The organism is Micromonospora trifolii (assembly GCF_022229005.1).
Classification (GTDB): Bacteria; Actinomycetota; Actinomycetes; order Mycobacteriales; family Micromonosporaceae; genus Micromonospora; species Micromonospora trifolii.
This window is the reverse complement of sequence record NZ_JAKKFD010000010.1, coordinates 1-56,968: the sequence shown is the minus strand read 5'-3', so window position 1 is coordinate 56,968 and position 56,968 is coordinate 1. Positions and strand designations below refer to the sequence as shown.

Genomic DNA, 56,968 nt, shown 5'->3' with positions numbered 1-56,968 from the left:
TCGCCCGCGTCGCGCACTGTGAACAACGGGGCGAGCAGGGCTGCGGTCAGCACGTTCGCGGCCACGAAGAACGGCCTGCGCGGGTAGCGGTCGACGACCCAGCCGACCAGGGGCGCCAGCGTCATCGGCGCGATGACCGCGAAGATCGTGGCGCCGGCCAACCCGTTCGAGCCAGTCAGATCCTTGACCCAGATGGCGAGTGCGAGCAGCAGGATCGACTCGGCGGTCATGCTGGCCAGCAGGCCGCCGAAGAGCAGGCGGAAGTCGGGTCGGCGCAGGATCGTGCGCATGGGGTCCCTCCGGCGGGATGGCGTGCCCAGATGGGCGAGGTCGACGGGCCGCGACCGCGGGTCCGTCGTCATCCGGCATTCCCGTGGTGCGATTTTCGCAAGACACGCCCTCGCCGGAACCTCCGACACCGGTCGCGCCGTCCATACTGACCGTGGGGGGCGAATTTCATACAGTTACCGTCGCGTCTGCGGCGGTCGACGGGAAAGAGGACACTGTGCCTCCTGCCGCACCCAGCCCGATCCTGCGTCGTCGCCGGTTGGGCATCGAGCTGCGCCGCCTACGTGAGGCCGCTGGCCTCACCGGCGATCAGGTCATCGAGCGTATCGGTTGGGCCTCCGCGTCCAAACTGTCCCGCTTGGAGAACGGCCGCAGCCGACCGGACCCGCAGGACGTCGGCGACCTGCTCGACCTCTACGGCGCCGACCAGGCGCTGCACGACGAGCTGCTGGGCATCACCAACGAGGCCGGCGACATGCGCGGCTGGTTGAAGAACTTCCCGGTGATGACGCAGCAACAGCGCAGTTGGGCCGAGTTGGAGGCGGGCTGCGCGGAGATCTCCGAGTACAACCCGGTGCTGGTGCCGGGCCTGCTGCAAACCCCGGGGTACGCCCAGCTGCGAATCGTGTCGGCCCGGCAGGTGAACGCGGGCGCGGGCGAGCCGGAGCCCGGCGACGAGCCGGAGACCGAGGTGCAGGCCCGGCTGGCCCGCCAGTCGCTGCTGACCCGCGAACCGCACGCTCCCCGCTACACAGCCGTGTTGGAGGAGGCGGCTCTCGGCCGTCGCGCCGGGCCGCCGGAGGTGCTGCACGAGCAACTGCTCCAACTCTGCGAGTTGGCGTTGCTGCCCAACGTGGCCCTGCACGTGCTGCCGCGGGATACCCAGATCGGAAATTGGTACCTTCCGCCGACCGCCTTCTCGGTCTATCGGTTCGCCGATCCCCTCGATCCGGAGACATTGGCCATCGAAGGTGGCTTCACCGACGTCATGTCGACCGAGTCAATCACGCTAAATCGCTATAAAGTGGTGTTCGAGTGGCTATGCACGGCGGCACTTAACGCTTCGGACACCCTCTCCTGGCTGATCGAGGCGACGGGACGGCTGACCGAGGCAACGCCCCCATCCACAGTGGCGTTCGGGCCGGCAACGGCGCCGACCCAACGCCGCCGGGAATCAGGGCGACTGACGGACCGGTGATCCACGGGGGACCCTCCGTCGGGACGTGCGGCACCACTCGTCCCATCGGATCGCTGCACATCAGGAGCAGAACCATGAACGACATCCGCAACACGCCGTCCGTCTCCGCCCACTCGTTGGCGGACGCCCCGTGGCGTACCAGCACACGTAGCCAGACCTCCAACTGCGTGGAGGTCGCCCCACTCGCCACCGGCCCGTCGGCGGTCGCCCTGCGCGACAGCAAGGACCGGGGCGGCCCGGTGCTGCTGTTCAACCGCACGGGATGGCTCGGTTTCATCACCGGGGCGAAGAAGGGCCAGTTCGATCTGAACTGATTTCAGTGACTGGTACGGGGCCGTCGGCGCACTGCCGGCGGCCCCGTCGCTTTGCGACCCGGCGACCCTGCTGAGCAGCCATCGGCTAATCGGACGAGGCTCGAAACCGATAGGCGCGTTTCAGTTGCTGGGACGAACACGGGGCGTAACATGGCCCTCGAGTACGTGGAACTTCCACACTGGCTCATCCGTCGCGGTTCATCCGGAGACCCTCATGCGGTTCCTGATCGTTCGCACCGACATCCGCGCCGTCGCTGACGGGGACATCGCCGCCGCCTGGGCGGACGGCCACCGACTTCGCGACGAGACGACCACGCCCGAGCCACGCCGGCAGATCGTGCACGCCGAGGACCGGGACGCCGCGCTGCTGCTGGCCCGGGCCCTGGCCACCGTCGGTGCGGTCCGCGCCGGCAAGCAACGGGTCAAGGTCCTCCCGCTCGTCGAGTCGCGGCCCGCCTTCCGACACAGACCGGGCCGCACCGGCACCTGATTTTCACAGGTCGTCCGTCGTGGTCGGACCGGCTCCCCCGCCGCGTTACTCGCACCCGCCGACCACGACGGCCCGTGTTCCCGGCCCGTGACCGCCGCGGCAACGGCGGCCACGGGCCGGGACCGTGCTCAGCGGTCGGCGTCCACCCAGCCGTCGAGCCAGCGGTGAATGAGGAACAGCGCGATCGACGACGGAGGCGGCAGGATCAGCCTGGCCCCGTCGCCCACGTCCACCGTCTGCCCGGCCAGCGCCGCCCCGATCTCCCGCCGGGAGAACCACCGGGCGTACGCGATCTCGGACGGGTCGACCCGCACCGGCTCGGTCGGGTTCGCGGTGGCCAGGAAACCCAGCATCAGCGAGCCCGGGAACGGCCAGGCCTGGCTGCCCACGTACCCGATGCGTTCGACCCCGATGCCCACCTCCTCGCGGACCTCGCGCAGCACGGCCGCCTCCGCCGACTCGCCCGGCTCCACGTAGCCGGCCAGGCAGGAGTAACGGCGACCACCCGGGGTGCCCTGCCAGCCGGCGTTGTTGCCGAGCAGGCAGCGACCGTCGGGGCCGTCCACGCCGTCGTGGACGAGCACGATCATCGCCGGGTCGGTACGCGGCCAGATCCGCCCACCATTACGGTCCACCCGCGACCAACCGGCCTCGTCCATAGCGGTCGGCGCGCCGGTGCTCGTCGAGTAACCGTGTCGGGTGTGCCAGTTGACCAGCGCCAACGCGGTGGTGAAGATGCCGGCCTCCCGGTCGGCGAGCAGGTGACCCACCTCCCGGAGGTGGACCGCCCGGGTCCCCGGGATCGTCGGAAGAGGCGTGTCGACAGCGAATACCGGCACCCCGTCCGGCTCGACACCCAGGAACATCGCCATCGACTCGGACCCGGCGGGCACGTCACCCGCCCCGAACAGCACCAACGTCGGCGGCGACGTCTCGGTGCGAGCCAGCGTCCGACCCTCGTCGGTCGAATCGAGCAGCAGCACCCGGGCGCGCAACCACGCCTCGGTCAACCACTGCGAGTCACCCCGCCGGTGCGCTGCCCGATCCAGCGTGGACCGCGCCAACGGCGGCGCCGCCTCCCCGCTCACGCCAGCGCTCCCCTGCTGAGCCCCATGGTTCGCTCGCTCACGCCTTCTGCTCGGTGTGAACCGTGGTCAGCGCGGCCAGCCCCGGGGTGATCCGCTCCGCATCGCCGAGCACCACGATCGCCGCTCGGGCCGGGGCCAGGTAGCGGGCCGCCGCCTGCGCGACGTCGTCGATGCTCGCCTTCGCCAATCTCGCCGCGTACTCGGCGAGGAAGTCCAGGCGCAGACCGTTCCCGGCGTACGCGCTGGTCAACGCCGCCAATCCGGCCTGGGTGGACATGCCGAGCTGGAGGGTGCCCAGGGCGTACTGCCGGGCCTGCTCCAACTCCTCGGGCTTCGGCGGCAGCGACGCCAACCGACCCAGCTCGTACGTCGTCTCCAGCAGAGCCGGGCCGGTGACCTCGGTGGCCACGTCGGCGGCGGCGACCAGCACCGACCCGGCGACGGAATGCTCGATCACCGAGTGCGGGCCGTAGGTGTAGCCCTTGTCCTCGCGGATGTTCTCCACCCACCGGGAGGAGAAGTAGCCGCCGAAGATCAGGTTGGCCAGTTGCAGCGGGGCGTGGTCATTGTCGGTGCGCGACACCGCCGGCAGCGCGATCCGCAGCGAGGACTGCACCGACCCCGGCCGGTCGACCAGCAGCAGCGGCCCCGGCTCCAGCGGCGGGGTCGCCGGCAGCTCGGCCACCCGCCCGGCACCCGACCAGCCGCCGAGCGCCCGCTCGGCCGCGTCCAGCGCCTTCTCCGGCTGTACGTCACCGACCAGCACCAACTGCGCTCCGGTCGGGTGGACCCGCTCCGAGTGCAGGGTGCGCAGCGCCGCCGGTCGGACGGCCCGGATCTGGCCGGGCTCCGGCGTCTGCGTCGCGTACGGGTGCCGGCCGTAGATCCGCTTGAGCAGCGCCTCCCGGGCCAGGTGCGCCGGTTGGCTCTGCGCCACCTGGATCCGGTCCACCAGCCGGTCCCGTTCGGTGGCCACCTCGTCGCTGGGGTAGCTGGCACCGGTCAGCACCTCGGCCAGCAGCTCCAGCATCCGGTCCAGACCGGTGACCAGGCCGGCGCCGGAGAGCATCAGCCGGTCCGGGTCGACGCCCGCGGAGAGCCCGCCGCCCACCTTCTGCAACTCGGCGGCGATCTGCACGCTGGTCATCGACTCGGTGCCGGAGAGCATCGTCTGCGAGAGCATCGCGCCGCGGGCCAGGTGGACCCGGCCGAACGGCACCCAGAGTCGCAGTTCGACAAGGGGTACGGCGGGCCGGCGTACGGCGATCACGGTGAGACCGTTGCTCAGCGTGCGCTCGGCCTGCTTGGGCACCGTGAGCTTGCGGGTCGGCCCGAGCGGCGGCAGCGTACGCGGCCCGACCGGAGCAGTGGTGGTCGTCGTGACACTCATCGGGCGCCTCCGGCGATGACCTCGATGGCGGCCCGGCGCTCCGGGCGCACTGTGGCCGCGGCGGCCCGGACCTGCTCCTCGGTGACCTCGCCGACCAGCCGGGGCAGTTCGTTGAGCAGGCCCGGTTCGCCCCGTTGCTGCTCCAGCACGGCCATCCGCAGCGCCCGACCGAGCACCGCGTCGGTGTCCCGCAGCAGGTGGGTCGCCATCCGGGCCTGGGTGCGGGCCAGCTCACCGTCGGTCAGCCCGTCGGTGGCCAGTCGGTCCAGCTCCTCGTCGATGGTGCGCAGCACCTTGTCCACATCCCCACCGGGCGGCAGGTGCGCCTGCAACAGCAGCGCGGTGGGGTCGCGGACGTCGAACGGGTCACCCATGAAACCGAGGTACCCGCCGAGGCTGGTCACCGTGCGGTCGCGCTGCACCAGTCGCTCGACCAGCCGCGACGCGTCGCCGTCGGTGAGCACCTCGGCCAGCACCACGTACGGCAGGTAGCCGGCGAAGTCGGTGACCGGGTCGGGCACGCGCCAGGCGCCGGCCACCGCCGGCAGCGGCGCCAGGGCATCGGTGTACGAGGTGCGCCGCTCGGCGCTCAGGTCGGGCTCGGTGAAGTCGGGCCGTTGCGGTGCCGGTCGGGCCGGCACGTCGCCGAAGTGCCGGGTGACCAGCTCGGTCGCCTCGGCCACGTCGATGTCGCCGCTCACGGCCAGCACGGCGTTGCCGCTGGCGTAGTAGCGGCGGAAGAAGTCCGCGGCGTCGGCGACGGTCGCCGACTCCAGGTCGTCGAAGGAGCCGTAGCCGTCGTGGGCGTTCGGGAACGTGTCGAACATGACCGGAGGCAGAGCGAGCCAGGGGAAGCCGCCGTACGGCCGGTTGAGGACGTTGACCCGGATCTCCTCCTTGACCACGTCGACCTGGTTACGCAGGTTCTCCTCGGTCAGCCGGGGGCCCCGCATCCGGTCCGCCTCCAGGAACAGCGCGCGTTCCAGCGCGTTGCTCGGCAGCGTCTCGAAATAGTCGGTGTAGTCCAGGTGGGTGGAGCCGTTGAAGGTGCCACCCGCGCCCTGCACGTGCCGGAAGTGGGCCAACTTCTCCAGGTTCTCCGAGCCTTGGAACATCAGGTGCTCGAAGAGGTGGGCGAAGCCGGTACGCCCCTCCGGTTCCGAGCGGATGCCGACGTCGTAGACCACCGCCACCCCGATCACCGGGGCACTGCGATCGGGGGTGAGCACCACCCGCAGGCCGTTGTCGAGGGTGAACCGCTCGACCGGATACTTCGTCGCTGGAATTCTGGATCTCCGCGCCGCCACGGAGTCGACCCTAGCGCGTCGACACCTCCGCCACCCGCGACCTTCCCGGAGCCGCCGCGACCGGGGCCGTCACCAGGGGCAGCACCTCGGCGCCGACCCGCTCCGCCTCCTCGCGGTGCGGCCAGCCGGAGAGGATGAACTCGTCGACGCCGAGCGCGGCGTACTCGTCGATTCGGGCCGCGACCTCGGCGTAGCTGCCGACCAGCGCGGTGCCGGCACCCTCGCGGACCAGGCCGACGCCGGCCCAGAGGTTCGGTGCGACGGTGAGCCCGTCGGCGCGGCCGGCGTTCAGCGCGGCCATCCGGGCCTGGCCCACCGAGTCCATCCGGCGGAACCGCGCCTGGGCGGCGGCGATCCGCTCCGGGCTCATCCCGGCCAGCAACCGGTCCGCCTCGGCCCACGCCTCGGCGCTGGTCGCCCGGGCGATGACGTGCAGACGGAGGCCCGTGCGCAGGGTGCGGCAGTGCTCGGCGGCGAGTGCCCGGACCCGGGTGACCCGGGCCGCGATCGACGTCGGTGGTTCGCCCCACATCAGGTACACGTCGGCCTGTCGGGCGGCCACCGTCTCGGCGGCCGGTGACGCACCGCCGAAGTAGACCGGCGGAGGCGCGGCAAGTGGGGTGGCGAGGCCGCCGCCGTCGACCCGGTAGTGCTTTCCGGCGTAGTCGAACGGCCCGCCGGCCCAGGCGCGGCGAAGCACCTCGACGAACTCACCGGTACGCGCGTAGCGGTCGTCGTGCCCGAGGAAGTCGCCGTACGCCCGCTGCTCGGCCGGGTCGCCACCGGTCACGATGTTGAGCGACAGCCGGCCACCCGAGACGGCCTGGAACGCCTCGGCCTGCTGGGCGATCAGGGTGGGCAGCGCGAAACCGGCCCGGACCGCGACCAACATGCCGAGCCGATCGGTGTGCTGGGCGACCGCGGCGCAGACGATCCACGGGTCGGGGCAGCCGGCGCCCACCGGGGTGAGAACGCCGCTGAACCCGTTCGTCTCGGCCGCCCGGCCAACCTCGGCCAGGTAGGCCACCGTCGCGGCCCGGTCGTGCCTCGCGGCGCCGGCGGTGACGGTGGCGGCACCGACCTGGTCGCCGTCGCCGGAGGTGGGCAGGAACCAGTGGAAGGTCATCGCGAAGTCGCCTCTCTGCCGGTGACCGAATGCCGATTACCCTAGCAAGCTGGTAGGAAATACCGACATAACTGAGACGCGCCATCCCGCCATATGGATGGGCCTTGACGCTGACCGCAGCCTGGCCCACTCTTCCTACCAACTAAGTAGGAATACTGCGGATTGGATGGACGATGAGACGGCTCCCCCTGCGCCGGTTGGTCACCCTGGCCACCCTCGCCGTGGTCGGCGCGGCGACCCTGGGCAGCACCGCCGCGTGCGGCGACGACAGCGAGGGCGCGGGCGGCAGCTCCGGCCCGGTGACGCTGCGCCTCGGCTACTTCCCCAACATCACCCACGCGTCGGCGGTCGTCGGCGTGGAGAAGGGCATCTTCGCGGAGAAGCTCGGCACCAACGTCAAGCTGGACCCGAAAACCTTCAACGCCGGCCCGGCCGCCATCGAGGCGGTCTTCTCCGGCGCGCTGGACGCCACCTACATCGGTCCGAACCCGACCGTCAACGCCTTCTCCAAGTCCAAGGGTGAGGCCGTCCGGGTCGTCTCCGGCGCGGCCTCCGGTGGCGTGGCGCTGGTGGTCAAGCCCGGCATCACCGGCGCGCAGGACCTGAAGGGCAAGAAGATCGCCACCCCGCAGTTGGGCAACACCCAGGACGTGGCGATCAGGTACTGGCTCAAGCAGCAGGGCCTCACCACCACCAAGGAGGGTGGTGGTGACGTCAAGATCGTGCCGCAGGAGAACGCCCAGACCATCGAGACGTTCAACAGCGGCGGGATCGACGGCGCCTGGGTGCCCGAGCCGTTCGTCTCCCGCCTGGTCAACGCCGGCGGCAAGGTGCTGGTCGACGAGCGCGACCTGTGGCCGGACAAGAAGTTCGTCATCACCAACCTGCTGGTGAGCACGAAGTTCCTCAAGGCGCACCCGGACGTGGTGCAGAAGCTGGTCGACGGCCAGGTGGCCGCCAACGAGTTCGTCAACACCAAGCCGGAGGAGGCGCAGCAGGCCATCTCCGACGCGATCGGCAAGATCACCGGCAAGCCGTTGGACCTGAAGCTCATCAAGCAGGCGTGGCCGACGTTGGAGTTCACCAACGACCCGATCTCATCCTCGCTGAAGGCCGGGCTCGACCACGCCGTCGACGTGGACCTGACCGAGCCGGTGGACCTCAAGGGCCTGTACGACCTGAAGTACCTCAACAACGCGCTCAAGGCGCAGGGGAAGCCCGAGGTCGTCCAGCCATGACGTCGACCACGACGACGCCGGGGAGCGCGACCACAGCGGTCGCGCTCTCGGGCGTGACCAAGGTGTACGGGCGCGGGACGAACGCCGTCCTGGCCCTGGACGGTGTGTCGCTCGACGTCGCGCCCGGCGAGTTCGTCTGCCTGGTCGGCGCGTCCGGCTGCGGCAAGAGCACCCTGCTCAACCTGGTGGCCGGGCTGGACCAGGTCAGCGGTGGGCAGATCACCCTGGCCGGCGACGCCAACCCGGGCCTGATGTTCCAGGAGCCGGCGCTCTTCCCGTGGCTGACCGTCGACGCCAATGTGGAGGTGCCCCTCAAGCTGCGCCGCCTGCCCCGCGCCCAGCGTCGCGAGCGGGTGGCCGAGCTGCTGCGCACCGTGCACCTGGCCGACTTCGGCCGTAAGCGCCCGCACGAGCTCTCCGGCGGAATGCGGCAGCGGGTCGCGCTGGCCCGCACCCTTGCCCTGGACACCCCGGTGCTGCTGATGGACGAGCCGTTCGGCGCGCTGGACGCGATGACCCGCGACATCCTGCACGACGAGCTGGAACGGATCTGGTCCGAGCGCAAACTCTCGGTGCTCTTCGTGACGCACAACGTCCGCGAGGCGGCCCGGCTGGCCGACCGGATCCTCCTGCTCTCCAGCCGACCCGGCCGGATCATCTACTCCACCGAGGTGAACATCCCGCGCCCCCGCCGGATCGACTCCCCCGAGGTCGCCGCCATCGCCGCCGAGGTCACCGAGCGGCTCCGTACGGAGGTGGGCCGCCATGGCCAGTGACACCCTCACCAGTTCGGCGCGTACCGACGCGGAGATCACCGGCCTCGACGCGCTGGAGATCGCCGGTCGGGACAAGGAGGTCTCCCGGGGCGCGCGTATCTGGGCGGCCACCTGGCCCAAGCTGGCAGCGCTGGCCATCGCCATCGCCGCCTGGCAGATCGTGGTCTGGACGGGCTGGAAGCCGCCGTACTCACTGCCGCCGCCGTTGGAGGTCGGCCGCGAGCTGGTGGCCCAGGCCCAGGGCCCGCAGCTCTGGGACGGCCTGGTCACCACGCTGCAAAGGGCCGCCCTCGGGTACGTCTTCTCCGTCGCCGTCGGCCTGCTGCTGGGCCTCGCGGTGGCCCGGTCCACTGTGCTGCGCGCCGCGATCGGCTCGATGATCACCGCGTTGCAGACCATGCCGTCGATCGCCTGGTTCCCGCTGGCCATCCTGCTCTTCGAGCTGAGCGAGAAGGCGATCTTCTTCGTGGTGGTGCTCGGCGCGGCACCGTCCATCGCCAACGGGGTGATCTCCGGCGTGGACTACGTGCCGCCGCTGCTGAAGCGCGCCGGCCGCAACCTGGGTGCGCGCGGGCTCAACCTCTACCGGTACGTCATCGCGCCGGCCGCGCTGCCGGCGATCGTCGCCGGCCTCAAGCAGGGTTGGGCCTTCTCCTGGCGCAGCCTGATGGCCGGTGAGCTGCTCGTGAGCGGCATCTCGCAGACCTCGCTCGGCGCACAGCTCACCTACTCCCGTGAGTTGTCCGACGCACCCTGGCTGCTCTCCACGATGATCGTCATCCTGGTCGTCGGCCTGGTCGTCGACGCCGCGTTCGGTGCGGCGGACAAGGCGATCCGGCGCCGCTGGGGCGTGCTGGACCAGGCCGGTCAGTGACGTGTTCGTCTCCGCGCGCAGCGACTACGCGCTCCGGGCGATGCTCGCCGTCGCCGCCGCCAGTGGTGGCGGCGACGGCGACAGGGTAGGCGAGTTGGTGAAGGCGGCCAGCCTGGCCGAGGTGCAGGACATCCCGCTCAGCTTCCTCCAGGGCATCCTGCTCGACCTGCGCCGGGCCGGTCTGCTGCACAGCCATCGCGGCGCCGACGGCGGGTACGCGCTGACCCGCCCAGCCGACGAGATCACCGTCGGAGACGTGCTGCGTGCGGTCGGCGGCTCGCTCACCACGGTGCGCGGTCTGCCGGCCGAGCGGGCCGGCTATCACGGGGTGGCCGCCGGGCTCACCGACGTCTGGCTGGCGGTGCACGGTGCGATCGCCACTGTGGTCGACAGCACCACACTGGCCGACCTGCTCACCCACGCCCCCAGTGCGGTCAGCACCGACGCACCGCTCGCATGATCGCGCTCGATCATTGATGTAGTGGCCTCGCCCGCCTGGCGAGGGGCCTACTTCCTGGATCGAGCGCGATCTTGGGCCGGCGTCGTGCCCGGGCGCACCGAGGAGGGTGTAAAGGCGATGTGGTCGGGTCGGTGCCCCGCCGACCCGACCACACCTCGTACCGATCCTGACCGGGCCTGCCCCTCCGCCGGCACCGGTAGGCCGGTCGCTGCTCAGCCCACGTGTGCGGTCGCCGGGCCGAGGCCCGGGTCGCCAGGACTGTGCAGCTCCACCAGACCGGCGGGAGCGTTACCCGCCGGGGTGGCATGCCAGGGCGCGAAGGCCGCAACCATGGCGAGCAACAACCCGGCGAGCGCGACCGCAACGACCAGGATCAGTTCGCGCAGTGCGCCCGAGCCGGCTTCGCCCGCCATGGTCACCCCTCCCGAGCCGGGCCCCCCGCCCGACTTTCCCCGTCGGTCAGCCTCGACCACGACCGGCCGGGGCGCAGTCGGCCAGCCGACCCAGCGGAGGCTGATTACCGACTCAGCACAGGGGCCACCCGGCGCCGCCGGCTGACCGGTCGGGTCGCACTGACAGCCGACCGGCCCGGAACACCGTGCAGACAAAACCGACCCGCCCCACCGAAGCGGGACGGGTCGGTCGACGCGCAGAGGATCAGACGGTACGGGGCCGACGCGGGCGACGGGACCGGCCCGACGCGCGGTGCGCCGGCCGGGCGCCACCGTCGGCGGCTGAGCCGCCGGAGGTACGGACCCGAGAGGCGGGCGCCGGCGGAGCGACGATGGTCACCGGTACACCGGACGGCTCGCGGGCACCTGTCACCCGGGCCAGCGCCCCGTCACCCGGGCGCACCTGGACCGACTCGGGCCGGATGCCGGCGGTGGCCATCAGCCGGGACACGTCCCGGCGCTGCTCCGGCAGGACCAGGGTGACAACGGAACCGGACTCGCCGGCCCGGGCGGTACGGCCGCCCCGGTGCAGGTAGTCCTTCGCCTCGGTCGGCGGGTCCACGTTGACCACCATGTCCAGGCCGTCCACGTGGATGCCGCGGGCCGCCACGTCGGTGGCGACCAGGGCTGTCACCTGACCGTTGCGGAACTGCTCCAGGATCCGGGTGCGCTGCGGCTGGGACTTGCCACCGTGCAGCGCGGCCGCGCGTACGCCCTTGGAGAGCAGCTGGCGGGCCAGCCGGTCGGCGCGGTGCTTGGTGCCCATGAACAGGATGGTGCGGCCCTCACGGGCGGCGATCCGGGTCAACGCGTCGGGCTTGTCCGCAGCGTCGACGTGCAGCACGTGGTGGGTCATCGCGGTGACCGTCGCGGTGCCCGGGTCCACCGAGTGGGTGACCGGGTTGCTCAGGAAGCGGCGGACCAGCCGGTCCACGCCCCCGTCCAGGGTCGCCGAGAAGAGCATCCGCTGCCCCTGCGGCGCGACCTGCTCCAGCAGCTTGGTGACCTGCGGCAGGAAGCCCATGTCGGCCATCTGGTCGGCCTCGTCGAGCACAGTGATCTCGACCTGGTCGAGCCGGGCGTCGCCGCGGTTGATCAGGTCGTGCAGCCGACCGGGGGTGGCGACGACAACTTCGGTGCCGGCGCGCAGGGCGTCCGCCTGACGCTGCAACGACAGGCCGCCAACCACCGTGGCGCAGCGCAGCCCAACGGCGCGGGCGTACGGGGCCAGGGCGGTGGTGACCTGCTGGGCCAGTTCGCGGGTCGGCACCAGCACCAGGGCCAGCGGACGGCCCGGCCGCGCCTTACGGCCGGCGGTGCGGGACAGCAGCGGAAGCCCGAAGGCGAGGGTCTTGCCGGAGCCGGTACGACCCCGGCCCAGCACGTCCCGGCCGGCGAGCGAGTCGGGCAGCGTCGCCGACTGGATCGGGAACGGCTCGGTGATGCCCTGCGCGGTCAGCGCGGTGAGCAGCGCCGGCGCCAGACCGGTATGAGCGAACGAGGGAATAACTGTGGTCATGCGGAAGCCTTCCTCGACGCGGCACGTGTCGAGGGAGGGCGCCGAAGTCGGCGCTGTCACCAGCGGAAAAAGGCCGCCAGGACTCACAAGCACGAACCGAAAGGGAGTACAGGCCGGCCCGCCGCCGGGCCGCCGCCTGCGCGTACGCAGGCGGCGGCGGGGCGGGCCGGTCCCGTCACCGTCACACCCGGAGGGCGCGACAGGTAATGCTGACCGATCCGAAGATCAGAGCGGGCGGATGTTCTCCGCCTGCGGGCCCTTCTGGCCCTGGGTCACCTCGAACTCGACCCGCTGGTTCTCGTCCAGGCTCCGGTAGCCGGAGGACTGGATCGCCGAGAAGTGGGCGAAGACGTCAGCGCCGCCGCCGTCCGGGGTGATGAAGCCGAAGCCCTTGTCAGCGTTGAACCACTTCACGGTGCCAATAGCCATGTGTTTCGTCTCCTTGACGGAACGTCGGACACGCACTTGTTGCCTGCCCGAAGAGGAGCGCTCCGCGCGGGGATGCGCGAATCGCCTGTCGCTTCTGGTCGCCCCGCCCGGAGAACTCCGGACACAACAAAGAGCGCCTGGGGCCACAATCCCGCCAGGCGCACACAGAGTCTCTGGTAACCAAAACTGCAACCCGGTCAACCTACCACGGTTTTCCCCGCGATGGTCAACGTTGGGCAGAATCCTCGGGCAACTGGGCGATCATGGCCGTGAGGCCCGTCACATCCAACAGGTCGGCGGGCCGGACGGTCACCCCGTGCCGGACGTAATGGAACGCCGCGCCCACCCGGTCGACCGGCACGCCGGCCAACTCCGCCCAGGCCAGCCGGTAGACCGCCAGCTGCACGGCCGCCACGTCGGCCGCCGGCCCGGTGGGCTGCGCGCCGGTCTTCCAGTCGACCACGTCGAACCGACCACCCGGCCGGGCGAAGACCGCGTCCATCCGGCCCCGCACCACCACTCCGGCGATCACAGTGGCGAACGGCACCTCCACCTCCACAGGTGACCTGTCGGCCCACTCGCTGGCCAGGAACCGCTCCTGAAGCTCGACCAGAGCCTCGTCGGGTGCGGCATCGGCGTCGGCCGCGCCGGGCAGCTCGTCCAGGTCCAACAGGCGGTCGGCGCCGAAGCGCTGCTCCAACCAGGCGTGGAAGGCGGTGCCTCGGCGGGCGTACGGGTTGGGCTCGGCCGGCACCGGGCGACGCAGCGTACGGGCCAGCGCCGCCGGATCACGCCGCAGCGCGACCAGCTGGGTGACGCTCAGCGCCCCGGGCAGTGCCACCTCGACCGCACCGGAGAGCCGGGTCAGCTCGGCGCGCTCCGCCAACAGCAGGTCCGCCTCACTCTGCCAGCGCGCCACCTCCGGATCCACCTCCGGCTCGACCGGCTCGACCGGCTCGGCCGGCTCGGCCGTAGACCCGGTCGGCAGCACCGGCCCGTTGAGCACCGGCCCGACCGGCCCGGGAAGCGCCGCCGGACCCTCGGCCATCAGGCGACGCACCAGCCCGGCCGCCTCGGCCAACGCCGGCCGGCGACCGCCCAGCGGATCGGCCGGCCACTCGGCGCGGAGCACCACCTCGGCCGTGGGGTTCGTCGCATCGGGGGTCGGCTCCGGCGCCCACGCGTCGATCAGGTGCCCCGGCCCACCGTCGAGGCAGGCGTCGTACACCTCACGCAGGAAGACCGACGGACCTCGCGGTCGCTTCGTGCCCTCGCCCCACCAGTAACCGGAGCAGAGCAGCAGCCGGCGCGGCCGGGTGACCGCCACGTACGTCAGCCGGCGTTCCTCCCGCTCGTCGTGGGCCCGCCACGCGTCGGTGAAGTCGGTCACCGCCCGTGCCACGGCCCGCTGGTCCCCCGCCTCGTCGAGCGCCAACTCGGGCAACCCGTCGGCGTCACCGCGCAGCGGAAACGGCAGCACGCCCAGCCCACCCAGCCAGTGGTCGGAGTTGCGGACCGGCCCCGGCCACAGCCCGCGACTGAGCCCGGCCACCGCCACCACGTCCCACTCCAGGCCCTTGGCGGCGTGCGCGGTGACCACCTGCACCGCGCCCTCCACCACCTCGACCTCGCCCGGCGCCAGACCGCGCTCCTCGTCCTCGGCGGCGGCCAGATAGGACAGGAACCCGGACAGGGTCGCGCCCGGCGTCTCCCCGCTGAACCGGGCCGCCACGTCGCCGAGCGCGTCCAGATGCCCCCGGGCCAGGCCCGCGTCGCCGGCGCCGTCCCGGCCGGCCCGCACCGCGACCTCCACGTCCAGGCCGATGGTCCGCTCGATGTCCGCGATCAGGTCCGGCAGCGCCTGGTCCAGTCGGTAGCGCAGCAACGCCAACTCCCGGCCGTACGCGCGCAGCCGCGCGAACCCCTCCGCCGAGTACGCCTGCGCCGGCCCGAGATCGGCCAACGACTCCACCAGAGTCGCCTCGTCCAACAGGTCGGGGCTGATCTCCGAGGCCTCGTCGGCGGCCACCTGTCGCCGGGCGTTCGCGATGGCCCGGGCCCGCCGGTGCAACGCCACCAGGTCACGCGGCCCGATCCGCCAACGGGCGCCGGTGAGCAACCGCAGCAGCGCGGCGCCATCGGTCGGGTCGGCCAGCACCCGCAGCGTGCAGACCACGTCGCGGACCTCAGGAGTGTCCAGCAGACCGCCCAGCCCGACCACCTCGACCGGTAGGCCCCGCTCCCGCAGCGCCGACTCGATCGCCGGGATCTGGCTGCGCACCCGGACCAGCACGGCGGTCGTCGGACGGCGGGCCACCGGGATGTGTTCCGGGGCGGCACCCGGCATCCCGGCCGCCCCGCGCCAGGCGGCGAGCACGCTGTCGGCGATCCAGTCGGCCTCGTCGGCATACGTGGGCAGCATCGCGCAGTGCACAGTGCCGCCGGCCGTACCGCCCGGGCTGCGGTGCGGGATCGGGTCCCGGACGGTCAGCGCGGAGCGCAGCTCCGGCACCCGGGCACCCGCCGCCCGCAGCGGGGTGGAGAGCGTGTTCGCCACCCGGAGGATCTCCGGGCGGTTGCGCCAACTCGTGGTGAGACCCAGCGCCGGGGCCGGCTCGCCGTTGGCGCGGGCGAACTCGGTGGGAAACCGGTCCAGGGTGCCCGCGCTGGCCCCCCGCCAGCCGTAGATGGACTGGCACGGGTCGCCCACAGCGGTCACCGGGTGCCCGCCACCGAACAGCGCGTTGAGCAACACCACCTGGGCGTGGCTGGTGTCCTGGTACTCGTCGAGCAGCACCACCCGGAAGCGGTCCCGCTCGATCACGCCGACGCCCGGGTGGTCCCGCGCCACACGGGCCGCCCGGGCGAGCTGGTCGGCGAAGTCCATCGCCTCGAAGTCCTCCTTGCGCCGGGCGTACGCCCGGACCAGCGGCAACAGGCGCAACCGGGTCTGCTGGAGGGTGAGCGCCTTGCGCACGTCGGCGTACACCCGACCCGGCCGGGACTGCACCTCGGCGAAGAACCGACCGGTCCAGGCCGCCAGGTCGTCCGGCGCGACCAGGTGCTCGTCCAACTCCCCGGCGAGCGCCAGCACCGCGTCGGTGATGGTGCTGGGCATCCGGTCCACCTCGGACATGTCGCCGTCGTAGTTGCGCACCAGCAGGTCGACCAACTGCCAGCGGGACGCCTCGGTGAGCAGCCGGGTGGACGGCTCGTAGCCGGCCCGCAGCCCGTGCTCGGTGACGATCCGCCCGGCGTACGAGTGGTAGGTGGAGACGGTGGGCTCGCCGGCGAGCGGATCGTCCAGCGGGTTCCGTTCCTGCCGGCCGAGGCGGCGGATCAACTGGTCGAGCCGGGTCCGTACCCGATGGGCCAGCTCGCCGGCCGCCTTGCGGGTGAAGGTCAGCCCGAGGATCTGCTCCGGCCGCACGTACGAGTTGGCCACCAGCCAGACCACCCGCGCGGCCATCGTCTCGGTCTTGCCCGACCCGGCGCCCGCGACCACCAGCAGCGGCTCCACCGGGGCGGCGATGATCGCGGCCTGCTCCCGGGTGGGCGCCGGCAACCGCAGCAGTTTGGCCAGCTCCACCGGCGTGTACCGGGGGCCGGAGTCCGCGAGTCGGGGCGTCGGAGCCGGACCCGCGCCGAACAGGGTGGGCTGACTCACGGTGCCGTCTCAGTTCCCAACACCGGCGCACTCCTCGCCCTCACACGCGACTGGGCTCGCACGCTCACTCCTCGCCCTCACCTGCACGTCGGACGGTGGGCGGCTCGACGACCTGGCGACCCTGCCCGGAGACCGGGCAGCTGGTGCGCACCGGGCAGACCCGGCACTTCGAGTTGGCCACCGCGGCGAACGTGGCGGCTGCCATCGTATCGGCGGTCCGCCGGACCAGCGCGGTCGCCCAACCGGCCGCCGGCCCCTCGCTGGCGGCCGGCTGATTCTGCTCCCTGGCGTCCTTGGCGGAGGTGCCGAGCTGCACCAGCGCGGCACCACCGGACTCGTCACCGAACTCGGCGAACGCACCCGCCTCCACCGCCGCCTGGTAGGCACCGAGCTGTGGGTGCTCCGCCAGGTCGGTGCCGGTGACAGCTGTGGACTTGCCGGTCTTCAGGTCGATCACCACGAGCCGCCCGGCCTCGTCGACCTCGAGCCGGTCGACCCGACCGGTCAGGTCGATGGGCCGACTCGGGTCGTCCAGGCGGACGGCGAACTCGTGCTCGATGGCGAGCAACCGGCGCGGATTGGTGGCCAGCCAGCGCAGCAGCTTGTCGACCATCGCCTCGGCGCGTTCCCGCTCCGGCCCGGCCATCCACCGGGCCGCCAGCTCGATCGCGTCGAACCGGGCGGCCACGTAGTCGAGCAGCGCGCCCCGGTCGGCGCTGGCGTCCTCGGCGAGCATCGCGGCGGCGTGCACCAGGTTGCCCACCCCCTGCGCGGTGCTGGTCGGGCCGCTGCCGCCGTGCCGTTCCAGCAGCCAGCGCAGGCTGCACCGCAGCGCGCTCTCCATTGCCGACGGGGTGACCCGCACCGGGTCGCCGTCATCGACGAGCGGGCGGTCGTCGGAGAGCACCCGCAACCCCCACCAGTCGTCGGGGTGCGCGCCGGGCACGCCGGCGGCGGCGAGCCGGGCCAGTTCGGCCGCCGCGGCGCGCCGCCGGGCCCCCGGGGCGGCCGGGTCGGTGATGGCGGTACGCAGTTCGGCGACCAGCGCCGGCAGTGTCAGCGCCCGGGGTGGACGGGTCACCGGAAGTGCCCCGGGGCGGTCCGGCTCCTCGTCGCCGCTCTCGCCCTCCGCAGCGCCCCCGACGCCGCCGGAGGCCGGCCCGGTGCGGGGACCGGGCGGCGGACCGGACGCTGTCGGCGGGGTGGGCGGCGTCGGCGGCGTGCCTGGCGGCCGGGTGCTCGGGCCCAGCTCGTGCAGGAACCGGCTGGGCTGTTCCTCGTGGTCGTCCCCGCCCACGGCGGCCGACGCCACGGCGCTGACCAGCAGCCGGTGCCGGGCCCGGCTGATGGCGACGTGGAAGAGCCGGCGCTCCTCATCCAGCAACGCCGAGGTCTGACCCACCACGTTCGCCACTGTCGCGCCGTCGACCGACCGGCCGGCCAGCACGTCGACCAGGCGCTCGGAGCCGAGCAGGCTGCCGCGCAGGCGCAGGTCCGGCCAGATGCCCTCCTGCACGCCGGCCACCGCGACCAGATCCCATTCCAGGCCCTTCGCGGCGTGCGCGGTGAGCAGGCGGACCGCCGCACCCCGGTCGGCGGTCGGGGCGATGGTGTCGGCCGGCAGGTCCTGGGCGAGCACGTGGTCGAGGAAGACCTCGGCGCGGGCGCCGGGCAGCCGATCGGTGAACCGGGCCGCCGCGTCGAACAGGACCAGCACGGCGTCCAGATCGCGGTCGGCCGCCTCGGCCCGCCGCCGCCGGGCCAGGTCGCCCTCGCCGGCCTCCGGACGCCCCTGGTTGATCGCGCCGGCCCACCGCTCGGCGAGACCACTGGCGTGCCAGACGGCCCAGAGCACGTCCTCGGCTGTCGCACCCGGCCGGGCGGCGGCTTCGCGGGCGATGGCCAGCAGACCGGCCACCGCCTGCGCCGGCTCCGCCCAGCGCCGCTCGATGCCGGCCAACTCCTCCGGGTCCTGCAAGGCCTCGACGATCAGCTCCCCGGAGGGGCGTCGGTCACCGCTGGCCAGCGCGAGCGCCCGCAGGCCCTGCCGCAGCCGCCGCTCGGCCAGCGGGTCGGCCCCGCCCAGCGGCGAGTGCAGCAGCGCGACGGCGGCCTCCTCGTCGAGTCGTTCCGGCTCCAGCGCGCAGCGCAGCAGGAGCAGCAGCGGCGCGACCGCCGGTTGCAGGTGCAGTGGCAGATCCTCACCGTGCACCACTGTGGGCACGCCGGCAGCGTGCAGCGCCCGTCGCAGGGTGGGCAGCTGCAACGCGGTCGACCGCACCAGCACCGCCATCCGGGACCAGGGCACGCCGTCGAGCAGGTGGGCCGAGCGCAGCGCGTGGGCCAACCAGGCGGCCTCGCTGGTCGCCGAGCGGAAGGTGTGCACCTCGACCACACCGGGCGGCGCGTCCGGCAGGGGGTGCAGCCGACGGTGTGCGGCCGGACCCCGCAGCCGGCGACCCAGCCGGGCGATCGCCGCGAGCAGACCCGGCCCGGCCCGGTACGAAGTGGTCAGCAGCACCTGCGCGGCCGGCGCACCGGAAGCCGTCCGGAACCGGTGCGGGAACGTCGCCACCCCGGCCGGGTCGGCGCCCCGGAAGGCGTACGTGGAGGAATCCGGGTCGGCGAACGCGACGAGCGATTTGCCACCGCCGGCGATCACCGAGAGCAGCTCCAGTTGGGCGGGGTCGGTGTCGGCCAGCTCGTCGAGGTAGACGTACGCGAGCCGACGGCGCTCGGCGGCCAGCAACTCCTCGTCGTCGCGCAGCAGACCGGTGGCTGCCCGGACCAGCTCCGCCGGGTCGTACGCGATGGAGCCCCGGTTGCTGACGTCGCGCAGCGCGAGCACGGCGACGTACTCCCGCAGGAAGCGGGCTGCGGCCGGCCAGTCGGCACGGCCGAGTTTGTCACCCAGCCGGGCCAGGTCGACCGGGCCCACGCCACGCTCGGCGGCGCGCATGAGCAGGTCGCGCAGTTGCCCGGCGAACGCCCGGGTTCGCAGGGCGGGACGCAGGTCGGTCGGCCAGCCGACCGGGTCGTCCTCGGGCTCCTCCCCCACCACGTCCAGCAGCTCACGGATGATCAGATCCTGCTCGGGGCCGGTGAGCAGCCGGGGCGACGGTTCGCCCCGCTCGGCGGCGGCGCGGCGGAGCAACCCGAAGGCGTACGCCGGGAAGGTGCGCACCAGCGGCTCGCGCAGCACCCGGTGGCCGTCCTGCGCGATCCGGGCCTCGATGCGCTGCCGCAGCGCTGTGGCGCCTCGGCGGCCGAAGGTCAGCACCAGGATCCGTTCGGGGTCGACCCCCTCGGTCACCCGGGCGGCGACCGCCTCGACCAGCGTGCTGGTCTTGCCGGTGCCCGGGCCGCCGAGCACGAGCATCGGCCCGTCGGTGTGCCCGACCACCTCGGCCTGCATCGGGTCGGCCCGCCAGCCGCCGCCGAAGGCCAGCTCGGGCCCGGCCACACCATCGGGCCCACCCGACGCGCCGACAACGCCCACTGACGTGCCGCCGCCGGCGGGCACGGGAGCGTTGTCAGGCGTCGTCCCGTCCCCCCGCGCCGGCCCTCCGGGCCGCCGCACCAACCGGTACGCCTGCATCAGCTCATCCCATCAGACCCATACGACACCCACCCGCCCAAACCCCACCCGCACACCGCACCCCATCCACCCCCGTCGATCATGAACTTAGCGGCGCGACACGCCGACAGCGACGTCGCCAACTCCATGATCACCGCGGACGGGCGGGGCCGGGCCCGGGGTGGGGTGGGGTGGGGTGGGGTGGGGTGGGGCGGTCAGGTTAGGTGGGATTCCAGGACGTCCAGGGCCTCGGTGACGGTGGTGGTGACCGTCAGGAGGTCGCGGCCTGCCGGTTTGAGGAAGGTCTGGTCGGCCAGCGCGTCCAGCCAGTCCAACAGGGGACGGTAGAACCCGTCGGTGTCGATCAGCACCATCGGCTTGGTGTGCAGGGCCAGGGTGGCGGTGGTCCAGACCTCGAACAACTCGTCCAGGGTGCCCAGCCCGCCGGGCAGGGTGAGGAAGGCGTCCGACTTGTCGATCATCAGGGTCTTGCGGCTGGCCATCGAGTCGGTCACCAGCAGCTCGTCCGAGGCCAGGTCGGCGACCTCCAGGTCGACCAGCGACTGCGGGATCACGCCGACGGTGCGCCCACCGGCGGAGCGGGCGCCGTCCGCCAGCGCGCCCATCATGCCGACGCAGCCACCACCGCTGACCAGCGTGTGGCCGCGCCGGGCCAGCTCCGCGCCGGTCTCGGCGGCCAGGTCCAACCAGCGCTGATCGAGAGTACGAGAGGAGGCGCAGAAGACGCAGATCGCCGCCATCAGTCGTGGTCCCGGGGCTGCTCGGCGGCCTGCTCGGCGGCGGTCTGCTGGTCCGCGCCGGTGCGGGCGACAGCCTCCTCGCGGACCGCCTCCTGCTCGGCGGAGAGCGCGGCCTCCGAGGCGACGATGTAGCGGACCGCCTCGTTGACGTCGTCGGTGAGGCAGATCAGGTCCAGGTCGACCGGCCCGATCTTGCCGGTGGCGGCCATCGTGTCACGCAGCCAGTCGAGTAGGCCCTGCCAGTAGGCGACACCCATGAGCACCACCGGGAACCGGGTGACCTTGCCGGTCTGCACCAGGGTGAGCGCCTCGAACAACTCGTCCATGGTGCCGAACCCGCCGGGCAGCACGACGAACGCCTGGGCGTACTTGACGAACATCGTCTTGCGGGCGAAGAAGTAGCGGAAGTCGATGGCCAGGTCGACCCAGTCGTTGATGCCCTGCTCGAACGGAAGCTCGATGCCGAGCCCCACGGAGAGCCCACCGGCCTCGCTGGCGCCCCGGTTGGCGGCCTCCATCACGCCGGGTCCGCCTCCGGTGATCACCGCGTAGCCGGCGCGGGCCAGCGCGCCGCCCACCTGCTCGGCCAACTGGCACTCGGCGCTGTCCGGCGCGCTGCGCGCGGAGCCGAAGACGCTGACCGCGGACGGCACGTCGGCGAGGGTGTCGAAACCCTCGACGAACTCGGCCAGGATGCGCAGCGCACGCCAGGCGTCCTTGGTCTTCCAGTCGCCCCGGCCCCGTGAATCCAGCAGTCGCTGATCGGCGGTGCTGCTCGGGATCGCCCCCCTGCGCAGGGTGACCGCTCCGCGATGCCGCTCCTGTCCCGGACCGCGACCGGCCTCCCGCCCGTTGCTCTGGCTCATGGGGCAACCGTAGTGGAGCAGCACCGGCCGGGTGCGCGGGGCGGGGACGCCGAGAAATTGTTCGGGATCATGGGCAACTATTCGGCGCTCCCGTACGTCTTACTATTCACATACCGGGTATGCCCCGGCGCGCGCCTTCGGGGGAGGAGACAGCGTGATCAGCAACAACGAGATGATCCGGATCCGTCGCCAGATGCAGCGACGGATCCGAGACGTGGTGGCCGAACGCCGCCGCACCCGCCAGCAGAACCCGACCCCAACCTCCCCCATCCCCTCCGGGACCGATCAAGAGGTTTGCGTCGCCGACAACGGGCCAGGCTGACGCAAACCTCTTGATCACCGGGGCGACGGGACGCGAACCGGGGCAGGCAGGCCGGGGTCAGGCCGGGGCCAGCCAACGGTGCAGGGTTGCCGCGCCGTCGCGGATCTTGCTGATCTCGACGTGCTCGTCCGGGTGGTGGGCGAGGTTCGGGTCCCCCGGGCCGAAGTTCAGCGCGGGGATGCCCATCGCCGCGAACCGGGCCACGTCCGTCCAACCCAGCTTGCCGATCGGCGCGGCGCCGACCGCCGCCAGGAACTCCTTCGCGGGGGCCGCGTCGAGCCCGGGCGCGGCACCGGCAGCAGTGTCGGTGACTGTCACCTCGAAGCCGGCGAACACCTCGCGCAGGTGCGCCTCCGCCTCGGCCGGGGTGCGGTCCGGAGCGAACCGGTAGTTGACCTCGACCTCACAGAGGTCGGGGACCACGTTGCCGGCCACCCCACCGTTGATCCGCACCGCGTTCATGCCCTCGCGGTAGTCGCAGCCGTCGATGGTGACCCGACGCGCCTCGTACGTCTGGAGGCGTCGCAGCACCTCGCCGGCGGCGTGGATGGCGTTCACCCCGTGCCAGGAGCGCGCCGAGTGGGCGCGTACGCCGGTCGTGGTGACCACCGAGCGCATGGTGCCCTGGCAGCCCGCCTCGACGATGCCGTACGTCGGCTCCAGCAGCACCGCGAAGTCCGCCTGCAACCACTCCGGGAACGCCTGGGCGACGAGGTTGAGCCCGTTGTACCGGGACTCGATCTCCTCGGCCTCGTAGAAGAAGTACGTCACGTCGTAGCGCGGCTCGGGCAGCGTCACCGCCAGGTGCAGCGCGTACGCGGTGCCGGACTTCATGTCGGAGGTGCCGCAGCCGTACATCAGGTCGCCGCGCATTGTCGAGGGGAAGTTGTTGTTCAACGGCACCGTGTCGAGGTGCCCGGCCAGCACGACACGCTGCGACCGACCGAGGTCGGTGCGCGCCATCACCGTGTTGCCGTGCCGGTGGGTGGTCAGGTGCGGTACGCCCCGCAGCACCTCTTCGACACAGTCGGCGATCGCCTTCTCGTTGAGGGACACGGACTCTATGTCGACCAGAGCGCGGGTCAGCTGCACCGGATCGGCGAGGACCTCGGGGGTCAGCGGGTTCTCCATGGTTCGCACGGTACCTTCAGGTCTGTCAGCGCGAGGAGCGAGCCGAGGTCAGCCCGGCCGTGACCGAGAGGTGTAACAGTGACGTCCGCAGATTCTGCCTGGGGCATCGGCCTGGCCACGGTCACCGCCGACGAGCAGGTGCTCGATACCTGGTACCCGACCGGCAAGCTGGGCCTGGGCGAGCTGCCGCTGGTCGCCGGCGAGGACAAGGCGGACGTGCTCGACCTGCCGCCGGCCGCGCTCGGTGACCGGCCCCTGCCCGGTCTGCGTACCGTGCAGGTGGTCACCGTGATCGGCTCGCTGGACGACCCGATCAAGGACGCGTCCGACGCGTACCTCCGGTTGCACCTGCTCTCGCACCGCCTGGTGCGACCCAACCAGCTCAACCTGGACGGCATCTTCGGCAAGCTGGCCAACGTGGCGTGGACGTCCGCCGGGCCGTGCCCCCCGGAGCGGGTGGACGAGCTGCGGGTGATCGAGCGGGCCGCCGGTCGGCACCTGGCGGTGTACGGGGTCGACAAGTTCCCCCGGATGACCGACTACGTGGTGCCCTCCGGTGTGCGGATCGCCGACGCCGACCGGGTCCGCCTCGGCGCGCACCTGGCCGCCGGCACCACTGTGATGCATGAGGGCTTCGTGAACTTCAACGCCGGCACCGTCGGCACCTCGATGGTCGAGGGGCGGATCGTGCAGGGCGTGCTGGTCGGCGACGGCTCCGACATCGGCGGCGGAGCCTCCATCATGGGCACCCTCTCCGGCGGCGGCACCGACAAGATCAGCATCGGCGAGCGGAGCCTGGTCGGCGCGAACGCCGGTGTCGGAATCTCACTCGGCGACGACTGCGTGGTCGAGGCCGGCTGCTACATCACCGCCGCGTCGAAGATCACGCTCCCCGACGGCCGGGTGGTCAAGGCCCGGGAGCTGTCCGGCGTCGACGGCCTGCTGTTCTGGCGCAACTCGGTCACCGGTGGGCTGGAGGCCCGGCCGCGCACCGGCCGGGGCATCGAGCTGAACGCCGCCCTGCACGCCAACGACTGACGGACCCGTCCGGGTCCGCGGCGCTCGGCCGCGGACCCGGACGGGGTACGCCTCAGCGCAACCGGTACGCCTGGATGATCCGTTGGGTCACCGTGTTGCCGGCAGTGTCCCGGGCGGTGGCCCGCAGCGACACGTGGCCGGCACCGGCCGGATGCCGCAACACTGCCGACCAACCGTCGGCCGAGGTGCGGACCAGCTTCGCCTTGCCCCAGGTCTTCCCGCCGTCGTACGAGACGTCGACGGTGAGCTTCTCCACCCGGGTGGCCGGAGAGCCGGGCTGCCGCTGCACCTGCACCGGTACGACGAAGCCCTGACCGGCCGGAGCGCTGTTGTCGACCCGTAGCGGCGGCGCGAAGCGCACCGCCGAGAGCGGCAGTCGGGCCGGCGTCTCACCGGCGACGTGCCTCGATCGGAAGGTCCAGCTGGACTCCACCTCGGTGCTCAGGTCGGTGAAGCTGCGCTTCGAAGACGCGACGAGCCGGTAGTCCGCCGCACCCGGTGGCACTGCGAACTCCCCGTAGCCGGCGTACTCGCTCTCGCCGACCAGCTTGCCGTTGCGCCAGAGCTTGGTGTGCTCACTGTCGCTCAGCGAGGCTCCCGGGTGCCCGGCCGCGTCGCTGAACATCGGCACGTCGACCAGGATGGTGTCGCCGACCCGGGAGACGCTCTGCTGCGGCCAGCGCGGGTTCGGGAAGGACGGTGCGTACGGAGCCTGGTTCCAGATCTCCTGGACCGTCCGCCCGGCCCGGTACGCGGTGGGGACGGAGAAGAGCGCCGCGTGCGGGATCAACCACCCTTCCTCGTCCACAGTTCCGAAGAGGACCTCGGATTCCCACTTCACGCCCTTGGTGTTGTAGTACTCGACCCGCTGACCGGGCACGACGGTGGGCAGGATCACGGCCGAGTAGCCGACGTTGTACTCCAACTCGGGGAGCACGATCCGCTCGGCTTCCATGCCCGGGTAGCCACCGCGGAACTGGTGCACGACGGTGGCCAGGTCCCGTCGGGCGTAGTCGCGGACGAACCCGGTGGGCATTCGGCCCGGGATCGCTTCGGCCAGCGCGTACAGGTACGGGCTGTTGGCCGAGTCCGGCGTGGTCCAGTTGCTGCTGACCGTGGCGACGAACTTGTCGGCGGAGACCGGCTTGCCGAGCTGACCACTGGTCAGGCCGGTGAACGTCTCCGCCCAGAGCCCGACGCCGTACCCGCTGCCGTCGTCGGCGGTGAAGTTGGCGCTGAGGTCGATCAGTTGCGGGACGGCGGTCCGGTCCGGAACTGTCGTCCGTACCGGCTTGGCCCGGCGAGCGTCCACGACGATCCGGGTGTCCCGATCGACTGTCAGTGCGGGCTGCGCCAACAGGGACATCCCGCGCTGCTCATCCTCCGGCCCGGGCTCGAAGACGAGGCCGGTCAGGCCGTAGTGGCCCTTGGGCACCCGCACTGTGGCCACCCCGTCGGAGCTGACGACGTCCCAGAAGCCAAAGGTGTCCAGCCCGACCAGGCTGGTCCAGTGGTCCGCGGTGCGCGCGCCGGCGCGGTTCAGGTGCTCCACTGTCAGCGTGTAGCTCTCCACCTCGCGGTTCACTGCCAGCGGAGTGACAGCGACCGCCGCACCGGAACGGGCCACGATCCGCCCGGTCCAGTAACCGTCGGCGTCGCCGAGCCGGGTGTCAGTGGTGACGGTAGTGGCGGCCGTGCCGCCCGCCGGCACTGTGAGTTGGCTGGCGCCCAGAACGAACAGGCCGGCCGGTAGCGCCCGGCCGCCGGGGCCGGCACCCTCGATGCTCAGGTCCACCGTGACCGGGGCCGGGCCGTCGTTGCGCCAGGTCACCGTACGGGTGATCGGGGCGTCGTCAGTGTGCGGCCAGATGGTACGACCGAACGAGACGCTCACCGGGTCGGTGGTGATCTGCTGGGTGATCGCGTGTGCGACGTCGACCCGCCCGGCACCCTGCTGGTAGGCGGTCTGGTCCGGGTGCGGCTTGGCGGCGGCCATCAGGGTGGCCTTGAGCCGGTCGGCCCGCCATCCCGGGTGCTGCTGGGCCAGCAGCGCGGCCGAACCGGCCACGTGCGGGGTCGCCATCGAGGTGCCGGAGAGCGTGACGTAGCGGTCCCCCACCGGATCGCCGATGACGCCGGTGGCGGACCGCGCGGCGACGATGTCGACGCCGGGCGCGGTGATGTCCGGCTTCAGCGCGTCGTCGCCGACTCGCGGTCCCCGGCTGGAGAATTCGGCCAGCTCGTCGTCGCGGTCCACAGCGCCCACGGCGAGCGCGGCGTCAGCGGAGGCCGGGGAGCCGACCGAACCGTCCGAGCCGTCGTTGCCGGCGGCGATGACGAACAGGGTGCCGGTCTGGGCGGTGAGGGTCTGCACGGCCTCCTCGACCGGGTCGACCTCCGGGGTGTCCCAGCCGCCGAGGCTCAGGTTGACCACTGCGGCCTTCTTCTCCACGGCGGCCCACTGCATGCCGGCGAGGATCGCCGAGTCGGTGCAGCCCTGGTCCTCACAGACCTTGCCGTCCAGCAGCGTCGCGTCCGGCGCCACACCCCGGTACTTGCCACCGGAGGCGGCGCCGCTGCCCGCGATGGTCGAGGCCACGTGGGTGCCGTGGCCGACAGTGTCCCGAGCGTCGGCGACCTCGGTGAAGTTGCGCGCCTCGGCCACCTTGCCGGCCAGATCCGGGTGGGTGGCGTCGACGCCGGTGTCCAGCACCGCGACGGACACACCCGTACCGGTGAAGCCGGCCGCCCAGGCGGTCGGCGCGCCGATCTGCGGCACGCTGTGGTCGAGGGTCACCCGTCGATGGCCGTCCAGCCAGATCCGCTCGACGCCCCCCGCCGCGTCGAGCCGGGCCCCAGCGGCACCGGTGGTCACCTTCTCCCAGACCGCTCCGAGGGAGGACTTGTCGCTGCTCAGGGCGGCACCGCGAATCACCGGCAGGTCGCGGGTCAGCCGCGTGCCGGGCAGAGCGGTCGAGGCGCGCTTGGCGGTACCCGTCGAGCCGTAGGACGCCAGCAGCGGCAGGGTCTTGCGGTGGACGTCGTCGTAACCGGCCTCGATCAGCCCGGTGACGTCGAAGAGCCGCCGGTCCACCCGGCCCGAGCGCAGCAACGGCAGCGCGTCCGTCGGCGTCACAGTGAGGCGGCCGCGCTCGCGCTGGACCAGGAACTGCACGTCCTCGCGGCCGGCGCCGGGCCGGACCGAGGCGCCGGACCCGGTGACGGTGACCCGGTCACCGGTGATCAGCGTGACGGTGGTCGAGCGGTTGGCGGTGGGTCCACCCGGAGTGGACTGTTGGCCGGTGCCGCCGGGTGGGGCGGGCACGGCGGCCGTGGCTGAGGCGGGAGCCGGCGCGGAGAGCGCCAGCGCGAACACGAGGCCGAGAGCGGCCAATCTTCTTCCCTGGTGCAACGGATCCTCCTCGTCAAGCGTCTTGATGGATGGAGTCACATTGACAACCCAGAATTGCATACTGGGTATGTAAAATGAAGGCCAAAAAATGACGGACCCGCCACGAGCCGGCGAACCGGGCCGGCATGATCGGGCGGTGACCTCCATGAAGGACAAGATGCTCGCCGGTGAGCCATACATCGCCGACGATCCCGAGATCATCTCCGATCTGGACCGGGCCGCCCGGCTGATGGAGCGCTTCAACACCAGTCCTGCGGCCGATCCGCAGGCCCGGATCGCGGCCCTGCGTGATCTCCTCGGCGAACTGGGCGAGGAGACCTGGATCCGCCCACCGTTCTACTGCGACTACGGCTGGCAGATCCGGATCGGCCCGCGCAGCTTCGTCAACTACAACGCTGTCTTCCTCGACGTCGCTCGGATCACCCTCGGCGCGGACGTCCAGGTCGGCCCGAACGTGCAGCTACTCACCCCGACGCATCCGGTCGAGCCCGGCCCGCGGCGGGACAAGTGGGAGGCGGCCAAGCCGATCACTATTGGCGACAACGTGTGGCTCGGCGGTGGCGCGATCGTGCTGGCCGGCGTGACGATCGGCGCGGACACCGTCGTCGGCGCAGGCGCCGTGGTCACCCGGGACCTGCCCGCCAACGTGGTGGCCGTCGGCAACCCGGCCCGGCCGGTCCGCGAACTCGGCTAGACCGTCGGCGGATCCGACAGGCGGACCACCAGGTCGGCCCGGTCGGCGGTGGGGGTGATCAGGGCCGCGTTCGACTCGTCGCTGCCCAGCGCCCACGCCCGCGCCTGCTCCGGAGACCTACCGAACGCCTCGTGCCGGGCGGTCAGCCGGCGGTGCCGCACCTCGGCGTCCAGGTCGAGAAACCACGCCTCGTGCAGCAGCGGTCGGATCTCCTGCCAGGGGAAGTCCGGCAGCAGCAGGTAGTTGCCCTCGGTCACCACCAGCCGGACCGACGGCGGCACCTCGATGGCCCCGGCCACCGGCTCCTCCAACTCCCGGCGGAACTCCGGCGCGTAGACCGACGTCGGCTCCAACCGGCGCAACCGGCGCAGCAGCGAGACGTACCCATTGGCGTCGAAGGTGTCCACAGCACCCTTGCGGTCGGCGCGCCCCAGGCGAACCAGTTGCGACTGCGCCAGGTGGAAGCCGTCCATCGGCACCAGGCGGGCGGCCGACCCGACCTCGGCGACGATCCGCTCCGCCAGAGTGGACTTCCCGGCGCCCGGCGCGCCGGCGATGCCGAGCAGTTGTCGCGGGCCGGCCTCGGCGAGCACCAACGCCCTCGCCACCAACTCGTCGGCGGACAGCACCCTGGCCGGCGGCATCAGCCCAGAACCGGGTCGCTGATGGTGAACCGCGCCTGCACCGCCGCCTGCACAGTCTGCGGCTGCGGGTCCAGCTCGAGCTCCGGCGGACCACCGGCCGCGCCACCGCCACCGCCGAAGGCCGCACGGGCGAACATCGGCCGGTCGGCAGGGCCCGCATCGGCCAGCTCGATCAACGAGGTGACCCGGGCGCCCAGCGCCTCCGCGTACTCCCGGGCCCGCAGCAGCGCGTCACTGATCGCGTCGTGCCGGGCCGCACGATGGGCGGGGCTGTCCGGACGAAGCTCCCACCACGGGCCGGCCACCTCGACCTGGTCCTGGTCGGCGAGCCGGAGCATCAGCTCACCCAGCGCGGTGAAGTCGGTGACAGTGACGGTGGTGGTGACGCTGCCGTGCCAGGCGACCACCCGCTCACCCGAGCGCCGGGTCTCCGGACGCACCCGCAGGTCGCCGGTCTCCCGCCGCGCCACCGCCGGCCCGGAGCCGTCCAGCAGCACCCGGACCGCCGCGGCCCGCTCGGCCAACCGGGTCAGCGTCGCCTCCCGGTCCCGGTCGCGGGCCGTCGCGGTGACCGCGAAACGGGCCAGCTCGGGCGGCACCTCCCGGTACGCCTCGCCGCGCACCTGCACCACAGGACCGTCCACCACCATGCTCTCAGCCTAGTCAGCGACAGGGCGCCGCGCCGCGTAGGAGACGGTGTCCGCGTCGACGCGCAGACCCCTCAGGTGGCCGCCGGCCACCCCCAGCTCGCGCAGCCAGGACACCTCTGCGGCGTGGTCACCACCGGCCGGGAACTGCCGGTCGTCCGCGTCGAACCGCCGGTCGCGCAGTGCCGCGCGGGAGGCTCGCGCTTCGTCGTAGCGGGCGGCGAGCGCCGGGGCGTCGTCAGCGCGCAGCGCGGCGGTCAGGTCGTCCAGGAACGCGGTGACCTCGGCCAGCTCACGCAGCACCCGGACCCGATTGCCGAGAAGCATGTTGGCGGTCCGGTCGGCCGGGGTTCCGGCGACCCGGGTGCCGTCGGAGAAGCTGCCGGCGGCGAGCGCGAGGATCGCGTCGCGCAGCGGTGCGCGCTGCACGGCGCCGGCCAGCGCGCCGGCGAGCAGGTGCGGCACATGTGAGGCGAGGGCGGCAACCGAGTCGTGCTCCGGGGCGGACATCGGCACCACCCGGGCCTCGAAGATCTCCACCAGCAGCTCGGCCAGCCAACGGAACGCGGTAGTGGCCGGCCCGGACGCTGGACAGAGCACCCAGGCCGCGCCGGTGAGCAGGTCCGCTCGCGCGGCCGTCAGGCCCGCCCGGTCGGTGCCCGCCATCGGGTGACCCGGCACGAACCGGTGCGTCAGCCCCTGCGCGGCGGCGAACGCCGCCACCTGCTCCTTGGTGCTACCGACGTCGGTCAGCACGCACCGCTCACCGGTCATCGCCGCCACCTCGACCAGCGTCGCCGGCAGGGTGGGCAACGGCCCGCACAGGAAGACCACGTCCCGGTCGGCCACCGCCTCGACCAGCCGGTCCGGCGCGGGTACGCCCACCCGGCGCATCTCCCGCCGGGTGGCCTCGTCCGGGTCCCACCCGACCACGTCGATGCCGGCGGCGTACATCCGGAGCAGCACCGAACCACCGATCAGGCCGGTGCCGACCACCGCCGCCCGTATCCGTGTGCCTGGCCCGTCCACCACCCTCGGCCGCCCGGACCCGCGATCAGGCGAGACGTGCCGCGACGGCGGCGATGTGCTCGTCGGACTCGGTCAGGGCGACCCGGACGTGCTGCCCGGCCGTGGGGCCGTAGAAGACGCCGGCGGCGACCAGGATGCCGCGTCGGGCCAGCCAGTCGACCGTCTGCCAGCAGTCCTCGCCCCTGGTCAACCAGAGGTACAGGCCCGCCTCGGAGTGCTCGACGGTGAACCCGGCACCGGTGAACGCCTCGGCGAGCACCTCCCGCCGGGCGCGGTAACGCTCCCGCTGCTCCTCGGCGTGTCGCTCGTCGTCGAGCGCGGCCACCATGGCCGCCTGCACCGGCGCGGGCACGATCATGCCCGCGTGCTTGCGGACCTTGAGCAGCTCGGCGACGAGCGCGGGGTCGCCGGCGACGAAGCCGGCCCGGTAGCCGGCGAGGTTGGACCGCTTGGAGAGCGAGTGCACGGCCAGCACCCCGGCGTAGCTGCCACCGCTGACCTGCGGAGACAGCACCGAGACCGGCTCGGCCGACCAGCCCAGGGGCAGGTAGCACTCGTCACTCGCGACCACCGCGCCACGTTCGCGGGCCCAGTCGACCACCTTGCGCAGGTGCGCTGCGGGCAGCACCCGGCCGGTCGGATTGCCGGGCGAGTTGACCCAGACCAGCCGGACCCGCGAGGTCGGCCCGACCGACGTGAGCGAGTCGGTACGGACGACTGTGGCACCGGCCAGCCGGGCACCGTCCTCGTAGGTGGGGTACGCGATCGACGGCACCACCACCACGTCACCCGGGCCGATGCCGAGCAGCGTGGGCAGCCAGGCCACCATCTCCTTCGAGCCGATGGTCGGCAGCACACCGAGACCGTCGACGCCGGCGCCACAGGCTCGGGACACCCACGCCGCGATCGCGGCCCGCAACGCCGGGGTGCCGGCGGTCAGCGGGTAGCCGGGAGCATCGGACGCGTCAGCCAACGCCCGCCGGATCACCTCGGGCACCGGGTCGACCGGCGTACCCATGGAGAGGTTGATCAGGCCCTCCGGATGCGCCGCGGCCAGCGTGGCCGCGGCGTCCAGGGTGTCCCAGGTGAACTCGGGCAGCCGCGACGAGACCGGCGCGGGCCGGTTCAGTGGCCCTCGCCGCGCGGCGGCTGCGCGGCGACGAAGGTGGCGTCCTTCTCCACCTTGCCGACCTTCGAGGCGCCACCGGGCGAGCCCAGGTCCTCGAAGAACTCGTAGTTCGCGCCGGTGTAGTCCTTCCACTGCTCCGGGACGTCGTCCTCGTAGAAGATCGCCTCCACGGGGCAGACGGGCTCACAGGCACCACAGTCGACGCACTCGTCGGGGTGGATGTAGAGCATCCGATTGCCCTCGTAAATGCAGTCGACCGGGCACTCCTCGATGCATGCCTTGTCGAGCACATCTACGCACGGCTCGGCGATGATGTAGGTCACCGGTCTTCTCCTCCGCAAGACTCGCCGCGATCTCCCGCGACGGTAAGAGCCTAGTATCTCGCCGGGGAGGGGGTCGATCGTGCTCCGACAGCAGGATGTGGGACACCGAATCGTGGTCCGCCGGATTGTGGGGATTCGCGAAGGCCGCCCACAATTTTCCGATGCCCTCGGCGAGCTGGTCGAGCTGAGCGAGACTCATCTCACGCTGGCCACCGCGCAGGGGCAGCTACGGGTCCCGGTGGCGCAGGTCCACCGCGCCAAGCGCGTACCGCCGACCCGTCGGCCGACCGCCGCCGCGGTCGTGGCGCTGGAGCGGGCCGCCGACGAGGCCTGGCCGGCACCGACCCGGGGCCGGCTCGGTGACTGGCTGCTCCGGTCGGCCGAGGGCTGGACCGGGCGCGCCAACTCGGCGCTGCCGATCGGCGACCCGGACCGACCACTGGCCGCAGCGGTCGACGCTGTGGAACGTTGGTACGCCGAGCGGGGCCAACCCGCGTTGATCAACACACCGCTGCCCCTCGCCGCCCCGGTCGGCGCCGAGCTGGACGCCCGCGGCTGGGGCACCCGCCCTCCGACGCTGGTCCAGACCGCGCCGCTGCCCCTGCCAGCGTCGACGCCCGCCGGCGGGCAGGCCGACCTGTGGGGCGCTGCGGTCGTCGAACTGGCCGCCGCGCCCAGCGACGAGTGGCTGGCCATCGCCGCCGGTCGCAAGGGCGGCCTGCCGGACGCCGCCCGGCACGTGCTCACCGCTGTGGACCAGGTCCGCTTCGCCCACGTGTACGCCGACGGCGCTCTGGTGGCCGTCGGCCGCGGCACGGTGACCGGCCAGGGGCGCTGGCTGGGGCTCAGCCTGATCGAGGTGGTGCCGGCGGTCCGCCGCCAGGGGTTGGCCCGCCGCGTGATCCACGAACTGGCCAGCTGGGGCGTGTCGGGCGGCGCGACACACGCGTTCCTCCAGGTCGAGCAGCGCAACGCGGCGGCGGTCGCGCTCTACCAGCGGCTCGGCCTCGTCACCCACCACACCTACCTGACCCGGGTCGCCCCGAACTGACCCGCCGAGGCGGCCCGACACCGCTCGATCCACTCGGCTTTCGGGAAGTCGCGGCATCCGGACGCCCGGGACTCCCCGACTTCTAGGAAGCCGAGTGGATCAAGACGTCGGGAGGGCCGGGATGGGCGGTGGTCAGCGGCGGACGACTCGGCGGGGCTTCGCGGCCTTGACCTCGGCGTACCGCTTGAGCTGCTGAGAGCGGTAGTCACGGCCGAGCGCGGTGAGCACCAGGTAGCCGATCAGCAAGCCGGCGCCGGTGGCGAGCAGGTACAGCCAGATCTGGGCGAAGAACGTCGCCGCGCCGCCGGCGAACGGGTTGTGACCGACCAGCAGGGGCCCGACCAGCACGGTCAGCAGCATCGCCACCGGCACCACGAGGGCCATGTCGGCGGCCCAGCCCGCCAGCGGCCGGCGACGACCCCAGCGGAAGGCGACCACGGCGAGGATCAGGCCGATCACCGTGAACATCGCCAGCGACACCCGGTCGGCGGCGGTGTCGTCACCGTCGAAGCCGAACCGGGTGATCAGTCGGGCGACCACGTTGACCGCGAACAGCCCTGCTACGAGCACCCCGAGGTCACGCCACCGCTTGTCCATCGCCGGACCCTCCTGCCGTACGCCCCCGTCGCGGGGTTCGCATCCCTGGCAGGAATATCTACCACCCTTACCTGGGAGACGTCACCACCCGGCGGCAACCCGGAACCAGCCCGGCGTCAACTGCCGAGCATGGGCGGCTGCGGGGCAAGGATCTGCCGGAAGCCCATCACCGCGAAGGTCATCGCGCCGGCCACGATCATGGCCAGCCCGACCCAGTTGTCCCCGGCCAGCAACAGGTCGCCCTCGTTGGTCCGGATGGCGGCGACAGCCATCAGCGCGAACCACGGCACCGCCGGCAGCGCCACCGCCCAGCGACGGCCGACCGCCTCGTACGCGAACCAGCTCAGCACGATGTTGGCGCCGATGGCGAGAAGTACCGACACGCCGACCAGTTGCCCGCCGACGCGGACAGTGGCGAGCAGCAGCTCCAACACGCCGGTCAGCACACCGGCGAGGACCACCACTATCGCACCGAACAGCCGAACGCCCAGGTCCAGCAGGCGCGGCGGCGGCCCCGCCGGAGGCGGGGCTTCCTGGTCCTCAACGACCGTCATCGGCGCGGCCGGCACTGTCACCGAAGACCCGCCGCCGCGACCGGGGACCGGTCCGGGGCGGTCTCCGCGGGCAGGCCGGCGAAGAGGTCGTCCTCCCAGCCGTACGGCCCGGTGCCCGGGCCCTTCTCACCGACCGCGAGGGTGAAGAACTCCACCCCCATGAACTCGCCACCGAAGTTGCCGGCGATCGAGTAGAGCCAGGAGCTGGCCGGGATCTGGGTGGCGTGCGCCCGCATCGCGGCCTCCTTGGCCGTGTGCTGGTCGGTGCCGTCGATCCGGGCGGCGATCTGGGCGTCCGGGGTGCCGAAGGGCAGGTCGGCGATGTCCTCGATGCCGCCGAACGGGTTGTCGGACGACTCGGCGAAATGCGCCATGCCGGCCTCCAGGACGCTGAGCGGCATGGCCGTCCAGTAGACCTTGAGCGGGGCGCAGCCCTCGGCGGTGGCCAGCTCGACGGCGCGCATTGCCACCCGGTGCGCCTGGATGTGGTCGGGGTGGCCGTAGAAGCCGTTCGGGTCGTACGTGACGAGCACCTGCGGGCGTACCTCTCGCATGATCTCCACGAGGTGCCCGGCGGCCTCGTCGAGGTCGGCCTGCCAGAAGGCCCGGGGGTGCTCGTTGGTCGCGAGCCCCATCATCCCGGAGTCGCGGTAGCGGCCGGCGCCGCCGAGGAAGCGGTGGTCGCTGACGCCGAGCGCGGCGCACGCGGCGGCCAACTCGGCCACCCGGTACCCGCCGAGCTGGTCGGCCTCGGCGGCCGCGAGCTGCGCGAGCGCGGGCACGTGGATCTCGCCCTCCTCGCCGAGCGTGCAGGTCACCAGCGTGACGTGCGCGCCGTCGGCGGCGTAGTGGGCCATCGTCGAGCCGGTGCCGATCGACTCGTCGTCGGGGTGCGCGTGGACCAGCAGCAGGCGGCGGTCGGGCAGCATCGTCACGACGGTCACTCTAACCGGCGGTTCTCCCCCGGCCGACGCTGACGCGTCCGCCCAGGTCGCCCACATCACCCCCGCTCCCGCTCTACGATTTGGGCTGTGGACTTTCCGGAGCTGGCCGCCCGCACCCGCCGGTTCAGCCACGGCGCGCCACGCGCTGTAGCGGTGGCTGAGGACGGCTCCCGGGTGATCTTCCTGCGCTCCGCCGGCCCCGAGGATCCGGCGGACGCGCTCTGGTTGCTCGACGTTGGCACCGGCGAGGAACGGCTGGTCGCCGATCCGGCGACCCTGCTGGGCGAGAGCGGGGACGTCCGCTCCCTCTCCCCCGGCGAACGCGCGCTGCGCGAGCGGCTGCGGCTCAGCGCCGCCGGCATCGGCTCGTACGCGTTGGACGCGGCCGGTCGGGTTGCGGTGTTCGCGCTGGCCGGGCGGTTGTTCCGGGCCGATCTGGTGCACGGCGACGTGGTGGAGGTGGCGGCCGTCGGCCCGGTGCTGGACCCACGCCCGGACCCGAGCGGGCAACGACTGGCGTACGTGACCGACGCGGCCGAGGGTGTGCGCCGCGGTGAACTGCGAGTGATCGACCCCGACGGCACCGACACCCTGCTGGCCGGCGAGGACGCCGGGGTGAGCTGGGGGTTGGCCGAGCACATCGCGGCGGAGGAGTTCGGCCGGTTCCGGGGGTACTGGTGGGCGCCGGACAGCCGCTCGGTGCTGGCCGCCCGGGTCGACGAGTCCCGCCTGGAGCGGTGGCACCTGCACGACCCGGCGGAGCCGGCGAGCCCGCCGACCGCCGTCGCGTACCCCCGGGCTGGTGGCCCGAACGCGGAGGTCAGCCTGCACCTGCTGGACCTGGACGACGGCTGGGTCGACGTGCACTGGGACCGGGAGACCTACCCGTACCTGACCGGGGTGAGCTGGGGTGAGGGCAGCCCGTTGATCACCGTGCTGCGCCGCTCACAGCAGCACGGGCTGGTGCTGGCGGTGGACCCGCGCACCGGTGAGACGCAGGTGCACGCCGAGCTGGCCGATCCGCGCTGGGTCGAGCCGATCGCCGGCACCCCCGCGCACCTGCCGGACGGGCGGGTGCTGGTCGGTGGGGAGCTGGCCCACGACGGGTACGACGCCCGGTGCCTGTTCGCGGACGGCACCCTGCTCACCCCGCCGTCGCTGTACGTACGACGGGTGGTGGGTCGGCTGCCGGCCGCCGCCGGCCCGGCCGACCTGCTGGTGGAGGCGAGCGACGGCGAGCCGAGCGAGCGGCACCTGTTCCGGGTCCGCACCACCATCGGCGGTGGGGTGGACGCGCGCCGGCTCACCACCGACTCCGGCTGGTACACCGCCGCGGTGGGCGGGGACGTGCTGGCCGTCGGCGTCGCGTCGCTGGATCACGCCGGGGTGCGCTGGACGGTCCGCCGCGGTGATCAGGAGATCGCCGAGCTGCGCTCGTTCGCCGCCACCCCGCCGTACTCGCCGTTGCCGCTGCTGGAACGGGTGACCGACCGGCGGCTGCCGGCGGCGGTGCTCTACCCGGACAACCACGTGACGGGCCGGCGGCTGCCGGTGCTGCTGGACATCTACGGCGGCCCGGGGCACCAGGAGGTCGTGGCGGCGCGGGCCGCGTGGTTGGAACGGCAGTGGTGGGCCGACGCCGGCTTCGCCGTGGTCACCATCGACAACCGGGGTACGCCGGGCGTGGCGCCATCGTTCGAGAAGGCGATCCACCGGCGGCTCGCCGACGTGATCCTGACCGACCAGATCGACGCGCTCACCGCACTCGCCGGCAAGCACCCGGACCTGGACCTGGGGCGGGTCGGGGTGCGCGGTTGGTCGTTCGGCGGGTGGCTGGCCGGGCTTGCGGTGCTGCGTCACCCGGAGTTGTTCCGCTGCGGGATCGCGGGTGCCCCGGTGACCGACTGGGCGCTGTACGACACCGCGTACACCGAGCGTTATCTGGGGTTGCCGGAAGACGGCCAGGACATCTACGCGCACCACTCGCTCGTCGAGTTGGCCGCCGAGCCGGTCACCAGCCCGGACCAGGCCCGCCCGTTGCTGCTGGTGCACGGGATGGCCGACGACAACGTGGTGGCCGCACACACGCTCCGGCTCTCCGCCGCCCTGCTGAGCACCGGCCGGCCGCACGCCGTGCTGCCGCTGACCGGGGCCACCCACCTGGCCGCGAACGGGACCGCGGAGCGGCTACTCCCCCTGGAACTCGACTTCCTCCGCACCCACCTGCTGTGAGCGGCGTTCGATAAATCGAGTTCGGCACGCCGAGCCCCGGCCGAATGCCATGCTGACCGAAGCGGGACCCAGCAAGCACGATTCCCAGGGTGGCACCGCTTTCCCTTGTGCCGAAAGGACTCCAGCATGGTTGGCATTGCGCAGAAACCCTCGGTCGCCGCCGTTCAGGAAGGCGAACTTCCGGTCACGCACTTTCGCACGGCGACAGTGAACGGGATCGAGATCTTCTACCGTGAAGCCGGACCGGCCGACGGGCCCGCAGTCCTGCTGCTGCACGGATTCCCCACGTCCTCCGCGCAGTTCCGCCACCTGATCCCCCTGCTCGCGGACCGCTACCGGGTGATCGCGCCGGACTTCCCGGGTTTCGGCCACAGCGCCAGCCCGGACCGGTCGACGTTCGACTACACATTCGCCAACTTCGCCGACCTGATGGACGGCCTGATCGGTCAGCTCGGCGTGGATCGCTACGCGCTCTACTGCTTCGACTACGGAGCGCCGACCGCATACCGGCTGGCTCTCAAGCGACCCGAGCGAGTCAGCGCGCTCATCGTGCAGAACGGCAACGCGTACGAAGAGGGCCTGAGCCCATTCTGGGATCCGATCAAGGCGTACTGGGCGGAGAACACCGACGAGCACCGCCAGGCCATCGCGTTCATCCTCAACTCGGACACGGTGAAGCAGCAGTACACGGCAGGGGTGAAGGACCTCAGCCGGCTCGACCCCGACATGTGGCTGCACGACGACACGCAGCTCGCTCGCCCCGGCAACGCGGACATCCAGCTGGATCTGTTCCACGACTACGGCAGCAACGTCACGTTGTATCCGGAATTCCATGCATTCTTCCGCGACCACCAGCCACCGACGTTGATCGTCTGGGGCCAGAACGACCCGGTCTTCCCGGCCGCTGGCGCGCACCCCTACCGCAAGGACCTGCCGTCGGCCGAGTTTCATCTGCTCGACACCGGCCACTTCCTGCTGGAAGACCAGCTCGACGTCGCTGCGCCGATGATCCACGATTTCCTGGACCGCTCCATCGGCCGTTCCTGAACGAAGGGCGGATCGGCCCATCCACCGCCCAAGATCGCACTGGATCCAGGATCTAGTGGCATTCCGGTGTCAAATGGCCACTAGATCCAGGATCGGGCGCGATCTTGAACGTGGCGGGGCAAGTTCAGCTTCGACCGGAACGGCTCGGCGCCCTACGCCGGCCCGTTCCGCTGTCAACGATGGTCCTCCATCGCGGGATTCCGGTTCGCCCACCCGCCTGGATTCTTCCGGGGCTGCACGATGAGCAGTGCCGTCAGCACCTGGGCACCTGCCACGGGCAGAGCCTTCTGAAGACCGTAGGCGCTGAACACGAACAGCGGGAACGGCGCGGCGAAGAGCAGGATCGCGGCCAACCTGAACCAGTACCAGCGGACGTCGGACAACAGACGCAGCACTCCCAGGCAGAAGGTGGCCGCGACGCTCAGGAGCGCCCACAGCGGGGCGAGAAGCATGATCCCGAGAGCTGTCAGCAGCAGGTCTTCGGCGAGTGTTGTCCCCGGGGGCGAATCCATCAACGCATAGACGAGATGGCCTGCCGACCACACACCGAGATAGAGCAGCACGTGGAGGCCAAACCAAGGGGCCCACGGTAGTTCGGCGAGACGGTCCAGTGGCCGGCGGCGAAGCGCGTCGATGTCCACCACCGCATCGTATCGACCGGGCAGCCTCGACTACGCCCCGTCTTTTGCTGGTCGAGGCGCACGTCTCTGTCGATGATCGCGTGCCAGGAAAGACGGGTTGCGGCCGGGGCGGCGTTCTGACAATCGAGCAGGGACAATGCGGCGGTGTCGGATTTCACGAAGCCGCTCGGCTACCGCCTCATCACCGGGCCCGACGATGCCGAATTCTGCGCCCGCGTCAGCGCGCTGCTCGATCAGGGCTATCGGCTGCACGGGTCGCCGGCGCTGACCTTCGACGGCGACCGCGTCATCGCCGCTCAAGCGTTGGTGCTGTCGCACGCTGCCGGCTCCGAGACGACCGAGGGAAGCCCCAGGTAGAGGCGCAAGCTCATGGCGGCCATCCTGACGATCACCAACGCTCCATGAGGTGTTCCCGGCCCTGCGGCGGATCGTACGGTTCGGGCCAGTAGTCGATGATCTTGCTGATCAGCCCCTGCTCGGACATCTCCAGCCAGACGCACGCGTCCTGGTGCCCGTCGCCGACGCGAACGTCGAGCACCAGGGCAGCAAGACGCCCATCGGCGATCACCCGTCGCGGCCACAGGTGCCAGTCGCCCGGATACTCGGTGTTGAACCGCAGGAACGCGTCCTTGCCGCGAAGGCGCTCCCGAGTCTGCGGCATCTCGTAGACCACATCATCGGTGAGCAGGGCGGCCAACCCGGACCAGTCGCGGCGCTCCAGAAGATCAACGTAGGCGTGGGCGGCCTGCCGGGCCGTCGAGGTGTCATCCACGGCGCGGACCCTAGCCGCTGCCAGCGACAATCTGGCGAGCCGTCGGCGGGCTCAACACCGGCGAGACGACTTCCTCAGCTCTCAGGGCGTGCGTCGTATTGGGTCCGGGCTTCGAAGACGCGGTCCATGTGCGTCTCGGCCCAGTCCTTGATCGCGATCATGACCGGGAACAGTTCATGGCCCAGCGGGGTGAGCTCGTAGTCGACGCGGACCGGCACCGAGGCGGTGACAGTGCGGGTGACCAGGCCGTCGCGCTCCAGGGTGCGCAGGGTCTGGGTGAGCATCTTCTGGCTGACGCCGGCGATGCGCTGGGCGAGCTCGCCGTGCCGCTGCGGGCCGTTGACGAGCGCTGGGATCACCAGGGCGACCCACTTGTCCGTGAGCCTGCTCAGCAGCTCACGGGTCGGGCACTGGTCCAGGAACGCGTCGTAGTCGCGTCTCGCCTGTTCGCGGCGTTGCGCTGCGGTCGACGTCGCCATTCTTTCCTCCTTGGTGCCCTAGGCACTTTAAGGTACCTACTTTCTCATAGTGCCGATGATTCGTACGGTCGTGGTGATCACGAAATCCCACTAAGGAGACGGCGATGCGCGCGGTCAGCTATGACAAGTTCGGAGGGCCGGAGGTCCTGCACGTGGCCGAGGTGCCGGTGCCCGAGCCCGGTCCGGGGCAGGTGCGGGTGCGGGTCGCCGCGTCGGTCGTACACCCGGTCGATCTGATGGTCCGCTCCGGTCGGTTCCCGGCCCCGCTGCCGACCGGTCTGCCGTACACGCCCGGTTGGGACGTTGCCGGCAGCGTCGATGCGGTCGGCCCGGCGGTCGACGAGTTCACGACCGGCGACGAGGTCATCGGCTTCTCGCCGTGGCTGCAAACCACTGCCGGCGCCCACGCGGAGTACGTACTCCTCGACGCCGCCTGGCTGACCCCCGCGCCCGCCGGCGTCCCCGCCACCGAGGCGGCGACGCTGCCGACCAATGGCCTCGCCGCCGCCCAGGCACTCGACCTGCTCGCGCTCCCGGCGGGTTCCACGGTGCTCGTCACCGGCGCCGCCGGGCAGGTCGGTGGGTTCGTGCTGGCGCTGGCCCGGGCGGCCGGTCTGCACGCCACGGGACTCGCCGGGACCGACGACCGCGAGTTCGTCGAGTCGCTGGGTGCGGCGTTCCTGTCGCGCACCGACGATCCGACGGGAACGTTCGACGCGGTCATCGACCTGGCGGTGATCGGGGCCTCGCTGCTGGCCCTCGTCCGGGACGGCGGCGGCTACGTGGCCGCGTCACCTCCGCTCCGCCCGGAGCCGGTGCGGGGAATCCGGACCTTCGCGCTGGAGGTGCTGCCGGACGGAACCCGGCTGGGCGAACTGGTCAAACTCGTCACCAGCGGCGACATCCCGCTCCGCGTCGCCGACGTGTACCCCTTCGCCGACGCGGCGGCCGCCCACGAGCGGCTGGCCCGGGGCGGCGTGCGCGGCGGCGTGGTGATCGTCCCCTGATCGGTAGCGGAGCCCGATGAGAGGCGTGCATCTCAAGCCGCTCGAGATCGCAGGGGTGGTACGGATAACCGCACCCGTACCGGTCGGGCCACCCGGATGTCCGTGCCGCCGCCAGCGCCGAGGCTGGAACGCATGGACAACGTTGTGGAACTCGACGGGGTGACCCGAATCTACGGCTCGCGCCGCCGGCCGGTCGCCGCTCTGCGCAGCGTCTCACTCGCGGTGGGGGCCGGCACGTTCGTGGCGGTGATGGGCGCGACCGGGTCGGGCAAGAGCACGCTGTTGCAGTGCGCGGCCGGGCTGGACCGACCGACGTCGGGCCGGGTCCGGCTGGCCGGCCGGGACGTCACGCGGATGCGCGAAGGTGCGCTGACCCGGCTGCGCCGCGACCGGGTGGGTTTCGTCTTCCAGTCGTACAACCTGCTGTCGGAACTGACCGTGCGACAGAACGTGCTGCTGCCCCGTCGGCTGGGTGGCCCGCGTCCGCGCCCGCTCGACGAGGTGCTGGCCGAGGTCGGGCTGTCCGGACTGGCTGGCCGGTCGGTCGGCGAGTTGTCCGGTGGCCAGCGCCAGCGGGTCGCCATCGCCCGCGCGTTGGCTGGCCGTCCCGCCGTGGTGTTCGCGGATGAGCCGACCGGGGCGTTGGACCCGACCACCGGTGGGCAGGTCCTGCAGTTGTTCCGTAGCGGGGTGGACCGGGCCCGGGTGACGGTGGTGATGGTCACCCACGACCCGATGGCAGCGGCCTGGAGCGACCGGCTCATCCTGCTGCGCGACGGCGAGGTGGTGGCGGACGGCCCGACGCCCGATTCGACGAGCATCGCGCAGCGGCTGGCCGCCACCGTGACTGACCCGGTGGTGGCCCGGTGAACGCGGGGCTGACCAGGCAGGCGTTACGCAAGCAGCCGTGGGCCTTCGCGGGACCGTTCGTCACGCAGTGCCTGGCCGCCGCGCTGGTGTCCGGAGCACTCGGCGCCAGTTCCTCGATGTCGGGTGCGCGGTTGGACCCGGCCGCACGGCAGGCGCTGACCGAGAGCTCGCTTCCCGAGATGGCCGCGCTGTTCGTGGTGATGTCGGTGTACCTGACCGCGTTGATCGTCGGGTTGACCATGACGTCGTCGATCGCCCGGCAGGGCCGGGACATCGCGCTGGTGCGGGCGGTCGGTGCCACTCCTGGCCGGGTGCGCCGCGCGGTGGCGGCCCAGGCGGCTGCGGTGGCGGTGCCGGCGACAGTGCTCGGTGTGCCGCTCGGCGCCCTGCTCGCCCGCGCCTGGTTGGCGGGGCTCACCGGGCACGGGGCGATCCCACCCGGCGTGACGTTCCACAGTTCGGCTGCGGCACTGCCCGCCGCGTTGGGCATCACCGTCGGGGCGTCGCTGGTTGGCGCACTGGTCGCCGCGATACGCCCAGCGCGAGTACGCCCCGCCGCCGCGCTGACCGAGATGGCCGTCCCGCGGCGTCGGGTCAGCGTTGTGCATACCGCGATCGGGGTGGTGCTCGTGGCTGGCGGCGTGGTGCTGTCGGTCCTGATCGCGAAGGGCGACCCGGCGAAGGCTGGTGAGTCGGGCTTCTTCACGATGCTGGCGATGTGCGTAGGGGTCGGCTTCCTCGGCCCGGTCCTGCTGCGACTGGTCGCCCCGCTGGCGCGACTGTTCGGGGGCACCGGGGCGCTGGCCGCGGACAACCTCGCGGTGCGATCCAAGGCGCTGTCCGGCGCCCTGGTACCGCTGGTCCTCGCGATCGCGTTCGCCACGGTGAAGGTGGTCACGCACACCACGTCCGTGCACGTGCGCGCCGCGCCCGACCCACCGGCGCAGGTGTGGACGGAGTACTCCGGGACCTCCGTCTACGTCGCCTTCGCCGCGGTCGCCGCGGTGAACACGCTGGTGACGGTGCTGCTGGCCCGGCGTCGGGAGCTTGCGGTGACCCGGCTGGTCGGCGCGAGCAGGACGCGGGCGCTGGCCGTGGTCGTCTGCGAGGCCCTGATGGTGACAGTGACCGCGCTGGCGGTGGGTACGGTGGTCGCGATGGTCACCCTGGTGCCGATGCTGCACGGCATGCTGGGCACGTGGATGCCGTACCTGCCGACCGGGCAGCTGATCGTCGGCCTGGCCGCGGTGATCGGCCTGGTCCTGCTGGGCACCGTGGTGCCGGCGCTGGTCGCAATGCGCCGCCCGGCCGTGGAGTCGCTGGCGGTGGACCCGTGAGGTCGGTCGCCAGCAGAGTCCTGCGCGCGCCGGTGGCCGCCCGCACCTGGAGTGAGGTCGGATACGCCGTCACCGGCGCAGTACTGGCCGTGCCGACGTTCGTGATCGCACTGCTGGGGCTGGTGTTCTCCGCGCTGTCGCTGCTGACGATCGGGCTGCCGCTGCTGACCGGTGTGCTGGTGCTGGCCCGGCTGAGCGTGCGGTACTTCCGTGGGCCGGCCCGGCTGTTCCTCGGCTGGAGTTGGCCGAACCCGCCGCCCGTACGACGCCGCGGGTCGGGCCCGGTGCGCTGGGCCGCTGCGGTGCTGACCGACGCCAGCGCCTGGAAGGCCCTCGCGTACTGCTTCGCCCGGCTGCCGCTGATGACAGCGGCCGCCTACCTCGGCGGGGTCCTCATCGTCGGAGGGCTGCTGGGGATCACCTATCCCGTGTGGATGCACAGGTTTCCGCAGGATTCGCCGTGGGGCGGTCCCTGGGGTCTGGCCGCGCAGGGGTTGGCCGCGCTGCTGGCGTTTCCGTGGTACTTCCGGCTCATCGTGTGGCTGGACCGGCGGTTGGTGGGGGCGCTGCTGGAGCCGGGCCCGGAGCGAGCCCGGATAGCGGCGCTGGAGGCCAGCCGGGCCGCGTTGCGGGCGGACGCTGCCGCGCTGCTGCGGCGGGTGGAGCGGGACCTGCACGACGGTACGCAGGCCCGGCTGGTCGCGCTGGGCGTGGCGCTGTCGCGCATCGAGCGGCGAGCCGGCGAGCCGGAGCTGCGGGCGATGGTGACGCAGGCCCAGGGCGCGGTGGTGGAGGCGCTGACCGAGCTGCGGGACATCGTTCGGGGCATTCATCCGCCCGCGCTGGACGCCGGCCTGAGCACGGCGATCGAGACCCTGGCCGCGCGCAGCGCGGTGCCCGTTGACGTGCACGTGGACCTGCCCCAGCGGCCAACACCCGAAATGGAGTCGGCGCTCTATTTCAGCGCCGCCGAACTGCTCACCAACGTGGCGAAGCACGCAGGGGCCAGCCGGATCCGGCTGGACCTTCGCGCGCTGGGTGGCGTGCTACGCCTGACTGTCACCGACGACGGGCGCGGCGGGGCGAGACCGGGGAGCACGGGTACGGGCCTGGCGGGGCTGGTCCGGCGGGCCGAGTCGCTGGACGGCGCGCTGCGGGTGGACAGCCCGCCCGGTGGGCCGACGACCATCACCGTGGAGTTGCCATGCGAGTAGTGATCGCCGAGGACAACCCGTTGCTGCGCGACGGGATCAGATTGCTACTGACCGATCACGGCCTCACCGTCGTGTCGACTGTGGATAACGGTGACGACCTGCTGGCGGCGGTCGGCGAGCACCGGCCGGAGGCGGCGGTCGTCGACGTGCGGATGCCGCCGACCTTCACCGACGAGGGCCTGCGGGCGGCACTGGCCATCCGGGCGACGTACCCGGAGACCGGCGTGCTGGTCTTCTCACAGTGGGTGGAAACCCGATACGCGCGGCAGCTGATCGCCGAGCACCCCGGGCGGGTCGGGTACCTGTTGAAGGATCGCATCGTCAGCACCGACGACTTCGTCGACGCGCTGCGGAGGGTGGCCGCCGGCGGGACAGCACTGGACCCGGAGGTGGTGCGGCAGTTGCTGGCGGCGCCGGCGGTGGACGCGGGCGTCGCCCGCCTCAGCGAGCGGGAACGAGAGGTCCTGGGGATGCTGGCCGAGGGCCGGTCCAACGCTGCCATCTGCGAGTCGCTCCACCTCGCCCCACGCAGCGTGGAGAAGCACGTGACAGCCATCTTCACCAAGCTGGACCTGCCCCAGGCGCGGACCGACCACCGGCGGGTGCTCGCCGTGCTGCGCTACCTGAACGCGGCGCGCTGAGCCCCGCCGGGAGCGCAACCTCCAGCGTGGCTGGCTCACAGCACCCCGAGGTCGACGGCAAGTTGGGTGATCGTCGATGGGGCGTCCGGGTCGCGGGCGACCTGGGCGACCACGTGCCGGGCGGCTGGCCGGTCGCGGATCTCGGCGGGTGCGATGCGTTCGGCACGCAACAGGACCCGGGCCGCGTTGGTGGGGTCGTCCGTCTGGAGGTAGGCGCGCGCCGCATCGATCAGGTGCGCGGCGCGGTGCTCGACCGGCAGCCACCGCCACCCGTCCCGCCCGATCGCCTGCTCATGCCGGGCGACCGCCTGCGGCCCGTCAGCCAAATCCACGGCGGCTGTGACACGCGCCAACTCGACGGCCGTCGGACCGAACACCGTCCGGTAGTGGTCGTGGCCGTCGCCCACCTGAGCGGCCAACTCGGCGGCCTCGTCCAAAAGCTCACCGACCACACTATCGTCACCGGCCCTGGCCCCGATCAGGGCGGCCTGCACGAGCAGCGATCCACGCAGCGACATCTCTTCCGGCGTGCCAGGGGCGACCTGGGAAGCGGCGGCGAGCATCACCGGCCCTGCCCGAGCCGATGCCCGCAGTACCTGACCCAACTGCACCGCCGCGCAGGCCAGCAGCACCCGGTCACCGGCGGCGGCCGACATCGCCCGGTCAGCGGCCAGCCAGGCGAGGCTCCCCTCGCCCAGCTTGACCAGCAGCGCCGCCGTCACCCGATACGCCTCCACCACCACAGCCCGACCGGCCTCCGGGTCCTGCGCGTGGGCGCGATGAACCTCGGTCACCACCGTGGGCAGCAGCTCGACCAGGCGCGGGTACCGTGCGTGCTGGAAGGTCATCCACGCGTGCCGCACGTCCCGGACCAACCGATCGGGCGACATCACGTCACGGTCCGCCGGGCGACCAAAAGCCATCGGGTACGACGACAGCGCGGCCCGAATCCGCGCGACGCTCTCTCGACGCTCGGCCACCCCGGCAGCCTGGACATCACGACCGAGCAGTGTTCCGGGATCGACCCTCAACACCGCCGCAATCTCCCGGATGGTCGACACCCGCTCCAGGGATCGGACCCCGCGCTCGACCTTGTCCACCCAGCTCTTCGACTTTCCCAACCGATCCGCGAACGACTGCTGCGACAACCTCCGCCGCACCCGCAGGTACGCGACCCGCCGACCGATCGGCAAGGGATCACGGCTCACCACGCCACCGCCGATCCGGCACGGCCCCAGTCGTCTCCTGCACGGGTATCCGCTCCGCCTCGGCCTGCACGAGCAACCGACGCTTGACCTCTTCCCGTTCGGCGGCATCGATCTGCTCGCCCCGGCTGACCGGATCGTCGTCAGAACCGGGCATCATCACCTCCGCTGCTGGCGCGCATCGGCAGGCCAGCCGTCGCGTCGCTGTCCACAATGACGCCGGGACGTCGTCAGGCGCGACGGCACGGAGTGCGACAACACGGGCACTTTGCTGGCGACATTAAGGCGACACAGCACTATTGTGGCGAACATGAATGCCCCGAACACCGCCCTACGCGCGGTCCGCACCGGGATGCGCATGAGCCAGGACGACTTCGCCCGCGCGCTCCAGGCCGCCGGCCGCCGCGTCGGCGAGCCCAACGACGCCAACAAGAGGCTCGTCCAGCGCTGGGAGTCTGGCGCGATCGCCGCACCGCGGCCCGTGTACGCCCGTGCCCTGGAGGTCGTCACCGGCCTGCCGGTCTCGCTGCTCGGCTTCGCCGCGATTCCCAATGGTCATGTCGTCGATGACCAACACGGTGGCCACGACCTAGCCTCGCCCATGTCCAGCCTCGCCACGCCAACGCCCAGGCCACTCGCGGTCCACGGGTCGTACGAGGGCGTGTGGCTCAGCCGCTACCAATATCACTCCAGCGGCCGGGGAGAATCATTCGCCGGCCAGCACTTCGTGGTCGTGCTCCAACACGGCGACCGACTGACCGTGCGAAGCCTTCCTGGCTCGGCAACATCGTCGCTGTCAATGGATCTCACCGTGGACGGTGCCGTGGTCACCGGCACCTGGGTGGAGCAGACCGACCCGGCCGGCTACTACCGGGGTGCCCGGTACCACGGCGCAATCCAGCTGCTGGTAGAGCCCACCGGCCGACGGATGGCCGGAAAATGGGTCGGGTTCGGCAAGGACATGGACGTCAACACCGGGCCGTGGGAGCTGACCTTCCGGGATGCTTCCACGTCCAAGGCGACGCTCGACCAGTACAACACCTCGCCCGGATAGCACGCGCTGCTGATGACAACGCATTCGACGGGGCCCCGGCCATTGCCTACTTTGGTCCTCGGCGTGCCCCAGGCGACGTCTACCGATTCGAAGGAGCCCGGCATGAGTAGCCCGCGCGAGACCTTCCTCCGGCTGGTGAACGGTGTCTGCGACGGTCCGTACGAGGACTTGGCTGACCTTTACGCCGAACAAACCCACGTCACGCATCCGTTTCACCCGCTCAACCCGCCTGCGCTGCTCAGCCGCAGCGAGCTGCACGAGCACTTCACCGCGTCACCGCCGGTCGCCCGGACGCTGGACCGTAAGCCGGTCGACGTGATGATTCACGAAACCGCCGACCCGGAGGTGATTGTCGCCGAGTTCGCCTATCAGGGGCGGGTCATCGAGACCGGCGAGGCGTTCACTGTGCCGTGTGTCTTCGTGATGCGCATCCGCGACGGGCTCATCATCGAGTCCCGGGACTACATCGACCACGTCTCCAGTTCGCGGGCCTGGGGTCAACTCGACAGCCTGCTGGCCGCGCTTCGCCCGCAGGAGAGCACCACCATCGAAGGCGCAGCCCAGCGCGAGCGTTGAAGCCGACCGCGACCGGTCGACAACCGGCCCGTCCGCACCAGAATTACGCAACGACACATCGGCAGCCATGGGCCGATGATCCGTGTCGACGGGGCGGCGCTCCTCCCCAGCTGAAGCGAATGCGCTCCCTCTACGCTGAGCATCCCGGAGTCGTACGGCTCGATGGGCGAATACCAGTCCATGACAGAAGGGTCCCCTCCCGACGACGTTGTCGGGAGGGGACCCTTCTGGTCTGCGGTGTGACTTACGGCTTGACGTGCGCGTTCACGAACGACGGGTAGCCGAAGACGCTGGAGATGAAGATCCCGCCCGCCTTGGACCCGTGCACGTTGTAGGCCACGTCGACGAAGAGCGGCACCACGGGCGCTTGCTCCTTCATGATCCGCTCGTCGAGCTTGGCCCACTCTGGACCCTGCTCGGCAGCGGACAGCGCCGAGATGCGGTCCATCTCGGTGTTGATCGCCGGGTCGTTGAAGTAGGCCTGGTTGCTGTTGCCCTCGGCCTTGATGGTGCGGCCGTCGTAGAGCACCGGCAGGATCGAGGCCCCGCTCGGCCAGTCCGCCGCCCAGTTACCGATGTACAGGTCCCAGGGGTTGTTCTTCTTCTTGATCTCGTCGAGCTTCGCGTCGTCGGAGATGTTCCGCAGCGTGATCTTGAAGCCGGCTCGCTCCAGGTTCGCCTTGAGCTGCGCGCCCTGCTGCTGTTCGACGGAGTTGTCGGCCACACCGAGGACCAGCTCCGGCGTCTTTCCGCCGAGCAGTTCCTTGACCTTGTCGAGGTTGCCGTTGGCACCCGCCGGGTACGCGTCGTACGCCTTGTAGCCGATGGTGGCCGGCGGCATGAGTGTGGTCAGCGGCGCGGCGACAGTCTGCCCGCCCATGGCCTTGATGAGGCCCTCGCGGTCGATGGCGTAGTTGAGCGCCTGCCGCACCTTCAGGTCGGTGACCCGCTGGTTGTTGATGACCAGTTGGTTGGCGCTCGGGGTCGGCGAGAGGATCGTCCGTGACTTGAGGGCGGCGTCCCCGGCGACCTTGGCGACCAGCGAGGCGGGCACTGTGTTGAAGGCGAGCGCGCTCTGGTCGGCGCCGTTGTCGGCGATCACCCGGTTGTTGGCGGCGTCCGCGGTCGGGCCGAAGCTCCAGACGAACTGGTCCGGGTACTGGTGCCGGACCGGGTCGGTGTTCGGGTCCCAGTTGGTGTTGCGGTCCAGGGTGATCTGCACGCCGACCTGGTTCTTGGCGACCTTGTACGGGCCTGACGAGAACGGCTGCTTGTCCAGGTCGACGCCGGTGTCCTTGTCGGCCGGCAGCGGCGCGGTGGTCGGCAACGAGACCGCGAACGGCAGGTCACAGCGGGGCTTGGCGAACTCGAAGCGCAGCGTCTTGGCGTCCGGCGTGCTCAGGCCGGGCGGCAGCGACGTCTTGTTCTTCTTGAAGTCCCACTTGGTGTCGAACTGCGCGGTGTCGGCCAGCCACTCCTGGATGTAGGTCGGGCCGCCGGACAGGTCCGGGTCGAAGGACCGGGCGATGCCGTACGCGATCTCCTTGGAGGTGATCGGCCGGCCGTCCTCGAACTTCACCCCGTCCTTGACGGTGAATTCCCAGACCTTGCAGTCGTTGTTGACGTTCTTGCCCGGCGTCTCGGCCAGGTCACCCACCAGGACCAGGCCGCCCTTGCCGTCGTCCTTCCAGGTGGTCAGGTAGCGGGCGAAGAGCGGGTTGGCCATCAGACCGGCGAACGAGTACGTCCGCTGCGGGTCGAGGTGGGAGATCGGCGACTCCCGGATGATGGTGAAGGTGCCGCCCTTCGCGGCGCCACTCACCTCGGCCGCCGGCCCCTGCGAGTCCTTGGGGTCCGTCGCGATGACCCCGGTCTGCTGCCGTTCGGTGTCGACAGTGGTGCCCTCGCCCGTGTTCTTCGAGCACGCACCCAATGCCACAACCAGAGCGATCGCGCCGCCTGCGGCAACCGCCACGCGTGGTCGCATGAAGTACCTCCTTCACCCATGTGCCGTGCGATTTCGTCGGGGCGAGAACCGCCGACGTCCCGAGGATCGTAAGGAAGAAAACCTACGAGTTGTGTAACAGTTGTCGATAAATTTCGCCATCGGTGGCCGCGCCGGACACCCTTCCGCTCAGCGCAGCCGGACCCGGGGGTCGATGGCCGCGTACAGCAGGTCCACCAGCACGTTCGCCAACACCACGAAGACCGCGGCGATCAGCACAGTGGCCATGATGGTGGGCAGATCGCCCGAGCGCACCGCGTCCACCGCCGTCCGCCCCAACCCCTGGATGCCGAACGTCGTCTCGGTGATCACCGTCCCGCCCAGCGCCCCGCCCACGTCCAACCCGGCGATGGTCACCACCGGGGTGATCGCCGCGCGCAGCGCGTGTCGCCCGTACACAGTCGGTTTGGCCAGGCCCTTGGCCCGCGCGGTCCGGACGAAGTCCTCCGACAGCGTCTCCAACATCTGCGCCCGCGACAACCGGGCGTAGATGGCCGAGAAGAGGAAGGCCAGCGCCACCCAGGCCAGCACCAACCCGCTGGCCCACTTCGCCGGGTTGTCGAAGATGGAGGTGTAGCTCGGCACCGGCAACAACCGCAGGTTGTAGACGAACACCAGCAGCAGCACAGCGCCCACGAAGTACAGCTGCAACGACGCGCCGGTCAGCGAGAATCCGATGGCCAGCCGGTCCAGCCAGGTGCCCCGGCGCAGCGCGGAGACCATGCCCAGCCCCACCCCGAGCAGCAACCAGAGGATGGCCGCCGGGATCACGATGCTCAGCGTCACCGGCAACACCCGGGCGATGGTGTCCGAGACGGCCTCGTTGGTGACGTACGACCAGCCCAGGCAGGGCGCGTCGCACCGCCCGCCCTGGGCGCTGCCCAGGTCCCGACCGGTCACGATGCCCTTCATGTAACCGGCGTACTGGCTGATCAGCGGGTCGTTCAGGCCCAGGTCGTCGCGAACCCGCTCCAACCGCTCCGGGTTGCAGTTCTTCGAGCAGATGCTGCTGACCGGGTCGCGCGGCAGGGCGAAGAACATCAGGAAGGTCAACACGCTCACCGCGAAGAGGGTCAGCGTGGCGGAGAAGAGTCGCTTGAGCAGAAATCGCGCCATGATTTTGACCCCTACCGGGACGACTTCGGGTCGAGCGCGTCCCGCAACGCGTCGCCGAAGAGGTTGAAGGCGAACACCAGCGCGAAGATCGTGATGCCCGGGAAGAACACGTACGCCGGGTCGGTCTGGAGGAAGTCCAGACTGCGGTAGATCATTCGGCCGAAGCTGGGCGTCTCGTCGCTGAGGCCGACGCCGATGAACGACAGCGCCGCCTCGCTGGTGATGAACTGCGGCACCGCCAGGGAGAACGACACCAGGATCGGCGCCCAGATGTTCGGCAGCAACTGCCGGAAGAGCATGTGCCCCAGCCCGGCCCCGCTGGCCCGGGCCGCCTCCACGAACTCCCGCTCGCGCAGCGCGATCACCTGCCCGCGCACCAGCCGGGCGGTGCTGGTCCAGCCGAAGATGGCGAAGACGGCGATCAGCACCCCCACCCCGAAGGCGGACGACACCTGCCCCCGCTCACCGTAGAAGCGCAGCGTGATGGTGGGTGTGAGCGCCAGCGCGATGATCAGGAAGGGCATGGCCAGGGTCAGGTCGGTGATCCAGTTGATCACCGCGTCGAGCCAGCCGCCGAGGTAACCGGCGAGCGCGCCCAGCACGATCCCGATCGTCGCGGTGATCAGGGCCGCCGCGAACGCGATGAACAGCGACGTCCGAAGCCCGTAGATCAGCCGGATGAAGATGTCCCGGCCCAACCCCGGCTCCAGGCCGAACCAGTGCTCACCGCTGACCCCGCCGGCGTACCCCAGCGGCATGCCGAAGCCGTCCAGCATGTTCTGGAACTGCTCCCGCGGGCCGATGCCGTAGGCCATCTCGATCAGTGGGGCGGCCAACCCCAACAGCAGGAAGAAGATCAGGAGTACGCCGCTGACCATCGCCGTCCGGTCGCGGCGCAGCCGCAGCCAGGCGAGCTGGCCGGGTGAGCGGCCGACGACGCCCTTGACGGCAGGCCCGCTCGGGTCCGTGCCGGATTCGATCTCGGCCAGCGCCACACCCTCCACCGGGGAGAGACTCACGACGACACCTCCTCCACGACCTGGGTGATCGACCCCGCGACTTCGGGGAAGTGACACGCGGTGGCCTGGTTGCCGCCGTCGCGCGGGATCAACGCGGGTTCCTCGGCGGCGCAGATGTCCTGCGCCTTCCAGCAGCGGGTACGGAACCGGCAGCCCGACGGCGGGTCCAGCGGGGTGGGCACGTCACCGGTCAGCCGGATCCGACCCGCCGGGCCGAGCTGGGTGACGTCCGGAATCGCCGAGAGCAACGCCCGGGTGTACGGGTGCTGCGGGCGCTCGTAGATGTCCGCCCGGTCACCGATCTCCACGATCCGACCCAGGTACATGACAGCGACCCGCTGGCAGAAGTGCCGGACCACGGCCAGGTCGTGCGCGATGAACACGAAGGCCAGACCAAGCTCCCGTTGCAGGTCGCGCAGCAGGTTGACGACCTGCGCCTGGATCGAGACGTCCAGCGCGCTCACCGGCTCGTCCGCGACGATCAGCTTCGGTCGCAGGGCCAACGCGCGAGCGATGCCGATGCGCTGGCGTTGACCACCGGAGAACTCGTGCGGGTACCGGTTGTAGTGCTCCGGGTTCAGCCCGACCAGCTCCAGCAACTCCTGCACCCGGGCCTTGATCCCACCCGGCGGCTTGATCCCGTTGACCTGTAGCGGCATCGCCACGATCCGGCCCACCGTGTGCCGAGGGTTCAGCGAGGCGTACGGGTCCTGGAAGATGATCTGGAGTTCCTGGCGCAGCGGACGCAACTCGCGGCGGCCGGCGTGCGTGATGTCCCGCCCGTCGAACTCGATGCTGCCGCTCGTCGGTTCCAGCAGCCGCACCAGCATCCGACCGGTGGTGGTCTTGCCGCAGCCCGACTCCCCCACCAGGCCGAGCGTCTCGCCCGGGCGCACGTCGAAGTCGAGCCCGTCGACCGCCCGCACCAGACCGGTGGCGCGCAGCCCCTGGCGTACCGGGAAGTGCTTGCTCAGGCCGCGTACCCGCAGCAGTGGTTCGTCGGTCATCTCCACGGTCCTCCGTTCGGGACTGCGGTACTCCGCTGCGCTGCGTTCCTCGCCCTCACACAGCCACCCCCACTCGTGCGACGTCCTCGGCGTAGAACGCGGCGCGCTCCTCGGCACTCAGGTGGCAGGCCACGAGGTGGCCATCGGCCCCGGCGGCGCGCAGCTCGGGGACCTCGGTGCGGGAGCGGCTGCCGGCACGGTCCGCGTACCGGCAGCGTGGGTGGAACGCGCAGCCCGGCGGCAGGTTGATCAGGCTGGGTGGGTTGCCGGGAATGGGCACCAGGTCCGCGTCCGCGTCGCCGTGCAGCGACGGCACGCTGGAGAGCAACCCCCAGGTGTACGGATGCTGCGGCGCCCGGAGCACCTGCTCGACGCTGCCCCGCTCGACGGCCCGCCCGCCGTACATGACCAGCACGTCGTCGGCGACCTGGCCGACCACGCCGAGGTCGTGGGTGATCAGGATGATCGCGGAGTGGAACTCGGCCTGGAGGTCGGCGAGCAGGTCCAGGATCTGCGCCTGCACCGTGACGTCCAACGCGGTGGTCGGCTCGTCGGCGATCAGCAGTGCCGGGTCGTTGACCAGGGACATCGCGATCATCGCCCGCTGACGCATGCCGCCGGAGAACTCGTGCGGATACTGGTCGAAGCGGCGCGCCGGCTGCGGGATGCCGACCCGGTCCAACATGTCGACAGCCCGCTGGCGGGCCTCGCGCCGGTTGGCCTTCGGGTGGTGCACCCGGTACGCCTCGGCGATCTGCCGGCCCACCGTGTAGTACGGGTGCAGCGCCGACAGTGGATCCTGGAAGATCATCGCCATGTCCCGGCCGCGCAGCCGGCGTACCTCCTCGTCGGCGAGACCGACCACCTGCCGGCCACCCACGGAGATCTCCCCGCTGATGGTGGTCCGTTTCGGGTCGTGCAGGCCGAGGATCGCCAGCGAGGTGACGCTCTTGCCGGAGCCGGATTCACCGACGATGCCGAGGGTGCGGCCCCGCTCGACGGCGAACGACACCCCGTCGACAGCGCGCACCACGCCGTCCTCGGTGTCGAACCGGACCCGAAGGTCACTCACCCGCAGGTAGGCGTCCTGGTCGGAGCGCTGCGCCGGCACGGCGGGACGATCGTCCGGGTCCCCGGACGGCGAGGGTTCCGAGCTGTCCACGGCCACCTCCCTCAGTGACGAAGAGAACTTACAACAAAGTCCCGAGGGTGAAAATAAGCTACAAAGCCGGCATGTGTCAGCGGGCCCGAGCGTAACGAGTCGGCATCGGCCCCGCACCCCCGTCACCTCGCCATCCACGCCCGTTCATGTCGCGCCCCGCGCCCCACGCCCACCGCCCCCGCGCCCCGCGCGCCGCGCCAAGATCTCCGCAACTTCCCTGAAGTTGCTGCCTCCGGCGCGCCAGAGACAGCAACATCCCTGATACTGCGCGGATCTTGACGACAGACACCGCCCCCGAGAGCAGGAGCGGGATCTGGTGCGCTCGCCGCCACCAAGGTCACGCTCGAACCAGGATCTAGTGGCGTCGCCGACGCGCCGATACCACTAAAACCAGGATGTTGCGCGATCTTGCGGCTCGCGGAGCGACGCGGCGGGGCGGCGGGGCGGAGCCGGTGCGGGCCACCATTCGGCCGGAGGATCTGCTGGCCTGACGGGTGTCGGTCGGCTGGCCTAGGGTCGGTCCATGACCGAGTTCGACGCGGCCACCGCCGCCGTCCAGGCCGCCCTCGACGCGGGCGCCCGGTACGCCGACGCCCGGGTGATGCACCGCCGCTACGAGTCCATGACCGCGCGCAACGGTGACGTGGAGGAGCTGACCCAGGACGAGAGCATCGGGCTCGGGGTCCGAGCGTTGGTCGGGGCGAGTTGGGGCTTCCACGCCGTACCCGATCTGTCGGACGCCGCCGCCCGCGACGCCGGCCGGCGCGCGACGCGGACCGCCATGGCGAGCGCGCGGGTGCCGGGCCCCTCGGTCGACCTGGTGCCGGTCGAGGCGGTCACCGCGAGTTGGGCCTCGGGCTGCGAGACCGACCCGCTCGGGGTGCCCCTGTCGGACAAGGGCGATCTGCTGGTCGACGCGACACGCACGATGGCCGAGCACGGCGCGGATCTGGCCGAGGGCCTGTACCAGATCTGGGACACCACGAAGTGGTTCGTCTCCAGCGAGGGCCACCGGATCGACCAGCGCATCCGTGAGTGCGGCGGCGGCATCTCGGCCACCTCGATCGGTGACGGCGAGACGCAGCGCCGGTCCTGGCCGAGCTACCGCGGCCAGTACGGCACCACCGGGTGGGAGCTGGTCGAGTCGCTGGACCTGGCCGCGCACGCCGCACAGATCGCCGAGGAGTCCCGTGCGCTGCTCACCGCGCCGCTCTGCCCGGCCGGCGAGACGGATCTGATCCTCGGCGGCGAGCAGTTGGCCCTGCAGATCCACGAGTCGGTCGGGCACGCCATCGAACTGGACCGGATCCTCGGCTGGGAGGCGGCGTTCGCCGGCACGTCCTGGCTGGACCTGGCCCAGCTCGGCTCGCTGCGCTACGGCTCGGAGCTGATGAACATCACCATCGACCCGACCATCCCGGGGGCGCTGGGCAGCTTCGGTTTCGACGACGAGGGCTCCCCGGCGGTCAAGCGGGACGCGGTCCGGGACGGCCGCTGGGTGGGTGTGCTCGCCGGCCGGGATTCCGCCGCGATGGCCAGCCTGGACTACGGCGGCAGCGTACGGGCCGACGGGTGGGCCCGGCTGCCGATGGTGCGGATGACGAACGTGGGCCTGGAGCCCGGCCCGCACACGTTGGAGGAGATCATCGCGGCCACCGACGACGGCGTGCTGATGGACCTCAACCGGTCCTGGTCGATCGACGACAAGCGGCTCAACTTCCAGTTCGGCTGCGAGATCGGCTGGGAGATCACGAAGGGGCGGCGGGGGCGGATGCTGCGCAATCCCACGTACACCGGGATCGGCCCGCTGTTCTGGCGCTCGATGGACATGCTCTCCGGCGAGACGGTCTCCTGGGGCACGCCCAACTGCGGCAAGGGGCAGCCCGGCCAGGTCGGGCACACCGGCCACCCGGCCGCGCCGGCCCGGTTCCGCAACGTCCGAGTGGGGGTTTCAGCGTGAGCGCGAGGAGTGAGCCGGGTTTGCGAGCCCCGCAGTCGCGAACGAAGGGTGGCTCAGTGAGCGCGAGGAGTGAGCCGGGTTTGCGAGCCCCGCAGTCGCGAACGACAGGTGGCTCAGCATGAGTACGGGCGGCTCGACGGAGTTGGAGCTGGCGGGGCAGGTCGTGGAGCTGGTCCGGCGTCGTGGCGGGCCGGCCGTGCGGGCTGAAGAGCGGAAGGGAGTGGGGTAGGGAGAGGGTGTAGAACGGGGTGGTCGCCGGTGCATTAAAACAAAAAAAAACAGGAAGATG

General features: G+C 71.5%; 54 protein-coding genes (1 of these 54 cut by a window edge). 22 read left to right on the top strand and 32 right to left on the bottom strand.

What is annotated here, in order from left to right; translation table 11 throughout:
- Positions 1–290, bottom strand: the start of a protein-coding gene (locus NIE79_RS07305) for an MFS transporter (RefSeq protein ID WP_372471418.1). It extends 1,084 nt beyond the left edge of the window; 290 of the gene's 1,374 nt are visible here — the first part of the coding sequence; it begins with the start codon at positions 288–290; its stop codon lies beyond the left edge, outside the window.
- A 215-nt stretch (positions 291–505) separates the two neighbouring features.
- Here NIE79_RS07305 and NIE79_RS07300 point away from each other — a divergent pair, with 215 nt between their 5' ends.
- The 3 genes from NIE79_RS07300 (at position 506) to NIE79_RS07290 (ending at position 2,290) form a co-directional block, all read left to right on the top strand.
- Positions 506–1,486, top strand: a complete 981-nt coding sequence (locus NIE79_RS07300) for a helix-turn-helix domain-containing protein (protein ID WP_238677814.1) — start codon at positions 506–508, stop codon at positions 1,484–1,486.
- Between the two features lie 74 nt (positions 1,487–1,560).
- Entirely contained in the window at positions 1,561–1,800 is a 240-nt protein-coding gene (locus tag NIE79_RS07295) for a DUF397 domain-containing protein (RefSeq protein WP_124822952.1), read from the top strand.
- A 214-nt stretch (positions 1,801–2,014) separates the two neighbouring features.
- Entirely contained in the window at positions 2,015–2,290 is a 276-nt protein-coding gene (locus NIE79_RS07290) for a hypothetical protein (protein ID WP_238677813.1), read from the top strand.
- Between the two features lie 128 nt (positions 2,291–2,418).
- Here NIE79_RS07290 and nudC read toward each other — a convergent pair whose 3' ends face one another.
- Genes nudC through NIE79_RS07270 form a run of 4 tightly spaced genes read right to left on the bottom strand, consistent with a single transcriptional unit; the run spans position 2,419 to position 7,201 of the window.
- On the bottom strand, positions 2,419–3,378 hold the full coding sequence (gene nudC, locus NIE79_RS07285; RefSeq protein WP_238677812.1) for an NAD(+) diphosphatase: 960 nt from the start codon (positions 3,376–3,378) through the stop codon (positions 2,419–2,421).
- 37 nt (positions 3,379–3,415) lie between these two features.
- Positions 3,416–4,768 (bottom strand): M16 family metallopeptidase, encoded by a 1,353-nt coding sequence (locus NIE79_RS07280; RefSeq protein ID WP_238677811.1) that lies wholly within the window; start codon positions 4,766–4,768, stop codon positions 3,416–3,418.
- On the bottom strand, positions 4,765–6,075 hold the full coding sequence (locus NIE79_RS07275) for a M16 family metallopeptidase (RefSeq protein ID WP_238677810.1): 1,311 nt from the start codon (positions 6,073–6,075) through the stop codon (positions 4,765–4,767). Before NIE79_RS07275 ends, NIE79_RS07280 begins: the two co-directional genes overlap by 4 nt.
- 10 nt (positions 6,076–6,085) lie before the next feature.
- Positions 6,086–7,201, bottom strand: a complete 1,116-nt coding sequence (locus NIE79_RS07270; RefSeq protein ID WP_238677809.1) for an LLM class flavin-dependent oxidoreductase — start codon at positions 7,199–7,201, stop codon at positions 6,086–6,088.
- A gap of 173 nt (positions 7,202–7,374) precedes the next feature.
- Here NIE79_RS07270 and NIE79_RS07265 point away from each other — a divergent pair, with 173 nt between their 5' ends.
- The 4 genes from NIE79_RS07265 to NIE79_RS07250 are packed head-to-tail and all read left to right on the top strand — an operon-like array spanning position 7,375 to position 10,549.
- Positions 7,375–8,439 (top strand): ABC transporter substrate-binding protein, encoded by a 1,065-nt coding sequence (locus NIE79_RS07265; protein ID WP_238677808.1) that lies wholly within the window; start codon positions 7,375–7,377, stop codon positions 8,437–8,439.
- Positions 8,436–9,215, top strand: a complete 780-nt coding sequence (locus NIE79_RS07260; RefSeq protein ID WP_238677807.1) for an ABC transporter ATP-binding protein — start codon at positions 8,436–8,438, stop codon at positions 9,213–9,215. The genes NIE79_RS07265 and NIE79_RS07260 overlap by 4 nt, the downstream gene beginning before the upstream one ends.
- Positions 9,205–10,089 (top strand): ABC transporter permease, encoded by an 885-nt coding sequence (locus tag NIE79_RS07255; protein WP_238677806.1) that lies wholly within the window; start codon positions 9,205–9,207, stop codon positions 10,087–10,089. The genes NIE79_RS07260 and NIE79_RS07255 overlap by 11 nt, the downstream gene beginning before the upstream one ends.
- Before the next feature lies 1 nt (position 10,090).
- Complete coding sequence (locus tag NIE79_RS07250; RefSeq protein ID WP_238677805.1) at positions 10,091–10,549, top strand: RrF2 family transcriptional regulator; 459 nt, start codon at positions 10,091–10,093, stop codon at positions 10,547–10,549.
- 212 nt (positions 10,550–10,761) lie between these two features.
- On the opposite strand, the gene NIE79_RS07245 is transcribed toward NIE79_RS07250, so the two are convergent.
- The 7 genes from NIE79_RS07245 to NIE79_RS07215 all read right to left on the bottom strand — a co-directional run bounded on the left by NIE79_RS07245 (position 10,762) and on the right by NIE79_RS07215 (position 21,820).
- Positions 10,762–10,962, bottom strand: coding sequence for a hypothetical protein (locus tag NIE79_RS07245; RefSeq protein WP_091406170.1), 201 nt, complete (start codon positions 10,960–10,962; stop codon positions 10,762–10,764).
- A 244-nt stretch (positions 10,963–11,206) separates the two neighbouring features.
- Positions 11,207–12,520, bottom strand: a complete 1,314-nt coding sequence (locus NIE79_RS07240; RefSeq protein WP_238677804.1) for a DEAD/DEAH box helicase — start codon at positions 12,518–12,520, stop codon at positions 11,207–11,209.
- 225 nt (positions 12,521–12,745) lie between these two features.
- Positions 12,746–12,949 carry a transcription antiterminator/RNA stability regulator CspE gene (cspE, locus tag NIE79_RS07235; RefSeq protein WP_007464836.1) on the bottom strand — a complete coding sequence of 68 codons (204 nt, stop codon included), beginning with the start codon at positions 12,947–12,949 and terminating at the stop codon, positions 12,746–12,748.
- 226 nt (positions 12,950–13,175) lie between these two features.
- The gene (locus NIE79_RS07230; protein WP_238677803.1) at positions 13,176–16,616 is read right to left on the bottom strand and encodes an ATP-dependent helicase; all 3,441 of its coding nucleotides are present in this window, start codon (positions 16,614–16,616) and stop codon (positions 13,176–13,178) included.
- A 64-nt stretch (positions 16,617–16,680) separates the two neighbouring features.
- On the bottom strand, positions 16,681–20,214 hold the full coding sequence (locus NIE79_RS07225; RefSeq protein ID WP_238677802.1) for an ATP-dependent helicase: 3,534 nt from the start codon (positions 20,212–20,214) through the stop codon (positions 16,681–16,683).
- Positions 20,215–20,408: 194 nt separating this feature from the next.
- Complete coding sequence (locus NIE79_RS07220) at positions 20,409–20,954, bottom strand: LOG family protein (protein WP_112675715.1); 546 nt, start codon at positions 20,952–20,954, stop codon at positions 20,409–20,411.
- A complete protein-coding gene (locus NIE79_RS07215) occupies positions 20,954–21,820 on the bottom strand; it encodes an LOG family protein (protein ID WP_238677801.1) in 867 nt (288 codons plus the stop codon). The genes NIE79_RS07220 and NIE79_RS07215 overlap by 1 nt, the downstream gene beginning before the upstream one ends.
- Before the next feature lie 154 nt (positions 21,821–21,974).
- Here NIE79_RS07215 and NIE79_RS07210 point away from each other — a divergent pair, with 154 nt between their 5' ends.
- On the top strand, positions 21,975–22,142 hold the full coding sequence (locus NIE79_RS07210) for a hypothetical protein (protein ID WP_238677800.1): 168 nt from the start codon (positions 21,975–21,977) through the stop codon (positions 22,140–22,142).
- A 57-nt stretch (positions 22,143–22,199) separates the two neighbouring features.
- Here the strand turns inward: NIE79_RS07210 and dapE are convergent, their stop codons facing one another.
- Positions 22,200–23,273, bottom strand: coding sequence for a succinyl-diaminopimelate desuccinylase (dapE, locus tag NIE79_RS07205; RefSeq protein ID WP_091406181.1), 1,074 nt, complete (start codon positions 23,271–23,273; stop codon positions 22,200–22,202).
- 78 nt (positions 23,274–23,351) lie between these two features.
- Here dapE and dapD point away from each other — a divergent pair, with 78 nt between their 5' ends.
- Positions 23,352–24,311: a 2,3,4,5-tetrahydropyridine-2,6-dicarboxylate N-succinyltransferase gene (gene dapD / locus NIE79_RS07200; RefSeq protein ID WP_112675716.1), complete on the top strand. Its 960-nt coding sequence runs from the start codon at positions 23,352–23,354 to the stop codon at positions 24,309–24,311.
- 52 nt (positions 24,312–24,363) lie between these two features.
- Here dapD and NIE79_RS07195 read toward each other — a convergent pair whose 3' ends face one another.
- Positions 24,364–27,783 (bottom strand): S8 family serine peptidase, encoded by a 3,420-nt coding sequence (locus tag NIE79_RS07195; protein ID WP_274523731.1) that lies wholly within the window; start codon positions 27,781–27,783, stop codon positions 24,364–24,366.
- A gap of 76 nt (positions 27,784–27,859) precedes the next feature.
- On the opposite strand from NIE79_RS07195, the gene NIE79_RS07190 reads away from it, so the two are divergent.
- The gene (locus NIE79_RS07190) at positions 27,860–28,417 is read left to right on the top strand and encodes a sugar O-acetyltransferase (protein ID WP_238677799.1); all 558 of its coding nucleotides are present in this window, start codon (positions 27,860–27,862) and stop codon (positions 28,415–28,417) included.
- Here the strand turns inward: NIE79_RS07190 and NIE79_RS07185 are convergent.
- Genes NIE79_RS07185 through fdxA form a run of 5 tightly spaced genes read right to left on the bottom strand, consistent with a single transcriptional unit; the run spans position 28,414 to position 32,189 of the window.
- A complete protein-coding gene (locus NIE79_RS07185) occupies positions 28,414–29,061 on the bottom strand; it encodes a nucleoside/nucleotide kinase family protein (RefSeq protein WP_238677798.1) in 648 nt (215 codons plus the stop codon). The genes NIE79_RS07190 and NIE79_RS07185 overlap by 4 nt on opposite strands.
- The gene (locus NIE79_RS07180; RefSeq protein ID WP_238677865.1) at positions 29,061–29,708 is read right to left on the bottom strand and encodes an SIMPL domain-containing protein; all 648 of its coding nucleotides are present in this window, start codon (positions 29,706–29,708) and stop codon (positions 29,061–29,063) included. Before NIE79_RS07180 ends, NIE79_RS07185 begins: the two co-directional genes overlap by 1 nt.
- 12 nt (positions 29,709–29,720) lie before the next feature.
- Positions 29,721–30,740: a prephenate dehydrogenase gene (locus NIE79_RS07175; protein WP_308193145.1), complete on the bottom strand. Its 1,020-nt coding sequence runs from the start codon at positions 30,738–30,740 to the stop codon at positions 29,721–29,723.
- Positions 30,741–30,762: 22 nt separating this feature from the next.
- Positions 30,763–31,866, bottom strand: coding sequence for a succinyldiaminopimelate transaminase (gene dapC / locus NIE79_RS07170; protein ID WP_274523745.1), 1,104 nt, complete (start codon positions 31,864–31,866; stop codon positions 30,763–30,765).
- Positions 31,863–32,189 (bottom strand): ferredoxin, encoded by a 327-nt coding sequence (fdxA, locus tag NIE79_RS07165; protein WP_030490464.1) that lies wholly within the window; start codon positions 32,187–32,189, stop codon positions 31,863–31,865. Before fdxA ends, dapC begins: the two co-directional genes overlap by 4 nt.
- Positions 32,190–32,268: 79 nt before the next feature.
- Here fdxA and NIE79_RS07160 point away from each other — a divergent pair, with 79 nt between their 5' ends.
- A complete protein-coding gene (locus NIE79_RS07160; RefSeq protein ID WP_238677797.1) occupies positions 32,269–33,240 on the top strand; it encodes a GNAT family N-acetyltransferase in 972 nt (323 codons plus the stop codon).
- A 132-nt stretch (positions 33,241–33,372) separates the two neighbouring features.
- Here the strand turns inward: NIE79_RS07160 and NIE79_RS07155 are convergent, their stop codons facing one another.
- The 3 genes from NIE79_RS07155 to mshB all read right to left on the bottom strand — a co-directional run bounded on the left by NIE79_RS07155 (position 33,373) and on the right by mshB (position 35,335).
- On the bottom strand, positions 33,373–33,837 hold the full coding sequence (locus tag NIE79_RS07155; protein WP_238677796.1) for a hypothetical protein: 465 nt from the start codon (positions 33,835–33,837) through the stop codon (positions 33,373–33,375).
- Positions 33,838–33,953: 116 nt separating this feature from the next.
- Positions 33,954–34,391, bottom strand: coding sequence for a hypothetical protein (locus NIE79_RS07150; protein WP_238677795.1), 438 nt, complete (start codon positions 34,389–34,391; stop codon positions 33,954–33,956).
- A 17-nt stretch (positions 34,392–34,408) separates the two neighbouring features.
- Positions 34,409–35,335, bottom strand: a complete 927-nt coding sequence (mshB, locus tag NIE79_RS07145) for an N-acetyl-1-D-myo-inositol-2-amino-2-deoxy-alpha-D-glucopyranoside deacetylase (RefSeq protein WP_238677794.1) — start codon at positions 35,333–35,335, stop codon at positions 34,409–34,411.
- Positions 35,336–35,422: 87 nt separating this feature from the next.
- On the opposite strand from mshB, the gene NIE79_RS07140 reads away from it, so the two are divergent.
- Both NIE79_RS07140 and NIE79_RS07135 read left to right on the top strand, forming a co-directional pair.
- Complete coding sequence (locus NIE79_RS07140) at positions 35,423–37,567, top strand: prolyl oligopeptidase family serine peptidase (protein ID WP_238677793.1); 2,145 nt, start codon at positions 35,423–35,425, stop codon at positions 37,565–37,567.
- A 126-nt stretch (positions 37,568–37,693) separates the two neighbouring features.
- Complete coding sequence (locus tag NIE79_RS07135) at positions 37,694–38,614, top strand: alpha/beta fold hydrolase (protein ID WP_238677792.1); 921 nt, start codon at positions 37,694–37,696, stop codon at positions 38,612–38,614.
- 173 nt (positions 38,615–38,787) lie between these two features.
- Here the strand turns inward: NIE79_RS07135 and NIE79_RS07130 are convergent, their stop codons facing one another.
- Positions 38,788–39,255 carry a hypothetical protein gene (locus tag NIE79_RS07130; protein ID WP_238677791.1) on the bottom strand — a complete coding sequence of 156 codons (468 nt, stop codon included), beginning with the start codon at positions 39,253–39,255 and terminating at the stop codon, positions 38,788–38,790.
- A 144-nt stretch (positions 39,256–39,399) separates the two neighbouring features.
- Here NIE79_RS07130 and NIE79_RS07125 point away from each other — a divergent pair, with 144 nt between their 5' ends.
- On the top strand, positions 39,400–39,612 hold the full coding sequence (locus NIE79_RS07125; protein ID WP_238677790.1) for a DUF1737 domain-containing protein: 213 nt from the start codon (positions 39,400–39,402) through the stop codon (positions 39,610–39,612).
- A 31-nt stretch (positions 39,613–39,643) separates the two neighbouring features.
- Here the strand turns inward: NIE79_RS07125 and NIE79_RS07120 are convergent, their stop codons facing one another.
- A complete protein-coding gene (locus NIE79_RS07120) occupies positions 39,644–40,057 on the bottom strand; it encodes a nuclear transport factor 2 family protein (RefSeq protein WP_274523729.1) in 414 nt (137 codons plus the stop codon).
- Between the two features lie 44 nt (positions 40,058–40,101).
- Complete coding sequence (locus NIE79_RS07115) at positions 40,102–40,506, bottom strand: winged helix-turn-helix transcriptional regulator (RefSeq protein ID WP_238677788.1); 405 nt, start codon at positions 40,504–40,506, stop codon at positions 40,102–40,104.
- 104 nt (positions 40,507–40,610) lie between these two features.
- On the opposite strand from NIE79_RS07115, the gene NIE79_RS07110 reads away from it, so the two are divergent.
- The 5 genes from NIE79_RS07110 to NIE79_RS07090 all read left to right on the top strand — a co-directional run bounded on the left by NIE79_RS07110 (position 40,611) and on the right by NIE79_RS07090 (position 45,575).
- Positions 40,611–41,513, top strand: a complete 903-nt coding sequence (locus NIE79_RS07110; protein WP_238677787.1) for an NADP-dependent oxidoreductase — start codon at positions 40,611–40,613, stop codon at positions 41,511–41,513.
- Positions 41,514–41,645: 132 nt separating this feature from the next.
- Positions 41,646–42,383, top strand: coding sequence for an ABC transporter ATP-binding protein (locus NIE79_RS07105; protein WP_238677786.1), 738 nt, complete (start codon positions 41,646–41,648; stop codon positions 42,381–42,383).
- A complete protein-coding gene (locus tag NIE79_RS07100; RefSeq protein WP_238677785.1) occupies positions 42,380–43,720 on the top strand; it encodes an FtsX-like permease family protein in 1,341 nt (446 codons plus the stop codon). The genes NIE79_RS07105 and NIE79_RS07100 overlap by 4 nt, the downstream gene beginning before the upstream one ends.
- Entirely contained in the window at positions 43,717–44,934 is a 1,218-nt protein-coding gene (locus NIE79_RS07095) for a sensor histidine kinase (protein ID WP_238677784.1), read from the top strand. The genes NIE79_RS07100 and NIE79_RS07095 overlap by 4 nt, the downstream gene beginning before the upstream one ends.
- A complete protein-coding gene (locus NIE79_RS07090; protein ID WP_238677783.1) occupies positions 44,925–45,575 on the top strand; it encodes a response regulator transcription factor in 651 nt (216 codons plus the stop codon). Before NIE79_RS07095 ends, NIE79_RS07090 begins: the two co-directional genes overlap by 10 nt.
- Before the next feature lie 35 nt (positions 45,576–45,610).
- Here the strand turns inward: NIE79_RS07090 and NIE79_RS33600 are convergent, their stop codons facing one another.
- Positions 45,611–46,783: a helix-turn-helix domain-containing protein gene (locus tag NIE79_RS33600; protein ID WP_308193144.1), complete on the bottom strand. Its 1,173-nt coding sequence runs from the start codon at positions 46,781–46,783 to the stop codon at positions 45,611–45,613.
- Entirely contained in the window at positions 46,773–46,937 is a 165-nt protein-coding gene (locus NIE79_RS07080) for a hypothetical protein (RefSeq protein ID WP_238677782.1), read from the bottom strand. The genes NIE79_RS33600 and NIE79_RS07080 overlap by 11 nt, the downstream gene beginning before the upstream one ends.
- 153 nt (positions 46,938–47,090) lie before the next feature.
- Here NIE79_RS07080 and NIE79_RS07075 point away from each other — a divergent pair, with 153 nt between their 5' ends.
- Together NIE79_RS07075 and NIE79_RS07070 are read left to right on the top strand one after the other, a co-directional pair.
- Entirely contained in the window at positions 47,091–47,834 is a 744-nt protein-coding gene (locus tag NIE79_RS07075; protein WP_274523728.1) for a helix-turn-helix domain-containing protein, read from the top strand.
- Positions 47,835–47,936: 102 nt separating this feature from the next.
- The gene (locus NIE79_RS07070) at positions 47,937–48,410 is read left to right on the top strand and encodes a nuclear transport factor 2 family protein (protein ID WP_238677780.1); all 474 of its coding nucleotides are present in this window, start codon (positions 47,937–47,939) and stop codon (positions 48,408–48,410) included.
- Positions 48,411–48,654: 244 nt separating this feature from the next.
- Here NIE79_RS07070 and NIE79_RS07065 read toward each other — a convergent pair whose 3' ends face one another.
- The 5 genes from NIE79_RS07065 to NIE79_RS07045 all read right to left on the bottom strand — a co-directional run bounded on the left by NIE79_RS07065 (position 48,655) and on the right by NIE79_RS07045 (position 54,668).
- Positions 48,655–50,397, bottom strand: a complete 1,743-nt coding sequence (locus tag NIE79_RS07065) for an ABC transporter substrate-binding protein (RefSeq protein ID WP_238677779.1) — start codon at positions 50,395–50,397, stop codon at positions 48,655–48,657.
- Positions 50,398–50,544: 147 nt separating this feature from the next.
- The gene (locus NIE79_RS07060; protein ID WP_112604983.1) at positions 50,545–51,531 is read right to left on the bottom strand and encodes an ABC transporter permease; all 987 of its coding nucleotides are present in this window, start codon (positions 51,529–51,531) and stop codon (positions 50,545–50,547) included.
- A gap of 11 nt (positions 51,532–51,542) precedes the next feature.
- Complete coding sequence (locus NIE79_RS07055) at positions 51,543–52,550, bottom strand: ABC transporter permease (RefSeq protein WP_238677778.1); 1,008 nt, start codon at positions 52,548–52,550, stop codon at positions 51,543–51,545.
- Positions 52,547–53,557: an ABC transporter ATP-binding protein gene (locus tag NIE79_RS07050; RefSeq protein ID WP_238677777.1), complete on the bottom strand. Its 1,011-nt coding sequence runs from the start codon at positions 53,555–53,557 to the stop codon at positions 52,547–52,549. The genes NIE79_RS07055 and NIE79_RS07050 overlap by 4 nt, the downstream gene beginning before the upstream one ends.
- 55 nt (positions 53,558–53,612) lie before the next feature.
- A complete protein-coding gene (locus NIE79_RS07045; RefSeq protein WP_238677862.1) occupies positions 53,613–54,668 on the bottom strand; it encodes an ABC transporter ATP-binding protein in 1,056 nt (351 codons plus the stop codon).
- Between the two features lie 574 nt (positions 54,669–55,242).
- Between NIE79_RS07045 and NIE79_RS07040 the strand changes: the two genes are divergently transcribed.
- Positions 55,243–56,679, top strand: coding sequence for a TldD/PmbA family protein (locus tag NIE79_RS07040; RefSeq protein WP_238677776.1), 1,437 nt, complete (start codon positions 55,243–55,245; stop codon positions 56,677–56,679).
- The last annotated feature ends 289 nt before the right edge of the window (positions 56,680–56,968 follow it).

Coding starts and splice junctions, on each gene's coding strand:
- NIE79_RS07295 (WP_124822952.1), top strand. CDS start 1,561: ATGAACGACATCCGCAACACGCCGTCCGTCTCCGCCCACTCGTTGGCG.
- NIE79_RS07290 (WP_238677813.1), top strand. CDS start 2,015: ATGCGGTTCCTGATCGTTCGCACCGACATCCGCGCCGTCGCTGACGGG.
- NIE79_RS07280 (WP_238677811.1), bottom strand. CDS start 4,768: ATGAGTGTCACGACGACCACCACTGCTCCGGTCGGGCCGCGTACGCTG.
- NIE79_RS07270 (WP_238677809.1), bottom strand. CDS start 7,201: ATGACCTTCCACTGGTTCCTGCCCACCTCCGGCGACGGCGACCAGGTC.
- NIE79_RS07265 (WP_238677808.1), top strand. CDS start 7,375: ATGAGACGGCTCCCCCTGCGCCGGTTGGTCACCCTGGCCACCCTCGCC.
- NIE79_RS07260 (WP_238677807.1), top strand. CDS start 8,436: ATGACGTCGACCACGACGACGCCGGGGAGCGCGACCACAGCGGTCGCG.
- NIE79_RS07255 (WP_238677806.1), top strand. CDS start 9,205: ATGGCCAGTGACACCCTCACCAGTTCGGCGCGTACCGACGCGGAGATC.
- NIE79_RS07245 (WP_091406170.1), bottom strand. CDS start 10,962: ATGGCGGGCGAAGCCGGCTCGGGCGCACTGCGCGAACTGATCCTGGTC.
- NIE79_RS07240 (WP_238677804.1), bottom strand. CDS start 12,520: ATGACCACAGTTATTCCCTCGTTCGCTCATACCGGTCTGGCGCCGGCG.
- cspE (WP_007464836.1), bottom strand. CDS start 12,949: ATGGCTATTGGCACCGTGAAGTGGTTCAACGCTGACAAGGGCTTCGGC.
- NIE79_RS07225 (WP_238677802.1), bottom strand. CDS start 20,214: ATGCAGGCGTACCGGTTGGTGCGGCGGCCCGGAGGGCCGGCGCGGGGG.
- NIE79_RS07220 (WP_112675715.1), bottom strand. CDS start 20,954: ATGGCGGCGATCTGCGTCTTCTGCGCCTCCTCTCGTACTCTCGATCAG.
- NIE79_RS07215 (WP_238677801.1), bottom strand. CDS start 21,820: ATGAGCCAGAGCAACGGGCGGGAGGCCGGTCGCGGTCCGGGACAGGAG.
- dapE (WP_091406181.1), bottom strand. CDS start 23,273: ATGGAGAACCCGCTGACCCCCGAGGTCCTCGCCGATCCGGTGCAGCTG.
- NIE79_RS07195 (WP_274523731.1), bottom strand. CDS start 27,783: ATGCAATTCTGGGTTGTCAATGTGACTCCATCCATCAAGACGCTTGAC.
- NIE79_RS07185 (WP_238677798.1), bottom strand. CDS start 29,061: ATGCCGCCGGCCAGGGTGCTGTCCGCCGACGAGTTGGTGGCGAGGGCG.
- NIE79_RS07155 (WP_238677796.1), bottom strand. CDS start 33,837: ATGGACAAGCGGTGGCGTGACCTCGGGGTGCTCGTAGCAGGGCTGTTC.
- NIE79_RS07150 (WP_238677795.1), bottom strand. CDS start 34,391: ATGACGGTCGTTGAGGACCAGGAAGCCCCGCCTCCGGCGGGGCCGCCG.
- NIE79_RS07135 (WP_238677792.1), top strand. CDS start 37,694: ATGGTTGGCATTGCGCAGAAACCCTCGGTCGCCGCCGTTCAGGAAGGC.
- NIE79_RS07115 (WP_238677788.1), bottom strand. CDS start 40,506: ATGGCGACGTCGACCGCAGCGCAACGCCGCGAACAGGCGAGACGCGAC.
- NIE79_RS07110 (WP_238677787.1), top strand. CDS start 40,611: ATGCGCGCGGTCAGCTATGACAAGTTCGGAGGGCCGGAGGTCCTGCAC.
- NIE79_RS07105 (WP_238677786.1), top strand. CDS start 41,646: ATGGACAACGTTGTGGAACTCGACGGGGTGACCCGAATCTACGGCTCG.
- NIE79_RS07090 (WP_238677783.1), top strand. CDS start 44,925: ATGCGAGTAGTGATCGCCGAGGACAACCCGTTGCTGCGCGACGGGATC.
- NIE79_RS07080 (WP_238677782.1), bottom strand. CDS start 46,937: ATGCCCGGTTCTGACGACGATCCGGTCAGCCGGGGCGAGCAGATCGAT.
- NIE79_RS07075 (WP_274523728.1), top strand. CDS start 47,091: ATGAATGCCCCGAACACCGCCCTACGCGCGGTCCGCACCGGGATGCGC.
- NIE79_RS07070 (WP_238677780.1), top strand. CDS start 47,937: ATGAGTAGCCCGCGCGAGACCTTCCTCCGGCTGGTGAACGGTGTCTGC.
- NIE79_RS07065 (WP_238677779.1), bottom strand. CDS start 50,397: ATGCGACCACGCGTGGCGGTTGCCGCAGGCGGCGCGATCGCTCTGGTT.
- NIE79_RS07060 (WP_112604983.1), bottom strand. CDS start 51,531: ATGGCGCGATTTCTGCTCAAGCGACTCTTCTCCGCCACGCTGACCCTC.
- NIE79_RS07050 (WP_238677777.1), bottom strand. CDS start 53,557: ATGACCGACGAACCACTGCTGCGGGTACGCGGCCTGAGCAAGCACTTC.
- NIE79_RS07040 (WP_238677776.1), top strand. CDS start 55,243: ATGACCGAGTTCGACGCGGCCACCGCCGCCGTCCAGGCCGCCCTCGAC.